53 protein-coding genes and 1 other RNA gene (2 of these 54 only partly in view) are annotated in these 57671 nt (G+C 46.7%); 45 read left to right on the top strand and 9 right to left on the bottom strand.

Annotation, left to right across the window (positions count from 1 at the left end):
* From ACKPBX_RS01240 to ACKPBX_RS01210, 7 genes are all read left to right on the top strand, one after another.
* On the top strand, nt 1-1057 hold the 3' portion of the coding sequence (locus tag ACKPBX_RS01240; protein ID WP_319995781.1) for an acetyl-CoA carboxylase biotin carboxylase subunit. The gene continues 320 nt to the left of window position 1, outside the view; only the last 1057 of its 1377 coding nucleotides appear in the window; its start codon lies beyond the left edge, outside the window; its stop codon occupies nt 1055-1057.
* A gap of 36 nt (nt 1058-1093) precedes the next feature.
* Nucleotides 1094-1969, top strand: coding sequence for an acetyl-CoA carboxylase, carboxyltransferase subunit beta (accD, locus tag ACKPBX_RS01235; RefSeq protein ID WP_319995780.1), 876 nt, complete (start codon nt 1094-1096; stop codon nt 1967-1969).
* Nucleotides 1966-2748: an acetyl-CoA carboxylase carboxyl transferase subunit alpha gene (gene accA, locus ACKPBX_RS01230; protein ID WP_107995161.1), complete on the top strand. Its 783-nt coding sequence runs from the start codon at nt 1966-1968 to the stop codon at nt 2746-2748. The genes accD and accA overlap by 4 nt, the downstream gene beginning before the upstream one ends.
* A 117-nt stretch (nt 2749-2865) precedes the next feature.
* Nucleotides 2866-3837 (top strand): tetratricopeptide repeat protein, encoded by a 972-nt coding sequence (locus ACKPBX_RS01225; protein ID WP_319995779.1) that lies wholly within the window; start codon nt 2866-2868, stop codon nt 3835-3837.
* A gap of 114 nt (nt 3838-3951) precedes the next feature.
* Nucleotides 3952-4164 carry a cold-shock protein gene (locus ACKPBX_RS01220; protein ID WP_106449429.1) on the top strand — a complete coding sequence of 71 codons (213 nt, stop codon included), beginning with the start codon at nt 3952-3954 and terminating at the stop codon, nt 4162-4164.
* A 79-nt stretch (nt 4165-4243) separates the two neighbouring features.
* On the top strand, nt 4244-4654 hold the full coding sequence (locus tag ACKPBX_RS01215) for a ribonuclease HI family protein (RefSeq protein ID WP_319995778.1): 411 nt from the start codon (nt 4244-4246) through the stop codon (nt 4652-4654).
* 228 nt (nt 4655-4882) lie between these two features.
* Nucleotides 4883-5863, top strand: coding sequence for an aldo/keto reductase (locus ACKPBX_RS01210; RefSeq protein WP_319995777.1), 981 nt, complete (start codon nt 4883-4885; stop codon nt 5861-5863).
* A 128-nt stretch (nt 5864-5991) separates the two neighbouring features.
* On the opposite strand, the gene ACKPBX_RS01205 is transcribed toward ACKPBX_RS01210, so the two are convergent.
* From ACKPBX_RS01205 to ACKPBX_RS01185, 5 genes are all read right to left on the bottom strand, one after another.
* The gene (locus ACKPBX_RS01205; protein WP_319995776.1) at nt 5992-6153 is read right to left on the bottom strand and encodes a hypothetical protein; all 162 of its coding nucleotides are present in this window, start codon (nt 6151-6153) and stop codon (nt 5992-5994) included.
* A gap of 186 nt (nt 6154-6339) precedes the next feature.
* Entirely contained in the window at nt 6340-7512 is a 1173-nt protein-coding gene (locus tag ACKPBX_RS01200; RefSeq protein ID WP_272160491.1) for a THUMP domain-containing class I SAM-dependent RNA methyltransferase, read from the bottom strand.
* A gap of 122 nt (nt 7513-7634) precedes the next feature.
* Nucleotides 7635-8000: RNase P RNA component class B (rnpB, locus tag ACKPBX_RS01195), an RNA gene on the bottom strand.
* Between the two features lie 18 nt (nt 8001-8018).
* Nucleotides 8019-8360 (bottom strand): cell division regulator GpsB, encoded by a 342-nt coding sequence (gene gpsB / locus ACKPBX_RS01190; protein ID WP_086627826.1) that lies wholly within the window; start codon nt 8358-8360, stop codon nt 8019-8021.
* 169 nt (nt 8361-8529) lie between these two features.
* A complete protein-coding gene (locus tag ACKPBX_RS01185; protein ID WP_119093676.1) occupies nt 8530-8904 on the bottom strand; it encodes a hypothetical protein in 375 nt (124 codons plus the stop codon).
* A gap of 226 nt (nt 8905-9130) precedes the next feature.
* On the opposite strand from ACKPBX_RS01185, the gene ACKPBX_RS01180 reads away from it, so the two are divergent.
* The 6 genes from ACKPBX_RS01180 to dtd all read left to right on the top strand — a co-directional run bounded on the left by ACKPBX_RS01180 (nt 9131) and on the right by dtd (nt 14989).
* Entirely contained in the window at nt 9131-9613 is a 483-nt protein-coding gene (locus ACKPBX_RS01180; protein WP_160117102.1) for a DUF3013 family protein, read from the top strand.
* Between the two features lie 21 nt (nt 9614-9634).
* Nucleotides 9635-10585 carry a 50S ribosomal protein L11 methyltransferase gene (gene prmA / locus ACKPBX_RS01175; protein ID WP_086627833.1) on the top strand — a complete coding sequence of 317 codons (951 nt, stop codon included), beginning with the start codon at nt 9635-9637 and terminating at the stop codon, nt 10583-10585.
* 3 nt (nt 10586-10588) lie between these two features.
* The gene (locus ACKPBX_RS01170; protein ID WP_319995775.1) at nt 10589-11365 is read left to right on the top strand and encodes a 16S rRNA (uracil(1498)-N(3))-methyltransferase; all 777 of its coding nucleotides are present in this window, start codon (nt 10589-10591) and stop codon (nt 11363-11365) included.
* A complete protein-coding gene (gene deoC / locus ACKPBX_RS01165) occupies nt 11358-12023 on the top strand; it encodes a deoxyribose-phosphate aldolase (RefSeq protein WP_319995774.1) in 666 nt (221 codons plus the stop codon). Before ACKPBX_RS01170 ends, deoC begins: the two co-directional genes overlap by 8 nt.
* 277 nt (nt 12024-12300) lie before the next feature.
* On the top strand, nt 12301-14520 hold the full coding sequence (locus tag ACKPBX_RS01160) for a RelA/SpoT family protein (RefSeq protein ID WP_319995773.1): 2220 nt from the start codon (nt 12301-12303) through the stop codon (nt 14518-14520).
* A gap of 22 nt (nt 14521-14542) precedes the next feature.
* A complete protein-coding gene (gene dtd / locus ACKPBX_RS01155) occupies nt 14543-14989 on the top strand; it encodes a D-aminoacyl-tRNA deacylase (protein WP_086627840.1) in 447 nt (148 codons plus the stop codon).
* A 308-nt stretch (nt 14990-15297) separates the two neighbouring features.
* On the opposite strand, the gene ACKPBX_RS01150 is transcribed toward dtd, so the two are convergent.
* Nucleotides 15298-16614 carry an N-acetylmuramoyl-L-alanine amidase family protein gene (locus ACKPBX_RS01150; protein WP_233436850.1) on the bottom strand — a complete coding sequence of 439 codons (1317 nt, stop codon included), beginning with the start codon at nt 16612-16614 and terminating at the stop codon, nt 15298-15300.
* A gap of 536 nt (nt 16615-17150) precedes the next feature.
* Here ACKPBX_RS01150 and hisS point away from each other — a divergent pair.
* The 5 genes from hisS (at nt 17151) to ACKPBX_RS01125 (ending at nt 22845) form a co-directional block, all read left to right on the top strand.
* Nucleotides 17151-18473, top strand: a complete 1323-nt coding sequence (hisS, locus tag ACKPBX_RS01145) for a histidine--tRNA ligase (RefSeq protein WP_119093723.1) — start codon at nt 17151-17153, stop codon at nt 18471-18473.
* Between the two features lie 24 nt (nt 18474-18497).
* Nucleotides 18498-20264, top strand: coding sequence for an aspartate--tRNA ligase (gene aspS / locus ACKPBX_RS01140; protein ID WP_319995772.1), 1767 nt, complete (start codon nt 18498-18500; stop codon nt 20262-20264).
* Between the two features lie 170 nt (nt 20265-20434).
* Complete coding sequence (locus tag ACKPBX_RS01135; RefSeq protein ID WP_233442754.1) at nt 20435-21301, top strand: deoxyribonuclease IV; 867 nt, start codon at nt 20435-20437, stop codon at nt 21299-21301.
* A gap of 88 nt (nt 21302-21389) precedes the next feature.
* Entirely contained in the window at nt 21390-21968 is a 579-nt protein-coding gene (locus ACKPBX_RS01130; RefSeq protein WP_086627846.1) for a LemA family protein, read from the top strand.
* A 28-nt stretch (nt 21969-21996) separates the two neighbouring features.
* Entirely contained in the window at nt 21997-22845 is an 849-nt protein-coding gene (locus tag ACKPBX_RS01125) for a TPM domain-containing protein (protein WP_086627847.1), read from the top strand.
* A gap of 75 nt (nt 22846-22920) precedes the next feature.
* On the opposite strand, the gene ACKPBX_RS01120 is transcribed toward ACKPBX_RS01125, so the two are convergent.
* Nucleotides 22921-23748 carry a pyruvate, water dikinase regulatory protein gene (locus ACKPBX_RS01120; protein ID WP_086627848.1) on the bottom strand — a complete coding sequence of 276 codons (828 nt, stop codon included), beginning with the start codon at nt 23746-23748 and terminating at the stop codon, nt 22921-22923.
* Nucleotides 23749-23837: 89 nt separating this feature from the next.
* Here ACKPBX_RS01120 and ACKPBX_RS01115 point away from each other — a divergent pair, with 89 nt between their 5' ends.
* The 15 genes from ACKPBX_RS01115 to ACKPBX_RS01045 all read left to right on the top strand — a co-directional run bounded on the left by ACKPBX_RS01115 (nt 23838) and on the right by ACKPBX_RS01045 (nt 39765).
* A complete protein-coding gene (locus tag ACKPBX_RS01115; protein ID WP_319995771.1) occupies nt 23838-24272 on the top strand; it encodes a Fur family transcriptional regulator in 435 nt (144 codons plus the stop codon).
* A 181-nt stretch (nt 24273-24453) separates the two neighbouring features.
* Nucleotides 24454-24627 carry a 30S ribosomal protein S21 gene (gene rpsU / locus ACKPBX_RS01110; RefSeq protein ID WP_086627850.1) on the top strand — a complete coding sequence of 58 codons (174 nt, stop codon included), beginning with the start codon at nt 24454-24456 and terminating at the stop codon, nt 24625-24627.
* Between the two features lie 240 nt (nt 24628-24867).
* On the top strand, nt 24868-25815 hold the full coding sequence (locus tag ACKPBX_RS01105) for a PhoH family protein (RefSeq protein WP_086628187.1): 948 nt from the start codon (nt 24868-24870) through the stop codon (nt 25813-25815).
* Nucleotides 25816-25823: 8 nt separating this feature from the next.
* The gene (gene ybeY / locus ACKPBX_RS01100) at nt 25824-26306 is read left to right on the top strand and encodes an rRNA maturation RNase YbeY (protein WP_086627851.1); all 483 of its coding nucleotides are present in this window, start codon (nt 25824-25826) and stop codon (nt 26304-26306) included.
* Nucleotides 26307-26313: 7 nt separating this feature from the next.
* Nucleotides 26314-26703: a diacylglycerol kinase family protein gene (locus tag ACKPBX_RS01095; protein ID WP_233436849.1), complete on the top strand. Its 390-nt coding sequence runs from the start codon at nt 26314-26316 to the stop codon at nt 26701-26703.
* A 10-nt stretch (nt 26704-26713) separates the two neighbouring features.
* Nucleotides 26714-27625: a GTPase Era gene (gene era, locus ACKPBX_RS01090; protein WP_086627853.1), complete on the top strand. Its 912-nt coding sequence runs from the start codon at nt 26714-26716 to the stop codon at nt 27623-27625.
* Between the two features lie 90 nt (nt 27626-27715).
* A complete protein-coding gene (gene recO / locus ACKPBX_RS01085) occupies nt 27716-28555 on the top strand; it encodes a DNA repair protein RecO (RefSeq protein WP_319995770.1) in 840 nt (279 codons plus the stop codon).
* 270 nt (nt 28556-28825) lie between these two features.
* Complete coding sequence (glyQ, locus tag ACKPBX_RS01080) at nt 28826-29737, top strand: glycine--tRNA ligase subunit alpha (RefSeq protein ID WP_086628188.1); 912 nt, start codon at nt 28826-28828, stop codon at nt 29735-29737.
* Between the two features lie 4 nt (nt 29738-29741).
* On the top strand, nt 29742-31805 hold the full coding sequence (glyS, locus tag ACKPBX_RS01075) for a glycine--tRNA ligase subunit beta (RefSeq protein ID WP_086627855.1): 2064 nt from the start codon (nt 29742-29744) through the stop codon (nt 31803-31805).
* Nucleotides 31806-32097: 292 nt separating this feature from the next.
* Nucleotides 32098-33405 (top strand): GTPase ObgE, encoded by a 1308-nt coding sequence (gene obgE, locus ACKPBX_RS01070; RefSeq protein WP_086627856.1) that lies wholly within the window; start codon nt 32098-32100, stop codon nt 33403-33405.
* 38 nt (nt 33406-33443) lie between these two features.
* Nucleotides 33444-35303, top strand: a complete 1860-nt coding sequence (locus ACKPBX_RS01065) for an acyltransferase family protein (RefSeq protein ID WP_319995769.1) — start codon at nt 33444-33446, stop codon at nt 35301-35303.
* Nucleotides 35304-35305: 2 nt separating this feature from the next.
* On the top strand, nt 35306-36235 hold the full coding sequence (gene rnz / locus ACKPBX_RS01060; protein ID WP_319995768.1) for a ribonuclease Z: 930 nt from the start codon (nt 35306-35308) through the stop codon (nt 36233-36235).
* A gap of 118 nt (nt 36236-36353) precedes the next feature.
* The gene (locus tag ACKPBX_RS01055) at nt 36354-36764 is read left to right on the top strand and encodes a lipopolysaccharide assembly protein LapA domain-containing protein (RefSeq protein ID WP_119093664.1); all 411 of its coding nucleotides are present in this window, start codon (nt 36354-36356) and stop codon (nt 36762-36764) included.
* A gap of 141 nt (nt 36765-36905) precedes the next feature.
* The gene (gene recJ, locus ACKPBX_RS01050) at nt 36906-39236 is read left to right on the top strand and encodes a single-stranded-DNA-specific exonuclease RecJ (RefSeq protein WP_319995767.1); all 2331 of its coding nucleotides are present in this window, start codon (nt 36906-36908) and stop codon (nt 39234-39236) included.
* 16 nt (nt 39237-39252) lie between these two features.
* Complete coding sequence (locus ACKPBX_RS01045) at nt 39253-39765, top strand: adenine phosphoribosyltransferase (protein ID WP_086627861.1); 513 nt, start codon at nt 39253-39255, stop codon at nt 39763-39765.
* 86 nt (nt 39766-39851) lie between these two features.
* On the opposite strand, the gene lexA is transcribed toward ACKPBX_RS01045, so the two are convergent.
* Entirely contained in the window at nt 39852-40475 is a 624-nt protein-coding gene (gene lexA, locus ACKPBX_RS01040) for a transcriptional repressor LexA (protein WP_086627862.1), read from the bottom strand.
* A gap of 242 nt (nt 40476-40717) precedes the next feature.
* Between lexA and ACKPBX_RS01035 the strand changes: the two genes are divergently transcribed.
* From ACKPBX_RS01035 to ACKPBX_RS01025, 3 genes are all read left to right on the top strand, one after another.
* Entirely contained in the window at nt 40718-40948 is a 231-nt protein-coding gene (locus tag ACKPBX_RS01035; protein WP_068559628.1) for a YneF family protein, read from the top strand.
* A gap of 86 nt (nt 40949-41034) precedes the next feature.
* Nucleotides 41035-42789 carry an ABC transporter ATP-binding protein gene (locus ACKPBX_RS01030; RefSeq protein ID WP_119093661.1) on the top strand — a complete coding sequence of 585 codons (1755 nt, stop codon included), beginning with the start codon at nt 41035-41037 and terminating at the stop codon, nt 42787-42789.
* Nucleotides 42786-44561 (top strand): ABC transporter ATP-binding protein, encoded by a 1776-nt coding sequence (locus ACKPBX_RS01025; protein ID WP_086627864.1) that lies wholly within the window; start codon nt 42786-42788, stop codon nt 44559-44561. Before ACKPBX_RS01030 ends, ACKPBX_RS01025 begins: the two co-directional genes overlap by 4 nt.
* Before the next feature lie 96 nt (nt 44562-44657).
* Here ACKPBX_RS01025 and ACKPBX_RS01020 read toward each other — a convergent pair whose 3' ends face one another.
* Nucleotides 44658-45275 carry a lysophospholipid acyltransferase family protein gene (locus ACKPBX_RS01020; RefSeq protein ID WP_086627865.1) on the bottom strand — a complete coding sequence of 206 codons (618 nt, stop codon included), beginning with the start codon at nt 45273-45275 and terminating at the stop codon, nt 44658-44660.
* A gap of 169 nt (nt 45276-45444) precedes the next feature.
* Between ACKPBX_RS01020 and ACKPBX_RS01015 the strand changes: the two genes are divergently transcribed.
* From ACKPBX_RS01015 to ACKPBX_RS00975, 9 genes are all read left to right on the top strand, one after another.
* Nucleotides 45445-48669, top strand: a complete 3225-nt coding sequence (locus ACKPBX_RS01015) for a DEAD/DEAH box helicase (RefSeq protein WP_180687931.1) — start codon at nt 45445-45447, stop codon at nt 48667-48669.
* 201 nt (nt 48670-48870) lie between these two features.
* A complete protein-coding gene (gene rpsB, locus ACKPBX_RS01010) occupies nt 48871-49656 on the top strand; it encodes a 30S ribosomal protein S2 (protein ID WP_086627867.1) in 786 nt (261 codons plus the stop codon).
* Between the two features lie 135 nt (nt 49657-49791).
* Complete coding sequence (tsf, locus tag ACKPBX_RS01005; RefSeq protein WP_086627868.1) at nt 49792-50673, top strand: translation elongation factor Ts; 882 nt, start codon at nt 49792-49794, stop codon at nt 50671-50673.
* Nucleotides 50674-50760: 87 nt separating this feature from the next.
* Nucleotides 50761-51483 carry a UMP kinase gene (gene pyrH / locus ACKPBX_RS01000; protein WP_086627869.1) on the top strand — a complete coding sequence of 241 codons (723 nt, stop codon included), beginning with the start codon at nt 50761-50763 and terminating at the stop codon, nt 51481-51483.
* Nucleotides 51484-51485: 2 nt separating this feature from the next.
* Nucleotides 51486-52043 (top strand): ribosome recycling factor, encoded by a 558-nt coding sequence (gene frr / locus ACKPBX_RS00995; RefSeq protein ID WP_086627870.1) that lies wholly within the window; start codon nt 51486-51488, stop codon nt 52041-52043.
* Nucleotides 52044-52198: 155 nt separating this feature from the next.
* Nucleotides 52199-52960 (top strand): undecaprenyl pyrophosphate synthase, encoded by a 762-nt coding sequence (locus tag ACKPBX_RS00990; RefSeq protein ID WP_119093659.1) that lies wholly within the window; start codon nt 52199-52201, stop codon nt 52958-52960.
* Nucleotides 52961-52970: 10 nt separating this feature from the next.
* Entirely contained in the window at nt 52971-53765 is a 795-nt protein-coding gene (locus ACKPBX_RS00985) for a phosphatidate cytidylyltransferase (protein ID WP_086627872.1), read from the top strand.
* Between the two features lie 36 nt (nt 53766-53801).
* Nucleotides 53802-55076, top strand: a complete 1275-nt coding sequence (gene rseP, locus ACKPBX_RS00980) for an RIP metalloprotease RseP (RefSeq protein ID WP_319995766.1) — start codon at nt 53802-53804, stop codon at nt 55074-55076.
* A gap of 82 nt (nt 55077-55158) precedes the next feature.
* A protein-coding gene (locus tag ACKPBX_RS00975) for a PolC-type DNA polymerase III (RefSeq protein ID WP_319995765.1) crosses the window boundary here: on the top strand, nt 55159-57671 show its 5' portion. 1822 nt of this gene lie beyond the right edge of the window; the window shows 2513 of its 4335 coding nt (coding positions 1-2513); it begins with the start codon at nt 55159-55161; its stop codon lies beyond the right edge, outside the window.

Raw genomic sequence — 57671 nt, 5'->3', positions numbered from 1 at the left:
CACCATCATCGACCTGATGGGCAACAAAGCAAACGCCCGCAAAACGATGATCGCAGCAGGCGTGCCCGTAACCCCGGGAAGCGAAGGCTACATCTCTTCTTATGAAGAGGCAGTGCTGCAAGCAGAGAAAATCGGTTATCCGGTCATCCTGAAAGCTGCCGCTGGCGGCGGCGGTAAAGGGATGCGGAAAGTCTACCAAGAAAACGGTTTGGAGGCAGCCTTCAGCCAAGCGAAGGCGGAAGCTAAGGCAGCCTTCGGGGATGACCGCATGTATCTTGAAAAGATCATTACCCCGGCTCGCCATATCGAAGTGCAGATTTTAGGGGATTCATTCGGCAATGTTGTCCATCTGGGCGAACGCGATTGCTCCCTTCAGCGTAATCATCAGAAAGTGCTGGAAGAGAGCCCGTCCACGTTCATCTCTGAAGAGACACGCAAAGCGATGGGGGACGTCGCCATCCGTGCGGCTAAACATGTCGGCTACACCAACGCTGGCACTATCGAGTTTCTCGTTGATGCGGACCAACGTTTCTATTTCATGGAAATGAACACGCGTATCCAAGTGGAGCATCCGGTAACCGAAATGGCGACTGGCATCGATATCGTCAAGGAACAATTGCGCATCGCGAGCGGTGAGCCTTTGTCCTTTACGCAAGATGAGGTTGTCATCACCGGTCACACGATCGAGTGCCGTATCAACGCTGAAAATCCGGCTTTGGGCTTCCGCCCTTCATCCGGGAAAATCGACTACCTATTCTTGCCTAGCGGCGGGAATGGACTGCGTGTCGAAAGCGCCATGTATGGAGGATATACGATTCCGCCATTCTATGACTCGATGATCGCCAAAATCATCACAAAAGGCGAGAACAGAAGTGAGGCAATCGCCAAAATGAGGCGTGCGCTTCAGGAACTTGTCATCGAGGGAGTCGACACGAACCAATACTTCCAGGAAGATATTCTGCAGGATCCTAATTTCATTTCCGGAGATTACGATACGGAATATCTTCAGAATGTGTTCCTGAAAACGTGGGCACCTGAAGAAGAGGAAAGTGAATAAATCAATTAGTCAAGAAGTCACACTAGAGGTGAGGAAATGAAATTATTTCGTAAGCGTCCTTACATTCCGATAGCCCAAGTTCCCGCTTCAAAAGCAGACGTTCAGAAACCGATCGTTCCTGAAGGCTTATGGGAAAAATGCCCGAATTGTCAAAAGACGATCTACAGCAAGGATTTGGGGAAAGATAAAGTATGCCCTCATTGTGCCTATAATTTCAGGATTTCGGCCTATGAACGTATTTCCAATATCGTTGATGAAGGTTCTTTTGATGAATGGAACGTGCTCATGCCCGAAGAAAATCCATTGGCTTTTCCGGGGTATGAGAACAAACTGAAGATTGCCAAAGAAAAAACGGGACTTGACGAGGCGGTTGTAACCGGCGCGGCATTCATCAATAAGCATAAAGTTGCTTTGTGTGTGATGGATTCGAACTTTATCATGGCAAGCATGGGGAAAGTTGTCGGCGAGAAGCTGACGCTCGCGTTTGAACGCGCAACGTCAGAAAAGCTCCCGATCATCGTCTTCACGGCTTCGGGCGGCGCCAGAATGCAAGAGGGCATCATGTCCTTGATGCAGATGGCGAAAGTCAGCGTTGCAGTCTCCAATCACAGTAAAGCAGGACTGTTGTACATCACAGTCCTGACCGATCCGACGACTGGGGGCGTAACGGCCAGCTTTGCGATGCAAGGGGATATCATCCTGGCGGAAACTGGCGCGACTGTCGGGTTCGCCGGCAAACGCGTCATCGAACAGACAATCAAAGCGAAATTGCCTGATGGCTTCCAGACAGCTGAAAAGGTGCTGGAAAACGGCTTTATCGACAAAATTGTAGCCAGAAAAGATTTAAAGAGAGCATTGCAGCATCTTTTGCTGTTGCATGCTCCTGCAGAAAAGGCGGGTGAAGTGCAGTGAAGGATGTCAAAGAAATTATCACATCTGCAAGAAGCATCTCCCGTCTGACGGCGACAGAAATGATCCATGCCATCTGTGAAGGTTTCGTTGAATTCCACGGCGACAGAAAGTTCGGTGACGACCCTGCTATCGTCGGTGGAATCGCATTGCTGGATGACATGCCGGTAACTGTCATTGGAACACAAAAAGGCCATGATGTGACTGAAAATGTCTACCGGAATTTCGGATCCCCACATCCGGAGGGCTATCGGAAGGCGATTCGTTTGATGAAACAGGCGGAGAAATTCAATCGTCCGATCGTAACTTTCATCAATACCTCAGGTGCTTTTTGCGACGTCGACTCTGAGGATCGAGGCATCGGTGAAGCAATCGCTGAATCGCTTTTGGTGATGAGTCAATTGACGGTTCCTTTCATCGCCATCTTCATCGGCGAGGGAGGCAGCGGCGGTGCCTTGGCGCTCGCAATGGGCAACGAGGTATGGATGTTGGAGAATACCATGTATTCTGTCCTTTCCCCGGAAGGCTTTGCATCCATTTTATGGAAAGATTCTTCACGATCCGATGAAGCAGCCAAAGTAATGAAGTTGACGCCTGATGATCTCTTTTCATTGGACGTCATTGACAAAATCATTATGGAAACCCGCAGGAAAGTGGCCCGTAAATCGGATGATGTCATGTTGGAACTGAAGCGGGAATTAAGTGCCAAGCTGAAAGAGCTGAAGCAACTGACTCCAGCTGAATTGGTCGAGCAACGACAGAAACGATTCCGCAACTATTGATTCAAGAACAGCTATCGACCGTCCGCGCAGCAGCAGCTGTGTGGGCGGTTTTTTTCGCGTTCGCTTTTGTGTTATAATGACCTAACAGGAAAATCAGCGTAGATTGGGGTGATGGAAATGGGAGAAAAAATTGTTTTTCCATTAAATTACGAAGGATACTTGAAAAAGGGATTGTTGGCATTTGAAGAGGGGAATCTGCAGCTTGCCGAAGAATGGATCGGCAAGGCTGTTGCCATCAAAAAAGCGGACGATATCCTCCCGCTGTATCTCATGTTGCTGCAGGAGACAGATCAAGCAGAGAAGAGTCTGGAAATGATAACTGAAATGCGTCCGGATATTGCTTCCTCCATTTCGGTGGACGACATCGATTTCCTTTACTTGAAAGGTTTGTCGCATTCCGGATCATTCGACATGGCCCGCGAGCAAATCGAAGCACGCAAAAATACTTTCGGTCTGTCGATGGAACATCAATTCGCTTTGGAGCAATTGGAGGCTGAAGTCGAGAAAGTTGAACTGAAGAATTTGGAGAAAAAACTGAAAAAAAGTTCAGAAATCCTCCAAGCCGAAAAAACCATCGATAGGCAACCGTTCCACAAGCAACAAACATACGCGCAACAATTGAAGGAATTGGAGGATGACCAATTCGGCAAGATAGCGCAACGCCTCCTCATGAATAACAATCTCCACCGGATGCTCAAGACAGAGATCATCCATCAATTTCTTGCGCGCGGGCTCCATCCGACGGTTACTGTCAGATTGGACGGGAACGAAGAAAAATTGGATCTGGCTGGAGTTGTCCCGTTGATCGACTCGAAAACGTACAAAGAAGGAATGGCGTATATCCGGGAAGAAATTGCCAATAAAAATCTGACTATGGCAGATGCCATGGAGAATGCCTTCTTCATGCAATTATCCCTCCTTTATCCGTTCGAAGATAGGACGATCCTATCCGTGACGGAATGGTTGGAGGTGCTCTACCGCATTTATAACGGGGCCGAATCGACGGGCGAGCCAAGCGAAAAGAGCATCCGTGATGAAATTGAACAATTGGAAAGTAAGCTGGCCGAATTTTTCGGGTTTTTTGAATAATTGCCAATGAAGCTATCAGAATAATTGACTCTATAGGGATTCCTCTCTATAATGGGGGTAACCCGTCTTTGTGAAAGCAGTTCCAAAGAAATGAGTTTTTAAGGAGGATGTACAATGGAATTTGGCAAAGTAAAGTGGTTCAATAATGATAAAGGGTATGGTTTTATTGAACTCGACCAACAGGATGACGACATTTTCGTACATTTTACCGGTATAGCTGGAGAAGGCTTCAAAAGACTTGAAGAGGGGCAACGCGTTCAGTTCGATATCGCTGAAGGCGTAAGAGGACCACAGGCCACAAATGTGATCGTCTTGGCAGAATCATAAAAAAGTACAGTAAACCGCAAAGGTGAGGGGAATCCGTTCAGGATTTTCTTTCACCTTTGTTTTTTAGGATGTGGAACATTTGATAAAATTATTTGTGGATGGGGCGGCTACCGGAAAAGAAGGCTATGCAGCCATCGGGATTTTGATCGTTGAGGACGGCGTACAAGAGCAGATAGGTTTGCCTTTAGAGGACAGAATGGATAATCATCGGGCCGAATTCGAAGCGCTCCTGTATGGTTTGCGTCATCTGAAAAAACAAAACAAACAGGACCAGCTCGTTTTTTGTTACACCGACAGTAAACTCGTTGCTGAGTCGATCCGGAAAAAGTATACAAAAAAAGCGGAACACAAATTGTATCTGGAGGAGGCATTGCAGGATTTGGCTGCATTCCCAAATTTTTATTTGGAATGGATTCCGGAAAAGGAAAACAAAGGGGCAGATAATCTCGCCAAAAAAGCGCTGTATCAGCTTATCAAAAAGAAAAAATGAGTCCGAAAGGGCTGTCTTCCGGAATCCAAAAAAAGCAATTTTCATATCTCAATAAAGGCTCTCTCCGTTCTTGTTTGAAACGGGGATGGTTTTTTTGTTAGCCTCCAGTCGCTTTTTAGTGTAAACGAGTCATAGATTATGCTTGACTTGGAGTTCACTTCAAGGAGTATATTATCACTAACATAGTAAATTTCTATGTCATCAAATTGAAGATGGAGGGAATTATTGATGGATTATGTGAAATTCGGCAATACAGGAATGGATGTTTCACGGATTTGTTTGGGAGCCATGGGATTCGGCAATCCGAATAGCGGCTTCCATAATTGGGTGCTGGAAGAAGAAGAGAGCAGAAAAGTCATAAAAAGTGCGTTGGATTTGGGGATCAATTTCTTTGACACGGCAAACATCTACTCATACGGAGCCAGTGAAAGCATACTCGGGAAAGCCTTGAACGATTACGCCAACCGGGATGAGATCGTGGTGGCGACAAAAGTACATCAGCAGATGCGCCAGGCACCGAACGGAGGGGGCCTTTCCCGCAAAGCAATCCTGACTGAAATCGATCACAGTCTGGAAAGGTTGGGCATGGACTATGTGGACCTTTACATCATCCACCGTTGGGACTACAACACACCAATCGAGGAAACGATGGAAGCCCTGCATGATGTAGTGAAATCCGGCAAAGCCCGCTATATCGGCGCATCCGCCATGTTCGCGTGGCAATTCGCCAAAGCGCAATCTGTTGCCGAAAAAAACGGCCTGACAAAGTTTGTTTCGATGCAGAATCACCTGAATCTCTTGTACCGGGAGGAAGAGCGGGAAATGCTGCCGTTGTGCACGGATCAAAAGATTGCTGTAACGCCATACAGCCCGTTGGCTTCAGGGAGACTCACCCGTGATTGGTCGGCCACTACGAAACGCTTCGAAACGGACCAAGTGGCGAAGCATAAGTATGATACGACCGAAGCGCAGGACCGCGTCATCGTGGAACGGGTTGCAGCGATTGCCGAAAAATATGGCGTCGAGAGGGTTCAGGTTGCTTTGGCTTGGCTGCTGCAGAAGGATCAAGTCGTTGCGCCGATCATCGGAGCCACCAAGGAAAGCCATCTGACCAGCGCTATTTCGGCTCTCGACTTCAAGCTTTCTGCGGAGGACATTCTGTCTCTGGAAGAACCATACATCCCTCATCACATAATGGGGCACAACTAAAAAGATTCGAGTTTGAAAATACAAATAAGCCCGAATGGATTCCTGCAGCCAGGAGATCTATTCATGCTTTCTTTTCTTGGATTGTTCTCTATGTTCAGCGGTTATTTCCTTTGTTAGGGTGACAGGGATTATTCCTTATAGTCCGTCGAGGCGGCCAATTCAGTTTGCGTCCGGAAATCGGCTAAGCGCTTCTCGAGCGTAGCAATGGTGCTGGCCAGCGCTTGCGAACCAAGCACCATGCGGAGTGGTGCCGGTGTGATATTAACGCTTTCGATGAATCGTTTTGCCATCTCTGTAGGATTTCCGGGTGCCAGTACGTTTGTGGAAGCAAGCATCGCAAGAAAGCTGTGCGGCAGTGTTGATCAGTCTTTCAACCAAAAGCTTTGCCCACGCAAATAGGGTTACTATCCAAAAAAAGCAGTCTGAACTCCCTCTCTGATGCGGGGCGTTCGGACTGCTTTTATTTATTTAAAAAATTATTTTTCTTTGGTTTCGCTGGCGTCAAGTTCTTTTTTGATTCTTGGCGGGCGCGTTCCCCAATATTGGAAGAAATCGGTACGCAATCTGCCGTTGTAGAGTTTGCGTTTTTTCGTGGCTCTTTCGCCGTAGAATTCTTCGAAAAGCAATTCGCTCGTCAGGATGTATTTGCTCCATGTCTTCAATGGACGGAAAACTTGGCCCATCTCTTTGTAGAGTATCTCGATCTCTTCCTGATCGGAAAGTCGCTCACCGTATGGCGGGTTGCAGACGATCGTGCCGTATTCCTTGGTAGTCGTGAAGTCGGCCAAAGCCAATTGTTTGAAAGTGACATAATCCGCAACACCTGCTTTTTCGGCATTGCTCTTCGCGATGGCGATGACGTGCGGATCGATGTCCGAACCTCCGATATCCAACTTCACATCGAAGTTGGCGGCAGCTTTTGCTTCATTGCGGATGCGATCCCATAAACCTTCTTCAAAAATGTTCCATTCTTCGGAAGGGAATGAGCGCTTCAATCCAGGCGCGATGTTCAGGCCGATCAGAGCGGCTTCGATCGGAATCGTGCCGGAACCGCAAGTTGGGTCATAGAAGGGGCGGTCAGGGAACCAATTGGTCAACATCACCAAAGCGGCTGCCATATTTTCCTTCAATGGTGCGCCGCCTTTTTCGGAACGGTAACCGCGTTTGAAAAGGCTGGAACCGCTCGTGTCGATCGTCAGGATCACTTCATCCTTGTTGATGGCCACTTCGATCGGATAGAGTGCGCCGGATTCAGGCAAACGGGTACGACGGTGGTAGTATTCGCTCAGGCGGTTGACGATGGCCTTTTTGACGATTGCTTGGCAATCGGGGACACTGTATAAGGTCGATTTTTGCGATTTGCCGGAAACAGGGAATTCCGCATCCATCGGTAGGATTTGTTCCCATGGCAAAGCTTTCGTTTGTTCGAAAAGATCATCGAAAGTTTTTGCTTCGAATTTGCCGAATACGATTTTGATGCGGTCAGCGGTGCGCAGCCACAGGTTGGTGGTGATGATGTCCGCTTCCGTACCGGAGAAGTAGGCTTTGCCGTTCTCGACCTGGACGTTGTAGCCCATTTTTTTCAGCTCATTGCCGGTGATGGCTTCGATGCCGCTTGCGGCCGTAGCCATTAATTGATATGTTTTCATTTATTGCTCCTTATTGTTTTGCCTTAGAAATTGCCGGATAATGCACGAAAAATGGGACAAAAATTAGCTTGTCCCATCCTCGATCGTATTCTTTTTGAAGAAAAAAAGCCTGATTTGTAAATTTCTGTAAGCCATGTTCTGTCGCGCCATCGGAGCCAGGCCTCTGATGGCGGAGGTAATTATCTATCTGCATTTCTGCCTCTTTCCCTCGTTCATTTCCTTGGAAAGAGTGCCCCTACCAAAGTTTGGGTTGCTCGCTCGAGGGGTTTACCGCGTTCCACCAGAAAGGTTTCCCCGTCTGCTTCGTCACTGTGGCACTTTCAAGAATACTCAGGCATAGGCAGAGCCCTTAGCCTTTTTTTCTGCCGTCAATCTATCGATTGCCTTAGCTTATTGTTTCGCTAAGCACGAACACTACAAGCATCTCAGCTTGTGCGAGCATGGACTTTCCTCAGCCTCCATGAAGGAGACCGCAATTACCCGAAATTTACAAATGGTTTTTGATGCTAGTTTGCTTCTTCGTTGGTTTCATCCAGTTTTGAACCGAATACATGTTTCTCCAAGTTGGAAAGGCGTTTCAGAATATCAAAATTCGTTACACCGCTGCCGACTGATGATGCGTTCGATTGGGTCGGCTTAGCTAAAACTGCTTGCTTCGTCAACTCATCCACACGGCTCATCAAACGTTCATTTTCGCTTTGAAGATAAGAAAGGTCTTTTTGATAAGATTCATAATCTCTTATGATCATATCCAGATATTCATCGACTTCTGCAACGTTATAGCCTCTCATAGCGCTTTTGAATTCTTTTTGCAGAATATCTTTAGTTGTTAGATTTTTATCTGCCATATTTGCACACCTCGTTAGTTGTCCTTGTTACCTAAACAGTATAGCATAAAATCGTAATATTAATAAGCAAATATTCTAATCAACATCATATCAGGCTTTTCGCATAAACTCAACCTAAATTTTTATTTTCCCCACCGGTTAGTGAGGCAGCCAGAAATGTTTGGAAAGCCTAATAGGGCATGGCTCCTTGGAAATTTATGATGATGTAGTGCTTGTTTCCGGATTTGGTTGTCGTGATGGATAAATTTTCATTAAGAACAGGTTGCTTGCCGAATATCTCCAACAGAAAGCTCTTGAAGACCTTATCCGTTTTGGATTGCAGTACCTCTTTGAAGAGTTCGCTTTTTGTGGCCGGATCGATGCCGTCTTCGAAAATGATTTTTTCATCCGCTGTGAGATAATCCTCAGCCAACAGTATTTCAGCCCTTCGACCGAACGGAATCTGGACTTTCAAGCTGTCTTTGTATTCTGTTTTCTGGTAATCACGGGCGATGCGCGTCACTAAGTAATCGATGGATTGTCTGATCTCTGATTGTTCTGTCATGAAATATCCCTCCAACTTTTTGCCTGACCTAAATATATCACAAACCGCCCCTTATATAAATCGTTCGCTGCATGTCGCGTGCCGTTTTTCGGAAAATGATTTGTTGATGCATAGCCCGGAATATATCTTTGTCCCGTTTTTTGCTACAATGGATGGAGAGCTTCATCCCGAAGCGGTACACATCCATTTAGGCACTGCCGAAACAAATAAAACGAGGAGGAAGACAATGGACAAAAGTATGATCGACAAAATCCACGAGGAATTGGAAGAACAGCAATTGCCTTGTGAATGGCGATTGGAGTGGCATAAACCCTTCCATACAGTCGAAATTGTGTTATTATTAGAAGTCAGTTATCCTCCAGACAACAGTATTTCTGATATATTTGGCCATTCGAATCATGAAGATCGGTTCGTTTTTGAAGATTCCGTTTTATTCTATGATCGTGCATCTTCAAAAATCAAAACAGAGGAGTATTTGACCGGCATCCCATTCGATCGGAAAAAAGGGATCCAGGGCGGATTGGCCGAGGCTGTGGTCAAGAACATACGCTTGACGGTAGGCGAAGCAAACAGCAAACTCAGGGATTTTCTGAGTAATGAAGGAGACTCCAGCTTCGAATTGCATTGGAATGAGCTGAATTTTATGCAGACAATCGAAACACTGAAGGAACTAGGAAGATTTGATGAAACGTATTATCGTTATCCTTAATGATAGGAAAGGTGATTGCAAATGGAATGGAATGAAGTGAAGGTTGTGACTGCTACCGAAGCGGTTGAGGCTGTATCGAATATATTGATGGAAGCCGGTGCGAAAGGCGTCGCCATAGATGACGAATTAGACTTCGTCAATCTGCAGGATGACGGTTTCGGCCAGATAAAAGAGGAACGTGCGTTGCCTGAAGAAGGGCATGCCGTTTATATCATGGCTTATTATCCGAACAATGCGGGTTTTCAGGACACTGTGTTGTTCATCAAAGAACAGCTGGCGGAGCTGGAAAAAATTGATCTGAAGATCGGGAAGAATGAGCTTCAGATCAACCAAGTGAAAGAAGAGGATTGGGAAAATTCCTGGAAGGAATATTTCCATCCGATCCGCTTGACGCGTTTTTTGACGATCGTACCTTATTGGGAAGACTACACGCCTGAAGATGAAAAAGAAATGCTGATTCAGTTGGACCCCGGGATGGCCTTCGGTACCGGCACGCATCCGACAACGCGTCTGTCCATCGAAGCACTCGAAGCAGTGATGCGGGGCGGCGAAAAAGTGATCGATGTCGGAACCGGGTCAGGCGTGCTGAGCATCGCAGCCAAGGCAATGGGCGCGGACACAGTCTACGCTTACGATATCGATGAAATCGCAACACGCGTCTCCAAAGAGAATATTGCTTATAATGCTTATGCTTCGGACGTCATCGTCAAAGAGAACAACCTTTTGGTAGGGATCGCTGATCAAGAAGCGGACATCATCGTTGCGAATATCCTAGCAGAAATCCTGCTGCTGTTGCTTCCCGATGCCTACAAGAACCTCAAGGATGATGGCTATTTCATCCTTTCGGGCATCATCGAATCGAAGAAAGCGGAACTGATCGATGCTTTGATCAGCAATGGCTTTGAGATCGAGCAAGAAAAGCAAATGAAAGATTGGGTCTGCCTGATCTGCACAAAAAATGTGGAGGATTGAAGCATGCAACGATACATCATTCCGCCTCTAACAAGAGATTATCAAACGCAGCCGATCATTTTGTCGGATGATTTCCATCACCATATGGTGCATGTGATGCGCATGAAGCAGGGGGAGCAAGTATATTTGGCCGACAATTCAGGCATTTCGTTCGTTGCGGAGCTCATTGACATATCCGCAAATACGGTCAGTTTGAAATGGGTGGTTGATGAAGACCGCTCAACGGAACTTCCGGTCAAGATTACGATTGCCTGCGGCTTGCCGAAAGGCGACAAGCTGGAATATATCGTACAGAAGGGCACAGAGTTGGGCGCGGTAGCCTTCATCCCGTTCGCAGCAAAAAATGCGGTTGTGAAGTGGACAGCCGACAAAAGCGCAAAAAAACAGCAGCGCCTGCAGAAAATTGCGAAAGAGGCAACGGAGCAATCGCACCGCCAAAAAGAGCCTTTTGTGCATCCTGTCCACAACCTCAAAGAGTTGTTGGCGGAAGCGGAAAAATATAGTAAAGTATTGATTGCCTATGAAGAGGATGCAAAGGCCGGTGAGGGCAGTACCCTGGTGAACACATTGGAAAATCTTGGACCAGGCGATTCGTTGTTGTTTGTGTTTGGGCCTGAAGGCGGATTAGCGCCGGAAGAACTGGTGGCATTCAGAAAAGCCGGCCATAAGAGCTGTGCGTTGGGGCCGAGGATTTTGCGGGCTGAAACAGCCCCTTTGTATGCATTGACGGCAGTATCCTATGAAATGGAATTAAGAAAGGGAGCGGATAAAAATGGTTGAAAAATTAAACAAATACATCGATCACACTTTACTAAGACAAGATGCGACAGAGGAGGAAATCAAGGCCCTTTGCGAAGAAGCGAGGGAATATGACTTCAAATCCGTTTGTGTACAACCCTTCTGGGTCAAGAAAGTAGAAGCCTTCCTGACCGGTTCGGATGTGCTTGTCTGTACTGTCGTGGGTTTTCCGCATGGCGCCAATACGGCAGAAGTGAAAACTTTCGAAGCAAAACAGGCGGTTCAGAACGGTGCCGATGAAGTGGATATGGTCATCAATATCGGAGCTTTAAAGGATGGCAATTATCAAACTGTTGAACATGAAATCGCAGCTTTGGTCGAAGCCGTCAAAGGCAAGGCGATCCTGAAGGTCATCATCGAGACGTGCCTGTTGACCGATGAAGAGAAGGTCATTGCTTGCCAGTTGGCTCAAAAGGCAGGAGCTGACTTTGTCAAGACATCCACCGGTTTTTCAACAGGTGGCGCAACATTGGAGGATATCGCACTGATGCGCAAGACAGTCGGTCCTGTGATGGACGTAAAAGCAAGCGGTGGTGTGCGCTCATATGAAGATGCATCGGCCTTCATCGCAGCCGGCGCAACGCGTTTGGGCACTTCCAGCGGCAAGAAAATCGTCGAAGGTTGGCTTGCGGCTAATTAAATGCATGGGGTGCTCCGTTTGCATCCGAATAATTAAATGATCAAGGAAACCTTGAGGGCCTTCTTTTTATGAAGCTGTCCTTCAAGGTTTTTTTTTGGTGCTTAAAGCTTGTGAACAGGGGATAAATGTTGATGGCGCATCGTTCCGATTTAAAGTATAATAAAGGGAAATATATTTTCTTTTTTGTTTGCAAAATATGATATATTCAGCAGCCTTTCCGTTTGCGGACGGAATCGCAGTAAGTAAATACATAATCTTAAGAGTCAGGAGTGACAACATGCCGAAAATCAAAACCTATTCGCCTGAAGAGGTTGTGCAGCTATGCGCGGAATATATGAATGAAACCCATGTGGCATTTGTCCAAAAAGCGTGTGATTTTGCCAGGGAAGCCCATAGCGGACAGATGCGCAAGTCCGGCGAGGAGTACTTCGTTCATCCGACCCAAGTCGCAGCGATATTGGCAGATTTGAAATTAGATCCAGAAACGATTGCAACGGGATTTTTGCATGATGTTGTGGAAGATACAGAATATACAGAATATACCTTAGAGGATATCGAGCGGGAATTCTCCAAAACCGTAGCTATCCTGGTCGATGGCGTCACGAAGTTGGGGAAGATCGAATACAAGTCGCATGAAGAGCAGCAAGCTGAAAACCATCGCAAGATGTTGATGGCCATGGCGAAGGATTTGCGGATCATCATGGTGAAGTTGGCGGATAGATTGCACAACATGCGCACGCTGAAATACCATAAACCGGAAAAACAACGGACCATATCCAATGAGACACTGGAAATTTACGCACCTTTAGCCCACCGCTTAGGGATGAACCGGATCAAATGGGAATTGGAGGATACGTCGCTCAGGTATCTGAACCCGCAGCAATATTATCGGATTGTTCATTTGATGAACAGCAAACGCGATGAACGGGAACTGTACATCAAAGATACAATCAATAAAATCAAAGAATCAATCGATGAATTGGAAATTGAAGCTGACATCTACGGCAGACCGAAGCACATCAACTCCATCTACCGAAAAATGAAGGACCAAAAGAAACAGTTCACGGAAATCTACGATCTGTTGGCTATCCGCGTCATCGTCCATTCAATCAAAGATTGTTATGCCGTTTTGGGGGCCATCCACACAAAATGGAAACCTATGCCGGGCCGCTTCAAAGACTATATCGCCATGCCCAAAGCGAATATGTATCAGTCACTGCACACGACCGTCATCGGGACGCAGGGAACACCCGTAGAAATCCAAATCCGGACAATCGAAATGCACCAAGTCGCGGAGTATGGGGTTGCGGCGCACTGGGCATACAAAGAAGGCATCACCAAAAAAATCGATCCGGATAAAATGCCCCATCAGATCGATTGGTTCCGCGATCTGATCGATCTGCAGGATGATTCCAAGAACGCCAGCGAATTCGTAGAAAGCGTGAAGGAGGATATTTTCAAGGACAAGGTCTATGTCTTCACTCCAAAAGGCGATGTCGTGGAATTGCCATCCGGTGCCGGTCCTTTGGATTTCGCTTATAACATCCATACCGAAATCGGACACAAAACCATCGGGGCGAAAGTCAACGGGAAGATTGTCCCTTTGAATTACAAGCTGCAGAATGGCGACATCATCGAAGTGATGACATCCCCGAACTCATTCGGTCCAAGCAGGGACTGGGTCAACTTGGTTTCCACAAGCAAAGCAAAAAATAAAATCAAACGCTACTTCAAACTGCAAGACCGCGATGGACATGTGATCAAAGGCCGGGATATGCTGGAAAAACAATTGGCGGAAATGGAGTTTTCGCCAAAAGAGTTCCTTACAAAACTAGCGATCAAAGATTTGTTGAATCGCTTCAATGTGAATTCGGAAGATGACCTCTATGCCGCCATCGGCTTCGGTGAACTGTCTGCGTTCATCGTTTCGAACCGTTTGACCGAGAAAGCTCGCCGCGAGCGGGATAAACACAAAGCGGAACAACAGTTGGACACGATCGAGCAAAAAACAAAAAAAGATAATCCTAAAATGAAGATCCGTCATGAAGGCGGCGTAGTCATTCAAGGTGTGGACAATCTGCTCATCCGCATCAGCCATTGCTGCAATCCGGTCCCGGGGGATGAAATTGTCGGTTACATCACGAAAGGCCGCGGCATCTCTGTCCATCGGAAAGATTGCCCGAATGTTCAGGTGTCCGGAGAGCACGGCGATCGCTTGATTGATGTCGAATGGGAAGATTCCGGCACCTCCAATATCGATTACGAAACCGAATTGACGGTTGAGGGGTACAATCGCTCAGGCCTGTTGAACGAAATCCTGCATGTGGTGAATACGATGACCAAAAATCTCAGCAGCGTGAACGGAAAAGTCGACAGCAATAAAATTGCGGTCATTACGCTGAAAATCGGAATCCAAAATTTGAGTCAACTGGATAAAATCGTCGATAAAATCAAGAACATCCCGGATGTTTACACAGTCAGAAGGGTCACATCCTAATCAAAATGAATAGAGGGCAAATATGCGTGTCGTGGTACAGAAAGTTACGGAAGCGTCCGTAACGGTTGAAGATGAAATCATCGGGGAAATAGGAGAGGGCTTTATGCTTTTGGTCGGCATCGGCAAGGATGACACACATGAAGACGTGCACTACCTCGTCCGCAAAGTTTCAAATCTCCGGGTTTTCGAGGATGAAGAAGGCAAAATGAACCGCTCCTTGAAGGATGTGGAAGGAGCCATCCTTTCGATATCCCAGTTCACTTTGTTCGCTGATACAAAAAAAGGGAACCGCCCAAGCTTCACCAATGCAGCCGCTCCAGAAATGGGGGAGGCGCTTTATCAAGCGTTCAACGAGCTGTTAAGAGCGGAAGGGTTCTCTGTGGCATCGGGTAAATTCGGTGCGCACATGTCTGTCCGTTTGAACAACGATGGACCCGTAACCATTCTCATCGATTCCAAAAACAAATAATAGAGCCGGCAGCTTGAACCATTCGAGGTTCAAGCTGCCGACTCTGTTTTTTGATGGCTAGCTTCACGGGTAAGCCCTTCGGAAAGAAATAAAGGAACCCCTTGTCTCTACGAGCCAAGGATACTGTTCGACTAACCTGCTGACGCAGGAAGTATCTCAGCATATTGCGCTCTACGATGCTCAGTTGCATGGGAGTCTTAGGGATTCATCCCTTAGACTCCCAGTACAAGGTGACCGTAGGGAACGTTGCGGAGCACGATTTCCTAAATTTCTTTCAGGGCTAAACGAACCCGTTCAGCTTTTCTTTGTTATTGGAAATATTCGGTCAATGCTTGGTAGATGCTTTCTGCCACCAGCGAGCGATAATAATCGGAATTGAAGGTTTTGACGTCGGAGTCATTATTCATATAGCCGAGCTCCAACAACAAGGCTGGTTGCTCATTTTCGCGCGTGACCAAGAAATCGCCGAATTTGGAACCATTGTCCTGCAACGGTAAAGTATCGGCCAGGTGGTCATCGACCAGATTTGCTAACGGAATATCCGCATCGGCATAATAATAGGTAGTAAAGCCGGTCGCGGAAGTACCACTTGCGGTGGAATCATAATGCAGACTGATGAACAGATCGGCGTCGTTGACATTACTCATTTCTGCCCGATCTTCCAGGGTTACGTAGACATCAGAGGTGCGCGTCAATATGACGTTTGCTCCGGCACTGCGTAATTTTTCAGCAACTGCTTCAGCAGTTTTGAGTGTTACTTCCTTCTCGTAAATATAAGTACCTTCCGCACCTGGATCTTCCCCACCGTGGCCCGGATCGATCACGATGGTCGCTTCGGCAAGCGTGGTTGTCGATGAAGCAGTGACGGGAGTATTGAGCGATTCGGATGTTTCCACCAACCAAGAGGCGACGTAACCTTCCTTGTTTCCCTCATAAAGGATCTTATAGAAATCACCTGATTCGCTGATCAGTTCGTATTCTTCGCCTTTTTCGGCAATGAACAGGATATCGCTGCCTGTCGAAGGGCCGCTGCGGACATTTACGCCATCCATGGTGATGATCACTTTCGGATTAGCGTCGTCAGCAACAACGGCTGTGGTATCAACTGTCTCCGGTGCCAATTGGATGCTGCCTGGTGAAATTTCGATCAGCTCCGATAAAATCCAAGCGACCTTATTGTTGTACTTGATTTGACTCCAGCCGTTCTCTTCATACAACAGGGCGAATTTTTCGCCTTCACTTGCCGTACCGACAACTTCGGATGCTTCATTGTTCTCTTGTCGAACGTTGGCGGAGGGCACCAGCACAGTTGCCAATAATTCGGATGTTGCCGCGATCTCGGTGTTGTTGATCAGCCAACTGGCTACCCATCCGATTCTTCCGTCCGAAAGCCGGACTTTATACCATTCGTTCTTATCGGCCAAAACATTGACTGAGGAGCCGCCTTGAATTTGCGTCATGATGTCGTAGGACAATCCTGGGCCGGACCTGACATTTACGATGCTGGCGGAGATGCCGACTGTAGTATAGTTGGCCAATGCTACCGTACCGAAGGAGCCCAATCCGACAAATAACAAAAAAAGCGTCAAGAAGAACAGATGTCTATTTTTTGCGATAGTCTTCACTAGTTGTCTCCTTTCTGGTTTGGAATGCATAAAATTTACAAAAATTGTTCAATTCTTCTATCATTATAGCAAAGATACGGCATCCAATGCAAAGCCTTTTCAGAAATTATGGATCTGTTCCTTATATAGACAAAGCTGAACCGCGACGCAGCAGTACGACACAAAATATGCGATTGACTATGCTGGCCCCGAAAGTGAAAATATGATGAAAACAGTATTGACAATTCGGTGCTTATCTTGTATCGTTAAGGAAATTATAAATGTCCAGTGAAGATCGAAGTAGAATAGATTGGTTTGATTCAGAGAGGATTGCCGCGGCTGAGAGCACTCCCAAACGTTTATTTGAAAGACAGGTTGGAGGATTAATAGTGAAAAGCTATTACGCCACGAACGTTACTCGTTAAAGGAAAGCTATGCTTTCGAATAAAGGTGGCACCACGTCTGACTAATCGTCCTTTTCCATGATGGAAAGAGGGCTATTTTTTTGCTTTTTTTCAGACAGAAGACAGTATGAAGCGAAAGGAATGGTTATAAAAATGATACAAAAACCAAAAGGGACTGCCGACATATTTTTGCAGGAAGCAGAAATTTGGCAATACGTGGAAGAAACAGCCCGCATCTTACTGCATGACTATCAGTTTTCAGAAATCCGCACCCCGATGTTCGAAAGTTATGAACTGTTTTCAAGAGGGGTCGGCGATACGAGTGATATCGTATCGAAGGAAATGTACGATTTCTATGATAAAGGCGAACGACACATCGCGTTGAAGCCTGAAGGAACGGCTCCAGTGGTCCGGGCTTACGTCGAAAACAAGCTGTTCGGCCCTGAACATCCGAAACCTCTGAAAGTCTATTACATCAGCCCGATGTTCCGCTACGAAAGACCACAAGGCGGAAGAATGCGTCAATTCCACCAACTGGGTGTCGAAGTTTTCGGAAGCATCAATCCAGCGACCGATGTCGAAACCATGGCACTGGCATGGGATATACTGAAGGAATTGGAATTGAGCGATCTGAAATTGGTCATCAATTCGTTGGGCAAGACTGAAGATCGGATCAGATACCGCGAAGCGCTGATTGCCTACTTGGAACCTTTCCATGATGAATTGAGCAAGGATTCCCAGACCCGTCTGCACAAAAATCCGTTGCGCGTGCTGGACAGCAAAGACAAGCGCGACAAAGAAATTGTCGCCCAGGCACCGAGCATTTTGGAGTTCCTGTCGGAAGATTCGAAGAAACATTTTGAATCGGTCCAGGAAATGCTTCAGGCGTTGGAAATCCCCTTCACGATCAACAGCAATATGGTCCGTGGTCTAGATTATTATCAAGATACGATTTTTGAAATCATGAGTGCATCCGCAGTTTTCGGGGCGGAAACGACCATCTGCGGCGGTGGCCGCTATGATGGCTTGGTTCAGGAAATCGGTGGACCGGAAGTGCCAGGCTTCGGCTTCGGGATGGGCTTGGAAAGACTGATCCTCTTGATGAAGGATCAGCAAGTCGATATACCGAAACTATCCGAGTTGGATGTCTATGTGGTCGGTCTGGGAGAAGCTACGAACATCGAATCCTTGAAATTGGTCCAAAACGCACGCCAAGCAGGGTATTCAGCGGACCGGGACTTCCATGATCGCAAAGCCAAAGCACAATTCAAAACCGCCACGAAAAATGGGGCCAAAGTAGTGCTGACCATCGGCGAAGATGAATTGAACAACAAACAAGTGCAATTCAAAGTGATGTCGACCGGTAAAGAGCAGAAAGTGGCGTTGACTGAGATTTACGCTGATTTTGACAAAGTGTACAAAACACAGACAGCCGATATGACAGCTTTCAATGAATTTTTCGGAAAAGAAGACTAGAACATACAGAAAAGGGTAGTGAAAATGGATAGAAGAACAGAATATTGCGGATTATTTACGGAAGCAAACGTTGGACAGACTGTCGTCGCCAATGGTTGGGTTAACAAAAGAAGAGACTTAGGCGGATTGATCTTTATCCACCTGCGTGACCGCGAAGGCATCGTCCAAGTCGTTTTCAACACAGAATTCAATGAAGAAGCGTTCCGCATTGCGGAAACGATCCGTGGGGAATATGTCCTGCAGGTCAAAGGTAAAGTAGTCCTTCGTGAAGCAAATCAGATCAATCCGAACATCGGCACAGGCACAATCGAAATCGAAGCGGAATCCGTGGAGATTTTGGCGAAAGCGAAAACACCACCGTTCTATATCGAAGGCGATCTGAACGTATCCGATGAATTGCGCATGAAATACCGTTACATCGATTTAAGAAGAGACAAAATGATGAACAACATGAAAATTCGCCACCAAACGACGCGCACTGTCCGCAACTATTTGGATGACTTGAATTTCATGGACATCGAAACGCCATATTTGACGAAATCGACTCCGGAAGGTGCGCGTGACTATATCGTTCCGTCCCGTGTCCATCAAGGCGAATTTTATGCGCTGCCGCAATCACCGCAACTGTTCAAACAGATGCTTATGGGCGCAGGCTTTGACCGCTATTACCAGATCGTTCGCTGCTTCCGTGATGAAGATCTGCGCGGTGACAGACAGCCGGAATTCACCCAAATCGATATCGAAACCAGTTTCCTGTCTGCTGCTGAAATCCAGGAAATCACCGAAACTATGCTTCAGAAAGTCATGAAGGACGTTTTGGGCAAAGATATTCCGGCTCCATTCCCGCGCATTTCCTACGATGAAGCGATGAACCGATTCGGCAGCGATAAGCCGGATACCCGTTTCGCATTGGAACTGATCGACATGAATGAATTTGCGAAAACTTCTTCGTTCAACGTATTCAAAGCGACCAGCGAAAGCGGCGGCCAAGTTCGTGGCTTGAACGTCAAAGGCAAAGCCGATGCCTATTCGCGCAAAGACATGGATAACCTGATCGAGTACGCCAAACAATACGGTGCAAAAGGCATGGCTTGGATGAAAGTCGAAGAGGACGGACTGAAAGGCGCCGTGGCTAAATTCTTCACCGAAGACAGCGAAGAATTGATCAGACTGATGGATGCGGAGCCTGGCGACTTGCTGGTGTTCGTTGCTGATAAAAAAGAGATCGTCTATCAAGCATTAGGAGAGCTGCGCCTGAAGTTCGGCCGCGATCTTGATCTGATCGACAAATCCCAATTTGCTTTCGTTTGGGTTGTAAATTGGCCATTGCTTGAGTACGATGTGGACGCAAAACGCTACACAGCGATGCACCATCCATTCACTCGTCCAAACGACGAAGATCTTGCCAAATTAGCCGACCACCCGGAAGAAGTCTATGCACAAGCCTACGATATCGTCCTGAACGGTTATGAAATCGGCGGCGGCTCTCTGCGTATCTACACAAGGGAAGTGCAAGAGCAGATGTTTGCGGCACTTGGCTTCAGCAAAGAAGATGCCGAAGAGGAGTTCGGATTCTTGTTGGATGCATTCGACTATGGCTTCCCACCACATGGCGGCATCGCTTTAGGGCTGGATCGTCTGGTCATGTTGTTGGCTGGCGAATCGAACATCCGAGAAGTGATCGCGTTCCCTAAAAACGGGAAAGCTTTCGACCCGATGACGAACGCTCCAAGCGAAGTAAGCGCAGCTCAGTTGAAAGAACTGAGCCTGAAAATCGCTTCATTGGACTAACAATTGCACTAAAAAGAGCATCTGATGGTAAGGAAAACAAGCCTTATGATACAATAATCGTATCATAAGGCTTGTTTTTCGTCTCCGGGTTTATTGAAGGCGAAAATGCTTTTTAGGATAATACATAATAAAAGGGTGAAGATATGTTAAAGATAGGTTCACATGTTTCTATGGGCGGTAAAAAAATGCTGTTGGGTTCAGCAGAGGAGGCAGCATCCTACGGTTCTTCGGTGTTTATGATCTACACAGGCGCTCCGCAGAATACCCGGAGAAAAAGCGTCGATGAGATGAATATTCCGGAAGGCATGGACTATATGGCGAAGCACGGTCTGGTCGAATTGGTCGTGCATGCACCCTACATCATCAACTTGGCAAATACAACGAAACCGGACCATTTTGAATTCGCAATCGGATTTTTGCGCGATGAAATCGTGCGGGCGCAAGCTCTTGGAGCAAGACAAATTACGCTGCATCCGGGTTCGCATGTCGGTGCCGGTTCTGATATAGGCATCAAACAGATCATCAAGGGCTTGAATGAAGTGCTGGAGCCTAGTCAGACTGCACAGATTGCATTGGAAACGATGGCCGGAAAAGGCACCGAAATCGGCCGGACGTTTGAGGAGTTGGCTGCCATCATGGATGGGGTAGTCTACAACGACAAGTTATCCGTAACATTGGATACGTGCCATATAAATGATGCGGGTTATAACGTCAAAGAGGACTTCGACGGTGTTTTGGAAGAGTTCGACCGCGTCATCGGTCTGGAACGTTTGAAAATGGTCCATATCAACGACTCGAAAAACGAAAGAGGGACCCATAAGGACAGGCATGCTAACATCGGGTTCGGCACCATCGGTTTTGAAACCTTGAACAAAATTGTTCATCACCCTCAATTGCAGGATTTGCCGAAAATATTGGAAACTCCGTTCGTCGGAGAGGACAAAAAGAACAAGAAGGCGCCTTACAGGTTCGAATTGGACATGCTGAAGTCGCAGACATTCAATCCGAGATTGTTGGAAGACATCCTGAATCAGTGAGAAATACATCTTTGGATGGATGCGGTTTTGCCGAAGTTCAGGGATAATTGTATGTAAGCACAAAATGAAAAATAAAGGAGATGGGAAGATGAAAGGTTGGTTGAAGGGCTTAATTGGTGTTTTTATTGCGGTGTTGCTGTTGGGAGTACCATTGATCAGCTCCTATAATGGTTTGGTGACTGAGGAAAGCAACGTCGATGTGCAATGGGCGAATGTGGAAACCAAACTACAAAGACGTTATGATCTGATCCCCAACTTGGTGGAATCGGTAAAAGGCGCTATGGAACAGGAACAGGAAGTATTCGGTGCAATCGCTGATGCCCGTGCCAGAATCGGCAGTGCCCAGACGACCGAAGAACAGGTTACAGCCAGCAACGAAATGGAATCCGCGCTTTCGCGCCTATTGGTGATTGTTGAGAACTATCCGGAACTGAAATCGAACGAACAAGTGACGGCTCTGATGGATGAGTTGGCAGGTACCGAAAACAGGATTTCGGTCGAGAGGGATCGTTACAATGAAGCTGTGCAACAATACAACAACAAAGTCAAACGGTTCCCGGGATCACTCATGGCAGGACTTTTCGGATTTGATGAAAAATCTTATTTTGAAGCGGTCAGCGGCGCTGAAACTGCTCCAAGTGTAGACTTGAATACAGACGATGAATAATTGAGGGGCTGATGATGCTTTGTTTCAAATGAGAAAAAAGGCGCGGTGGCAATTGCTTGTGGTTTTGGGGTTGTTCCTCTTTTCGATGGCTTTCGCGCCTTCCAAACATGCGCAAGCGTTGCCTGATCCGACAACTGAATTTTATGTCTATGATCCAAGCGGCACGCTCTCCGAAGAAACGAAATCATTCATCCTGAGCGTGAATGAACAATACGAATTGACTGAAGAAAAACCCCAAGTTGTCGTGGCGGTGGTCGATTCGCTGCAAGGTGAGACAATCGAGGAGTATTCTGTCGACCTGTTCGAAAAGTGGAAAATTGGCCAGGCGGATGCCGATAACGGCGTGCTGATTTTGTTGGCTTTGGAAGAAAGGGAAATCCGCTTCGAAATCGGATACGGTCTGGAAGGTGCCTTAACGGACAGCAGGACAGGCAGAATTTTAGACAATCATCTGGATTATCTTTCGGCCAATGACTTCGATGGCGGGCTGAAAGAAATTTTTACGGAAGCGGCGGTTGTCGTCAATCAGGAATACCAATATGATGACGAAGTAATTTTCTCGGGCTATCCTGTCGATACAACGCAATACTCTGAAGACGATTCATCGTTTTTCGCGTCAATCGTCCAATTCCTGTTCATCCTTTTGCTGCTGTCCTTCTTTTTTGGCGGTCGAGGCAGAGGCGGACGCGGTGGACGCGGTGGCGGAATGAATCCGTTGTGGTGGTTGCTTCTAAGCGGTGGCGGAGGTGGGTACCGCGGCAACAATCATCGAGGAGGGTATGGCGGTGGCGGTTTCGGTGGTGGTGGCTTTGGCGGAGGAGGCGGCTTCGGAGGAGGAGGTTCTTCCGGAGGAGGCGGATCCAGCAGAGGGTTCTAAAGCACCTGTTGAAACAATTGAATAGAACAACAAAAGAAGAGGGCCCGAAATGAATCGGGTCCTCTTCTTTCAATTTCAGGGAATGATGGTTGTATCGGAAATTTCGATGCTGCTCATAATGATGGCGGCTGTTTCTTCTATAGAGCGCTTGGATACATTGATGACGATGCAACCCAATTTATTGTACAATTCATAGGCGTATTCCAGTTCAGCCCGGATGCGGTCCATGTCCGAATAAATGGTTTCCGGCGATAATCCGTAAGCGATCATCCGCTCCTTGCGGAAATTATTCAATACCTCGGCATCATTTGTCAATCCGACGATTTTTTTCGGATCCACTTGCCAAATTTCGTCAGGCACTGAGGCTTCCGGCATGATCGGCAGGTTCGCCACTTTGATGGTCTTGTTCGCCAAAAACATGGATAGTGGCGTCTTTGAAGTGCGCGAAACGCCCAGCAGGACCAAATCGGCATCCAAGAAACCCTTTGGATCTTTCCCGTCATCGTACTTGACTGCGAACTCGATGGCGCTGATCCGGTTGAAGTACTCATCATCCAAACGATGCAGGGCGCCTGCTCTCCGGATAGGCTGCTGCCCGGTCTTTTCGGTGATGTCACTAACCAGTGCTTTCAATATGTTATAGCAAGGCAAGTCCTCTGCTGCGCAGAAACTGTCCGTGTATTCACTCAAATCCTCGACGACCAAAGTATGGATAACAAATGCTTTCAGTTCTTTGGCCTCTACCAATACAGGCTCCAAATCTTTCATTTTTCTGATGAATGGATAATGATACATATGAACAGTAATCGATGGGAATTGTGCCAATACGGCCTGAAGGACTTTCCTGGCGGTGTCTCCTACCGAATCTGATATGATGACAAAATGTAGGTCCTGTTGCTCCATATAATTTCATCCTTTCTGAATCTTAATGATTGCAATCTCACTAATAATATACTATAGTCAATTTGAAATTGATAGAGTCGGGAGGGAAAATGATGCCGGTAGATACCGTAACCATTGCACTGCAGCAATTAAAGAAACAAGGTTATAAATATACCCAGAAAAGAGAAGATATCATTACGGTTTTTGTGGAAGCTAACCGCTATCTGTCTGCAAAATCAGTTCTGCATGCGTTACAGGACGAATATCCGACACTCAGCTATGACACGATATACCGCAACCTGTATACTTTTGTGGAAGTTGGGATCTTGGAAGAAACAGAATTGAACAACGAAAAACTGTTCCGGATCACTTGTTTGCACGAGGGACACCACCATCATCACTTCATTTGTCAACAATGCGGGATGACGATTGCTTTGCAGATGTGTCCGATGGATTTCTTTGAGCAACAGTTGGAGGGATGCCAAATTTCGTCCCATCGCTTCGAAATATTTGGTGTTTGCAAGAATTGTTTGGCGAATGCGTAGTCCTTCCTGAAGGCAGCCAGACTGATGCTTTAACCGATTTTGATGATACACTCTTTTGTTTTGCAATAAAACGTTGCAATTGCTTTCTCCTATGATATAATATCAAAAGAACAATTTCATTTTGATTTCTTATTTTCAAAAGGAAACGTTACTTTTAATGCTCGGAGGGAGGGAATATTTAATGTCAAAAACAGTTGTTCGTAAAAACGAATCTCTTGATGATGCTCTTCGTCGCTTTAAACGTACTGTTTCAAAAACTGGAACTCTACAAGACGCTCGTAAACATGAATTTTATGAAAAGCCAAGTGTGAAACGTAAGAAGAAATCTGAAGCTGCCAGAAAACGTAAATTCTAACAGCAAGATGCTTGCTTTCTAAAATTCTTAGAGACTAATCGATAAAGAATGGGATGATCTCCGTATCATTCCATTTTTTTGTCGTCCAGAAAAGCGCCTTGAACACAAGGGGATAAATATTTTCATAAGCCATGCCGCTTTATGTTATACTATTAGCAATAAGCAGTGAAAAAAATCCCCAAAAAGAGGAGTGTAGCTTGTTTGACCGATAAAGTGAATAAAACAGAGAAAATTGAAGTGATGGACGCATCCGTTTTGCCTCAATTATTTGGATCGCAGGATAAGCATCTGAAGATGTTGGAAGATGCTTTGCATGTGACCATTACAAGCCGCGGCATGAAAATAGAAATCAGTGGCGAGGAGCCGGCTGTCGACAAGGCCCGCTCGCTGTTGAAGCAACTTTTGGAATTGTTAGCGCGCGGCATCCCTATTTCACAAACAGATATCGTCACAGCTATAAAAATGTCCGAACGCGGAAGCCTCGATTTCTTCATAAACCTTTATGAGGAGGAAATCGGCAGGTCATACGCAGGCAAGCCTATCCGGGCGAAAAATTTCGGCCAAAGGCAATATGTGCAGGCCGTGAAGAAAAAAGATGTCGTATTCGGAATAGGGCCCGCCGGAACCGGAAAAACCTTCTTAGCAGTAGTGATGGCTGTGGAGGCTCTGAAGAACGGTAAGGTAAAAAAAATCATCCTGACACGTCCGGCTGTTGAAGCTGGTGAAAATCTAGGCTTCCTGCCCGGAGATCTGAAGGAAAAAGTTGACCCGTATTTGCGCCCGGTCTATGATGCGCTTTATGCCATCTATGGCGTCGAGCACACGACCCGCTTGATGGATAGGGGAGTCATCGAAATTGCGCCGCTCGCATACATGCGCGGAAGGACGCTGGAAGATGCTTTCATCATCCTGGACGAAGCGCAGAATACGACTGTCGCGCAGATGAAGATGTTCCTGACCCGGCTCGGATTCGGGTCAAAAATGATCGTCAACGGCGACAAAACCCAGATCGATTTGCCGAAAGGCGCCCTTTCAGGATTGATTGATGCCGAGAAGAAACTTAAGGGCATTCCTGACATCACTTTTGTCACCTTTGATATTTATGATGTCGTGCGCCACCCGGTCGTTGCGAGCATCATCAAAGCATATGATGTCAAAGAGGAAACAAAACACAATATAGAAAAGTGAGCGATTATATGGAAATAGATATTTTTGATGAAACAGAATCTGTACAGAATGCGCATACGGAATTGGTCCATTCCTTGATTGCTTTTGCGGGGGAGTATTTGAAGTTGGCGTCCGACACCGAATTGTCGATCACCTTTGTGGACAATGAGCGCATCCGGGAAATCAATCGTGAATTCCGCAACAAAGATCAGGCCACAGACGTCATCAGCTTTGCGCTGAACGATGAAATGGATGACGATTTCCCGATCAACATGGAAAGCATAACCGGCGCCTTCCCGACAAATATCGGCGATATCATCATCTCGACCGACAAGACCGCTGAACAAGCGGAGTCCTATGGCCACAGTTTCGAGCGGGAACTAGGTTTCCTTGCGTTGCATGGTTTCCTGCATTTGAATGGTTATGATCACATGACGGAAGAAGACGAAAAGGAAATGTTCGGTCTTCAGAAAGAGATACTGGATGCTTATGGACTCAAAAGAGACGAGTAGGGAAAAGATGGGGAAAATCGGAAAGAATCCAAGTTTTTTTGCTTCAGTGAAGCATGCTTTGGATGGCATCGGCATTATCCTCAAAGAAGAAAAAAACATGCGCAGTCATGCTTTGTTTGGCTTGATACCGCTCCTGTCGGCCTGGTTCTTCGGAGCGAGCCCAATGGAGTGGATCGTGATCATCTTCTGCATATTTTTGGTGATCATCATGGAGTTTCTGAATACGATATTTGAAAATGTGGTCGATCTGGTGACCGATTACGAGTATCATCCTCTGGCAAAGAAAGCAAAAGACATCGCTGCCGGAGCGGTCTTGGTTACAGCATTCTTTGCCATCCTGATCGCGGCCATCATTTTTTTGCCCAAGTTTTTGGAATTATATTATAAGTTAATTTGAGGAGTTTTGTATGAATAAAAAAGAAGGTTTCAAATCAGGATTCGTCTCCATCATCGGGAGACCTAACGTAGGGAAATCGACACTTTTGAACCGCATCGTCGGTCAAAAGGTCGCCATCATGAGCGATGTCCCGCAGACTACCCGGAACAAGATCCAAGGCGTAGTGACTTCGGATGATTCCCAGATCGTCTTCATCGATACGCCCGGAATCCACAAACCGCAGACGCGCTTGAACGATTTCATGTTGAAGAGCGCTTACAGCACTTTCAATGAAGTTGATTTGGTTCTGTTCATGGTGAATGCGGCAGAAAAAAGAGGAGCGGGGGACAATTTCATTCTTGAAAAACTCAAGAACCTGCGCACTCCAAAATTCTTGATCATCAACAAAATCGATCAGGTCAAGCCGGAGGAATTACTGAAAATCATCATGGACTATACTTCAGACAATGAGTTCAATGAAGTGGTTCCGATTTCTGCCATTCAAGGGAACAATGTCGATGAAATGATGGCCACCATCAAAAAATACATGCCGGAGGGACCCCAATTCTATCCGGACGATCAAGTGACGGATCACCCGGAATACTTCGTCGTGTCCGAATTCATCCGCGAAAAGATCCTTCAGTTGACCAAGGAAGAAGTGCCGCATTCAGTGGCTGTCGTCGTGGAATCGATGCAGCGCAACGAGGATGATAAAGTCCACGTCCATGCAACCATCATCGTCGATCGGGCCAGCCAAAAAGGCATCATCATCGGCAAAGGCGGGAAAATGTTGAAAGAAATTGGTGTCCGGGCACGTCGGGATATCGAAGCGATGCTGGGTGATAAAATTTACCTCGAACTTTGGGTGAAGGTCCAAAAAGATTGGCGCGACAAGCAGAGTTATCTGCAGGACTACGGGTATCGCCAAAAGGATTACGATTGATCAGTTAGTGCTCAATTGATACATGAATAGCAATCAGTAAGAGTTTGGGAGGCTGCCTTCCGGACTCTTCTCTTTTCGAAAGGGTGCGACATGGAGACATATCAGGAATTTGATGGCATCGTCTTATCGATCCGAAAACACAGGGAAAAGGATGCTTTGGTAAAAATATTTACGCGTGATCATGGAAAACGGATGTTTTTCGTGAAGAACATCAAAAACCCGAACCATTCCTTGAAAGCGGCGCTGCTGCCCTTCACAAAAGCGACTTATCTGGGTCGCGTCAAGGATGACGGACTTAGCTTCCTGCAGGACAGCCGCGAAATCACCCACTTTTCCAAAATGCAAACGGATATCCACCTGAACGCCTACGCGACGTATTTGAACAATCTGGCCGATGCAGCCATCAACGATGCCATCAAGGCCGCTGACCTCTACGATCTGTTGGAGGAATCCCTGGTCGCTATGCAGAACGGGATGGATGCGGAAATCGTAGTGAACATTTTCGAAATGCGGGTGCTGAAATATTTTGGGGCAGCTCCGCAATTGCAGGAATGCGTCATCTGTCACAGCAAGCAAGAACCTTTCGATTTTTCGGTCAAATATTCCGGTGCCTTGTGCCAAAATCATTACGGGGAAGACCCCAGAAGATCGCATGCAAGCCCTGCAGCTGTCCATTTTGCGCGGATTTTCCAATTGGTCACTCCGAAGCAAGTCGGGAATATCCAGATCAAAGCCGAGACGAAACAGGCGCTCAGAGCCTTCATCGACGAATTATATGAGGAATACGTCGGGATCCGACTGAAAAGCAAGAGTTTCATCGACCAGATGTACGCTTGGGAAACAAAGGTAGAGATTCCGTTCCGTTCCGCAGCCGAATCGCAGCCAAACAAGCCGAGCGAAAGCGGAAAGCCCGATTCAACTAGTTCTTGACATTCTGAAGGAACAAGGCTACTATTGAGAAGAACTAAATACTGGACGTTGAAGATAAGAGTACCTCTGGTCAGTACCGAAAAGCGAGTTTGGGATAGTGTGAGCCAAATCGGGAGACTATTGCGGAAAGGCGTATCCGAGTCCTGTAACGAAGTGCCGGCAATTGCCGGAATTAGGGTGGAACCGCGAAAATATTCGTCCCTATGTTTCAAGGAGACTTGATGCATAGGGACTTTTTTTATGTATTATTTCAAGTGGAGGAGATTTATGATGGAAAACAAATTAACTGTGCAAAAAATGATTCAAGCGCTACAAAATTTTTGGGCAGATCAAGGCTGCCTTTTGATGCAGTCCTATGATACTGAAAAAGGTGCCGGAACAATGAGCCCGTACACTTTCTTGCGTGCAATCGGCCCAGAACCTTGGAACGCCGCATACGTGGAGCCTTCGCGTCGTCCTGCTGACGGCCGCTACGGTGAAAATCCCAACCGTCTCTACCAACATCACCAATTCCAGGTGGTCATGAAGCCATCGCCGGACAATATCCAGGAACTATATCTGGAAAGCCTGAAAGTATTGGGCATCAATCCGATCGAACATGATATCCGCTTTGTCGAAGACAACTGGGAAAACCCTTCATTGGGCTGCGCAGGCTTGGGCTGGGAAGTCTGGTTGGATGGAATGGAAGTCACCCAGTTCACTTATTTCCAGCAAGTGGGCGGTTTGGAATGCAGTCCTGTCACAAGTGAAATCACCTATGGTTTGGAGCGCTTGGCTTCTTATATCCAGGATGTGAACAGTGTCTACGATCTTGAGTGGACAGAGGGCGTGAAATACGGCGAAATCTTCGGCCAGCCGGAATATGAACATTCCAAATATTCGTTTGAGGAAAGCAACGTCGATCTGTTGTTCCAACTATTTGATTCATTTGAAGCGGAAGCGACAAAACAGATCGAGAACGGTCTCGTGCATCCGGCTTATGACTATGTCCTGAAGAGTTCGCATGCCTTTAACCTTTTGGATGCAAGAGGTGTCATTTCTGCGACTGACCGCGCGGGCTATCTCGCACGAATCCGCAATATGGCGCGCCAACTGGCGAAAGCTTTTGTCCAAAAGAGAAAAGAACTGGGTTTCCCGTTGCTTTCGGATGATCAAAAAGAACTTGCCCTGAAGGAGGACTAAATTGATGAGTCAAACTGTATTATTAGAAATCGGACTTGAAGAAATGCCTGCGAAATATGTGCGCAGCAGCAGTATCCAATTGAAAGAAAAAATGGCCGCTTTTTTGGAAGCAAACCGCATCGGCTTTGACGCGATCGAAATGTATGCGACGCCGAGACGTTTGGCGGTCATCGCCAGCGGAGTCAGTGATAAACAGGCGGATTTGGCGGAAGTCATCAAAGGACCCGCAAAAAAAATCGCTTTGCAGGCTGACGGCACTTGGTCAAAAGCTGCACTGGGCTTTGTCCGCGGACAAGGCTTGACTCCTGAAGACATCTTCTTTGATGAACTGAATGGTGTGGAGTATGTTTTCGTCAAGAAAGAAACGAACGGAAAAGCTTCATCCGAAGTGCTGAAGGAATTGAATACGGTCGTTGAGTCGTTGACTTTCCCTGTTTCGATGCATTGGGGCAACCATCACTTCAAGTACATCCGACCGATCCATTGGATTGTGGCATTGGCTGATGCTGAAATCATCCCATTCCAAGTCTTGGATGTCGTTTCAGGCCGGACCACACGCGGGCACCGTTTCTTGGGCGAAGACGTGACGCTGTCGCATGCAGGCGAGTATGTGGAGAAATTGGCTGAACAACATGTCATTGCCGATCAGGACAAAAGGAAAAACATGATCCGGGCCCAATTCCAACAGATTGAAGCTGAAAATGGCTGGATCATCCCTAACGACGAAAGCTTATTGGAAGAAGTCACTTCTTTGGTAGAATACCCGACAGCCTTCTTCGGTGAATACGACAGCAAATATTTGACTTTGCCGGCAGATGTATTGATCACATCGATGAAGGACCACCAACGCTATTTCGAAGTTAAGGACAAATCGGGCAAACTTTTGCCGTACTTCATATCCGTACGCAACGGGAATGGCATATTCATCGATAACGTGAAAAAAGGCAATGAGAAAGTCCTGACAGCAAGGCTTGAGGACGGCCTGTTCTTCTTCAACGAAGACCAACGCATCACAATTGCGCAGTCGGTCGAAAAATTGAAGAAAGTCACATTCCATTCGAAAATCGGCTCCATTCATGATAAGATGGACAACACAGCGAAAATCGCTGCCCATCTTGCTGATCTGCTTGATCTGGAAGAGGACGACAAAACGCAATTGTTGCGTGCGGCTTCCATCTACAAGTTTGACTTGGTGACCAACATGGTTTCCGAGTTTACGGAACTGCAAGGCATCATGGGTGAAGTCTATGCGTTGCAACAAGGCGAAACCGCTGCTGTAGCAACCGCGATCCGCGAACACTATCTGCCGGTATCCAGTGAAGGCGAATTGCCGGAAACCCAAATCGGAGCAGTTTTGGCGATGGCGGACAAATTGGACAGCATCATCAGTTTCTTCCTGCAGGGTATGGTTCCGACAGGGTCGAACGACCCGTATGCTTTGCGTCGTCAAATGATCGGCGTCATTCAAATCATCGAGAAATACCAATGGTCATTCTCGTTGGAAGATTTGTTGTCTGCCTTGTTGACGGAGGTTTTTGCGATTGAAGATGCAGAATCGTTCGATAAAACAATGAATGAACTTGCCGTTTTCGCAAACGGCCGTATCCAACAGAAACTTCAAACCTACGGCATCCGTTATGATATAGTTGAAGCTGTGCTGCAATCCGGCGAAAAAGACGTCAACACCCTATTCGCTAACGCCAAAGTATTGCAGGCGCACAGTGAAGAGGAATCATTCAAAACGATCATGGAAGCTCTTGCGCGCGTCGTAAACATTTCCGGAAATCCTGATGAATCGATTCCCGTCCAGAAAGATCTGCTTGAAACAGCCAGCGAGAAGAATCTGTATGTGCAGATTAATCATCTCGATTTGGCTCTGTCCCACGGCGATCCGGAAGCGGATTACACCGCCTTAGCTGCGATTGCGCCATATATTGAAGCTTATTTCGATGAAAATATGGTCATGGTCGAGGATGTTGCTATCCGCAGCAACCGTTTGAATACGCTCGGAAACCTGACCTTGAGCATTATGCAGTTTGCTGATGTCAGAAAATTGATCCTTAAATAGTGAAGTGATGGAGGCGGGGCTAACATTGTTTACTCCCGGCTCCATCATTTTGTCTTCCGCCAGGTGCGGGCTGGATCGATACCTTCAAGACTGTATTTTCTTTTCGTTTTTTGGTTAATATGGTAAATTAAGAGGGAAGAATGAGCGCTTCAATAGACGGAGCTCAAATTATTTGTTAAAGATACTTGTCCAATTTTTTGAAGTGCGGAAGCGCATCTGAAAAAAGTCGGACCAATCGAATTATTTTGTTCGGCATAAAGAGTGCCGAACAGTTTTCCAAGGGGGAAAAAAGATGTCAATGTTTTTGGATCATGCAAAAGTGCATGTAAAAGCCGGTAAAGGCGGCGATGGAATGGTAGCGTTCCGTCGCGAAAAGTATGTTCCCGATGGGGGGCCTGCAGGTGGCGATGGCGGCCGCGGAGGAAGCATCATATTTGAAGTGGATCCAGGTCTGCGCACGTTATTGGATTTCCGCTATAACCGTAATTTCAGAGGTAAGCCCGGCGAAAACGGCATGAGCAAAAGTATGTTCGGCCGCGGCGCAAAAGACACAATAGTAAGGGTTCCGCCTGGTACGATTGTACGCAATGCGGAAACAAAAGAACTCATTGCTGATTTGACCGAACCTGGACAACAGGCTGTAGTCGCAAGAGGCGGACGTGGCGGACGCGGGAATAACCGTTTTGCCACTGCGAGAAACCCTGCACCCGAAATCGCCGAAAACGGTGAACCTGGGCAAGAGCTTGAGTTGGAGCTTGAGCTGAAAGTCATCGCGGACGTCGGTTTGGTAGGCTTCCCGTCAGTAGGTAAATCGACATTGCTGTCGATCGTGTCAAAAGCGAAACCAAAAATCGCAGCCTATCACTTCACTACGCTTGTACCCAACTTAGGTATGGTACAGACACGCAGCGGAGAAGAGTTTGTCATGGCCGATTTACCGGGATTGATCGAGGGCGCGTCCCAAGGCGTCGGTCTAGGGATCCAATTTTTGCGCCACATCGAGCGCACGAGAGTCATTCTGCATGTCATCGATATGGGCGGCACAGAAGGCAGAGATCCTTTCGATGACTATGAAAAAATCAACAAAGAATTGGAAAGTTACCAATTGCGTTTACTGGAAAGACCGACCGTGATTGTAGCCAATAAAATGGATGTGGCGGAAGCGGAAGATAATCTTGAAATCTTCAAACAACAAATCGCCGAAAAATTCGGAGATGACGAAGCACCGAGAATCTTCCCGATTTCAGCCTGGTCGACTACCGGCGTAGCCGAATTGTTGGATTACACTGCTGAAGTTCTGAAGGACACGCCTGAGTTCCCATTGTTCGACGAAGAAGAAGTCGAATCATCCGTCCTTTACAAATTCGAAGAAAATCAAGAACAGTTCACTATCGGACGCGATCCAGATTCCACGTGGGTATTGGGCGGCGAAAGACTGGAAAAACTATTCAACATGACCAATTTTGCTCATGACGAAAGCATCATGCGTTTCGCGCGTCAATTGCGTTCCATGGGCGTGGATGAAAAACTGAGGGCTAAGGGAGCGAAAGATGGCGACATGGTCCGCATCATGACCTACCATTTTGAGTTCGTCGATTAAAAAGCAACACCAGTATCAATAAATGGGGGATAATTATCGTGACATCACAGACACGCTCCGTTCCATTGGATGGGATGCGGGCGCTTGCGATTATTGCCATCATTTTCTATCATTTGATGCCTCATGTTTTGCCGGGCGGTTACTTGGCTGTAAACATCTTTTTCGTCCTGACTGGTTTTTTCATCACAGCGTCTGTGATCGAAGAATACGGCCAAAAAGGAAAATTGGCTTACAAGCGCTATTTGGCCAGAAGGTTTCAGAGGTTGTTCCTTCCATTGCTAGGGATGTTGCTGTCGGTGACTGCCTATATCACTTTGTTTCAAAGAGACCTGTTGCTGAATTTGCGGCCATGGCTCCTATCGTCATTGGGAATGGTCAATAACTGGTGGCAAATTTCCGTTGGCGGTTCTTATTTTGAACAATTCTATGTGCAATCACCGTTCATGCATCTCTGGTTCCTGTCTGTCATTAGCCAATTCTATGTCATCTGGCCACTGATTGTGTTGTTGCTGTTGGCATTGTACAAAGATAAACGGATAATCCTCTACACAGCGGTCGGACTTTCTTTGTTTTCTGCCCTTGCGATGGCTATGCTGTATGTACCGGGAGAAGACGCTTCACGCGTCTATTACGGTACGGATACGCGCTTGTTTTCGTTTATGATCGGCAGTGCGCTGTCGGTTGTTTGGCCGTTAGAGAGGCTGAACGAGCCGGTGTCGAAACGAACGAAGCGAAGATTGACGCTTGCAGGCTTTTTCAGCTACGCAGTTCTCGGCGTGATGTTCAGCAGGATGCTGGATAGTCAGACGCTCACCTACAGAGGCGGAATGTACCTTAACAGCGTCATTATCGGAGTCGGGGTAGTCTTAACAGCGCATCCGGCAACGAGCCTTTCAAAAATGATGCGGTTCAAACCGATTCAGTGGCTCGGCAGGCGGAGCTTCCTGCTTTATCTTTGGTACTATCCTGTGATTTCCCTTTATCAGGCAAAAGTAGTCGATACGAGCGTTGATCCCGGACAACATATATTGATCCAGCTGGCAATCATGCTCAGCCTCTCCGAAATAGGTTACCAAATATTCGAAAAGAAGCGTTGGAAGATGACGCCCGTGCAGTTTTGGCGACCAGCCGATACGATTGCCCGAATAAAGGCTTCAGGGTCCGAAGGTTCAACCAGGCATTTTTCAGGAAATCTTGCACCATTCGTCGGGTTCTGCCTGTTGTTGACCGCGCTGACGGGATTTGTCCAAGCACGCTCCGGCGAAAATGCCTCTGTGCAGGAACTGCGCGAGCAAATCGCTGCCAGCCAAAGCAAGATGGAAGCGATGAATCGCGACGATTCCACCCGCAGCAGGGCCATCAATAATATCGAAGGGCTCGAACGAGAGACCGTTTTGTTTGCTCACGGCGCAGATATTACCTTCATAGGCGATTCCGTATTGCTCTCCGTCGCGGATCAGCTGGTTACGATTTTCGGACGGGCAGTTGTCGAAGGTGCAGTCAGCAGACAGCTTTACCAAACCACTGAGGTGATTGCTGACTTGGAAAAACGTGAGCAGTTGCATGACACAGTCGTGGTCTTTCTGGGTTCCAACGGGACTTTCACTCAGACGCAAATGGAAACTTTCATAACGGAAATCGGGACATCCCGAAATCTGTTTTTCCTCACGACGAATGTACCGCGAATCTGGAAGGACAGCGTGAACGAGCAGTTGGCGCTTGCCGAAAGCAACCATTCCAATGTCCATATTTTGGATTGGAATGCCTTCAGCAGCGGACACGACGAGTGGCTTCTGGAGGATCAGGTCCATCCGAATCCGATCGGTGCGCAACAATTAGCCCTTTTTGTGGCAGAGGAAATCTATCAAGAATTAAATGATGAAAATGGGAGCAACTGATTATGAAAATTCAATTTTTAGGCACCGGAGCGGGTGTTCCTTCCACCAGCAGAAATCTTTCCAGCATTGCATTGAAATTGCTGGATGAACGCAATGCCATCTGGCTTTTTGACTGCGGGGAGGGGACACAGCAACGTGTGCTAAAAACAACGATCCGGCCCAGAAAAGTCGAAAAAATCTTCATCACCCATCTGCATGGGGATCATATATTCGGCTTGCCCGGGTTCTTGAGCAGCAGGGCTTTCCAAGGCGGAAATACGCCTTTGAACATCTATGGCCCTGTGGGAATCAAGGAATTTGTGCTGACCAGTCTGCGCATATCCCAGTCCCACCTGCGCTATCCGATCTTCTTTCATGAAATAACTGAAGATGGCGTAGTGTTTGAAGACGAGCAATTCCGCGTGAGTTGCGCAAAACTGAATCACGGCATCGTTTCCTACGGGTACCGTGTCGAAGAGGCCGACTATCCAGGCGAATTGCAGGCCGATAAGCTAAAAGAAATGAATGTTCCCGCGGGACCTCTCTACGGAAAGCTTAAAAATGGGGAGACCGTTGTTTTGCCTGACGGGAGAACCATCAATGGGCTGGATTTTATCGGAAAAACAACTAAAGGACGTGTCGTAACGATTTTGGGCGACACAAGAAGAACCAAAAATACTGTCGTTTTGGCAAAAAATGCCGATGTGCTGGTCCACGAGAGCACCTTCGGGAAGGAAGACCAAGCGATTGCGTCGGATTATTTCCATTCGACCTGCATCGATGCAGCCAACGTGGCCAAAGAAGCAAACGTGAACCAACTTTATTTGACCCACATCAGCGCGCGTTACCTCAACGGCAATGCGCATCAGTTGCAGCGGGATGCCCGCAAAGTCTTTTCTGACACGAAACTCGTCAACGATTATGATGAATTCGAAATAGCGCTGACGAAATGATCGCCGGCAGCTTGCTCACTAGAGAATCCTTTCGGGGATAAGTGCTTCAAGTTGACTACGCAGCAGCAAAAAGATGATAATAAGAGTGGGAAATATCAAAATGAGTGGGGCGATTATAATGAAAAATCAGTGGAGATTAGTAGCGGGCATTATTTTGATCATCATCATTGTGTTGTTTGCCGTTTTCAATGTCGATTCTGTGCCAGTCAATTTTGGTTTCGCTGTTGTGGATGGACCTCTTATCATCGTCATTCTGGTTTCTCTCCTGATGGGATCGCTCATCACCTTGTTGGTTGCGACAGGCAGTGCAACTAAGAAGAACAAAGAATTTAAACAAATGCGCGCTGAAATCGACACAAAAGGGAAAGAAATCCAAAAAGCAGTCGATGCGACGAAAGTCGGGTATGAACAACAACTCGCCGAACTGCGGACGGAATTGACTCAGAAAGACAGCAAAATCAATTCGCTTGAAGAAGAATTGATCAAGAAGTTTACAGGGGCAAACCCGAATCAGCCAAGCAGTATTTGAAGAAAAAAAGTGGCAGATCTAACCTGATCGGCCACTTCCAGTTCAAAAGAAAAGACTAGAACGAGTTCAGCTTCTAGTCTTTTTTGGATTAGTGGGAGCCTCGGTGCGCCTGTATAGTTTATATAGTTAGGAGTCGATAAGTTGTTATCTTCAAAGATGAATTGGAAATTACACAAATCAGAAATTGATGACTCTGTAAGCAAGGAAATCAGTCAAGCTACTGGGTTATCAGAAAAATTCGTCATGCTTTGCATGCAGCGAGGTTTAGAAACAAAAGAACAGATCAAAGCTTTCATTGATGGGGCCGAAATGGAATTCCATGATCCGTATCTGCTGCACGATATGGATAAAGCGGTACATCGCTTGACTGAAGCTATTGAAGCTGGAGAAGAAATCGTCGTCTATGGGGATTATGATGCGGATGGCATCACAAGCACCAGCATTCTTGTGGAGACGATCGAAGTCTTGGGCGGCAATGTCGGCTATTATTTGCCGAACCGCTTCACGGACGGTTATGGCCCAAATGCGACGGCATTCAAGAAATTGATCGAGAACGGAGCGCAGTTGATCCTGACTTGCGATAACGGGGTTTCCGGCCACGAGCCGATAGCGATGGCAAAAAAAATGGGCGTGGATGTCATTATTTCCGACCATCACGAATTGCCCGATGACTTGCCTGATGCATATGCCATCATCCACCCGAAACATCCTGCCGGATCCTATCCTTTCCCGGATCTTTCTGGAGCTGGCGTAGCCTTGAAAATTGCGGCGGCTCTTCTGGGCGAAATGCCTTACGAATCGCTTGATCTAGCCGCTATCGGTACCGTTGCGGATCTGGTCAGTTTGACAGGCGAAAACCGTTGGATCGTAAAACATGGACTGCAAGTCATGAAACAAACGCAGCGGCTCGGGTTGGCTGCATTGATGGAAGCCGCGGGAATAGACGCGGCTAATTTGGACGAGGAAAGCATCGGTTTCATCATCGGTCCGCGATTGAATGCTGTCGGTCGGTTGGAAGATGCGGGCCCGGGAGCTGAACTGATGCTGTCTTTCGACGAAGTAAAAATAGCTGAACTGGTTGCTTACATACAGGAAAAGAATGTCGAGAGACAGGGGATTGTCCAATCCATCCATGAAGAAGCCAGCGCCGAACTGGCAAAGAATGAAAGCATGCCGGATGTTGTCGTGTTGGGGAGCAAGAATTGGCACGAGGGCGTTCTTGGGATCGTGGCAAGCAAGTTGGTCGAAGAATTCGGACGCCCGGCAATCTTATTCCGCATCAACGAAAAAACCGGCATCGCGAAAGGGTCGGCACGCAGCACGGAAGCGTTGGATATCTACAGTGCGTTGACCGATTCAAAGGACCTTCTCGCGAAGTTCGGAGGGCATAAAATGGCAGCAGGCATGAGCCTTCCCGCTGCCGATTTGTCCGCCTTCACTGAAAAGATAAACAGCTACGCGGCTGATTATCACGATGCGATCGTGTTGGGCGAATCCATTTACATAGATGCCATACTGCCGCTTGCCGATGTCACGCTGCCGTTTTTGAAGGAATTGGAATTGCTTAAACCTTATGGGACCGATAATCCAAAGCCTATATTCGGCTTCCAAAATGTACCTTTGACGGACATCAGACAGATTGGTGCCGACAACAAGCATCTGAAGTTCAAACTCAAGGACAAAAACCTCTTTCTGGACGTGATCGGCTTCAACAAGGGGAGCATCAGCAACCACTTGAACGAAGCGGATGTCGTTTCCCTCATCGGGGAGCTTTCGATCAACGTTTGGCGGGATAGCGCGAAACCGCAACTGCAGCTGAAGGACATCAAAAACAAACATGTCCAGTTTTTCGACAAAAGGAGTTCCGTCATCCACGATTCGGTATTGGCTGTGGAAGATGCCTTGTATCTGTTTTCGACTTCCGGCATCATGAAACAATTTTATGAGCGCATCCCGAACAGTTCGAACGCCGCGTTGCTCACTGACAATACAGCGGACGCCTTGCAGGATGTCAGCGCCAGCAACCTGGTGCTTTTCGAGTGTCCTTTGAAGATGAATTTGCTGGCTGATCTTTTGAAGAGCAATAAGTTCGAAAATGTGTATGTCGTCTCTCATGAATCGAACAGCGTTTATGCTGATGGAATCCCTCCGAAAGACCAGTTTGCAAAGTTTTACCAATATATCCGTTCACATAAGGATATCGATGTGAGAAATCGGTTAGATGCCTTGGCAGAATACTTAAAAATCAAAAAAAATCTTGCCATTTTTATGATTCAAGTGTTTTTGGAGGCGGGATTTGTTACAATAGACAATGGTTTCATCAATGAGGTCAAAAACCCTGTCAAAAGGGCTTTGAACGACACTCAAGTATACAAAGATCGCCTGCAGAAAATGGAAGCTGAGAAGGTATTCATCTACAGCCCGTTTTCGCAGTTGACGAAATGGTTGAATGAACAGATGATGGTACAATAATTAGGAGGAACACAAAATGGATTTGAAACAATATATTGCTGATGTCAAAGATTTCCCGGAACAAGGCATCATTTTCCGCGATATTTCACCCTTGATGGCGAACGGAGAAGCTTACCGCTATTCAATCAAAGAGATCGTGAAATATGCCCAAGATTTGAATGTCGATAAAGTAGTCGGACCTGAAGCGCGTGGTTTCATGGTCGGTTGCCCAGTCGCTGTGGAATTAGGCTGCGGATTCGCAATGGCCCGCAAAAAAGGCAAATTGCCGCGCGAAACGGTGGAAGTTTCCTACGGACTAGAATACGGAAAAGCAACGCTGCAATTGCATCAAGATGCCATCCTTCCTGGAGATAAAGTGCTGGTTTGCGATGACTTGTTGGCAACTGGCGGCACTACAGCCGCAACCATCGAATTGGTGGAAAAATTAGGCGGAGAAGTCGTCGGTTTGGCATTCCTGATCGAGTTGTTGGATTTAAAGGGCCGTGACCTGATCCAAGGGTATGACATCTTCACGCTGATGGAATACTAAGAACAACAAACAATCCGAAAATGAATAGACGCGCAAAAAGGCTGCCAGTAGTTGGCAGCCTTTTTGCAACAATCGGGGACTATCCGTTAAATAATGTGGTTCCGGTACAGACCGACTACTTTCCCCAGAATGATGACGGAATCCAGGATGATCGGATCCATGCTCGCATTTTCTGGTTGCAGACGATAGTAGTTGTTTTCTTTGTAGAATCGTTTGCAGGTCGCTTCATCATCGTCCGTCATGGCTATGACGATATCGCCGTTTTCAGCCGTGGCTTGTTTTCTGATGATGACTGAGTCGCCATCGAATATGCCTGCGTCGATCATGCTTTCTCCGCGGATCTTCAGCATAAACAAACTTCCGGAAGCGGATTTCAGATCCGGCGGAACCGGGAAATAATCGGTTGCTTCTTCGACAGCCAAGATGGGAGCTCCAGCTGTGACGGTACCCAACAACGGCATTTTATCCGACATGATCCCGAGTTTGTCCAGACCTGCTTGGGTCAGTTCGATCGCACGTGGTTTTGTAGGGTCGCGTTGGATGAAGCCATTTTTTTCAAGCCGCGACAGGTGGCCATGCACTGTGGATGTTGAGGACAGTTTTACTGCATTCCCAATTTCCCTAACGGTCGGCGGATAGCCTTTTTCTTGGACTTCTTCATAAATGTATTGAAGCACTTCAATTTGGCGTGAATCTTTATTTTTAACCATGAGATCATCATCTCCGTAATCCTAATTTTATAAGTTTAGGATACCATTAATCATCCAAAAAATCAAACAGATGTTCGCATATTCTTGGGGATTACGCAAGAATATGCTCAAAATTCTCCCGAAACCGGCAACAGCTGAAGCGTTTTCGAAAAATCGCTAAATTTATGCGTGATTGCTATTTCTTTTTCTCATAATCTTTAGTACAATTAACGAATGAATGCTTTGGAAAGGGGGATGAATACGTGTCAACAACAGCATGGGTAATGATGGTCATTTTAGGAATAGTAATAGGCGCGGTTGGCGGATTTTTCCTTGCAAGACGTTATATGGTAAAATATTTTGAAGAAAATCCACCGATCAATGAAGAAATGTTGCGCTCTATGATGATGCAGATGGGTCAAAAACCATCCGAAAGAAAAGTAAAACAGATCATGGCTTCTATGAAAGCACAATCAACAAAGAAAAAGAAATAGACTAATGAAATAATATACAAAATGTGGATCTCTACGGTTCCACATTTTTATTTTGTCCGGATACAGGTAAGAAGGGAGTAATATACGTGAGTATTTTCAAAAAATTGAGTTGGTTTTTCCGTCAAGAATGGAAATCTTATTTTGTGGGCGTCTTTTTCCTGATCATTGTGGCTATTCTTCAGGTCGTTTCGCCGCGCGTTGTCGGAATAATCATCGATGAAATTGCCTCAGGGACCTTAACGATGGCTTCTTTGTGGAAGTGGTCGGCAATCATATTGATTGCGGGCATCCTGCAGTACCTTTTCCGTTATATTTGGCGGATGAAGATATGGGGCACTTCGGCAGAGTTGGAAAAGATACTTCGTTCACGATTGTTCAAGCATTTCACCGAAATGGACGCTGTCTTTTTCCAGAAATACAGGACCGGCGATCTGATGGCGCATGCGACGAATGACTTGAATGCGATCAGGATGGTCGCAGGCGCAGGCATCCTGACATTGGCGGATTCGATTTCTTCAGGCGGGATCACGCTTTTCACAATGTTCTTCTTGATCGATTGGCGTTTGACGCTCATCGCCATGATTCCGCTGCCGGCTTTGACGCTGGTGTCGAGGATTCTCGGACAGAAGATGCACAAGCGTTTCCGCAAGGCCCAAGCTGCTTTCTCTAATCTGAATGACAAAACGCAGGAGAGTGTATCCGGCGTGAAGGTCATCAAGACATTCGGCGAAGAAGAAGAGGATATCCATGATTTCGAGGCTATGACGAAGGATGTCGTCGCGAAAAATAAAGCTGTCTACTTGGTCGATGCCTTGTTTGATCCGGCGATCCAACTTATTTTGGGGCTTTCTTTTGCATTGACGATCATCTTTGGTGGCCGTTTTGTCGTGGAGGGCAGCATCAGTATCGGTCAGCTGGTTTCGTTCATCAGTTATATCGGAATGATGGCATGGCCGATGTTGGCAGTGGGCAGATTATTCAATGTGCTGGAACGAGGCAGTGCCAGTTACAGCAGGATCGATGATCTTCTGAAGGAAAAATCAACGATCCAGGAGCAGAAGGATGCTATCCGGACGCCGGTTACAGGCGATTTGGATTTCCAGGTAGCCTCGTTCGGTTACCCGAACAGCGGAGAAATCAGCCTCAAGGATGTCAACTTTCATTTGGAGCGGGGACAAACGTTAGGGATCGTCGGCAGAACCGGATCGGGCAAAAGTACGATTTTCCGTCTGCTGTTGCGTGAGTATGACCAATATGCCGGCAGCATCAACTACAACGGGATCGATATCCGTGATTATTCATTGGATGCATTGCTGAGCGGAATCGGTTACGTTCCCCAAGACAACTTCCTGTTCTCTTCTGACGTCAGGGAAAACATCCGTTTCGCTGATCCATCCATCAGCCAGCAAAAGGTAGAGGAGGCAGCGCTCTTGACTGCCATCCATCAAGATATCCTCGGTTTTCCAGATGGCTATGATACGTTGGTCGGTGAAAGGGGCGTTTCCTTATCCGGTGGACAAAAACAGCGGATAGCGATCGCGCGGGCTTTGGTGACTGAACCGGAACTGCTCATCCTGGATGATTCCTTATCCGCGGTGGACGCGAAGACAGAGGAAGCGATCCTGACGGGGCTTAAGGAAAAGCGAGCCGAGCAGACAACAATCATTGCCGCCCATCGAATCAGCAGCGTGATGCATGCGAATGAGATCATCGTCCTTGATGAAGGGCGCATTGTCGAACGCGGGACGCATTATGAGTTGATGGAACAGGACGGTTGGTACCGCAGGATGTACGAAAAACAACAACTCGAAACCAAATTGGAAGGGGCGGATGAAGCATGAGTGGATCAGTATGGTCTAAGACAATTCCAGTGAAGGAACAACTCCGGGTAATCAAACGCATCTTCCGATTTGCCCATCCTTTCCGCTATAAATTTTTGTTCGCTTTACTTTTCAGTATCGCGTTGTCGTTGGTCAATGTTGTTGCACCGCGCATCATCCAAATTTATATGGATGATTATCTGGCTGTCGGCAATGTCACGACCAACATCAGTGTGCTATTTGCGTTGGTTTATGTAGGAGTCGTCCTGCTGAAGATGTTGGTCACGTATCTGCAGCGTTATATTTTCAGCATGGCGTCTGAACAAACCGTTGAGAATATCCGCAATGCCGTTTTCCGTAAGATCAATCAATTGGGGATGCGCTACTATGACACGACGCCGGCCGGATCGATCGTTTCGCGCGTCACAAATGACACAGAAACCATCAAGGAATTCTGGAATGTATTTTTGGCCTTGGCAGAGGGGATCTTCAGCATCATCACAGTGTTCATCGCTATGTGGACATTGAATAAGCAGATTTCCCTTTTGTTCATCGTTTTTGTCCCGATCATGGCCGGTCTGATTTGGTATTATCAAAAGTACAGCACGCGCGTTTACCGCACGATGCGCGAAAGGCTGAGCCAACTGAACACGAAATTGAATGAATCGATTTCCGGTATGGCAATCATCCAGCAGTTCCGCCAAGAAAAACGTCTGCGCGCGGAATTTGATGCGATCAATGACGACTACAGCAAAGGCCGCGTAGCGATGGTCCAGATGAACGCCTTGATGTTGATGCCGATCGTCAATTTGTTGCAGGCAATTGCGTTGGCGATCGTCCTTTGGCTGTTTGGCTATCAGACGTTAAATGGCGTCGTGGAGCTGGGAGTCATCTATGCGTTCACTACCTACATCCAAAATTTCTTCCGTCCGATGGGGATGATGATGGATAACCTCAGCGCCCTGCAGGACGGCATCGTCTCCAGTTCGCGGGTACTGAGCGTATTGGATAATACCGAATTGGCGCCAAGCCAACCCGAAGATTCGGAATTGGAAATCATCCAAGGCAGGATCGAATTCAAAAACGTTTCCTTCTCTTATGACGGCAAACAGGATGTGCTTAAGGACATCAGCTTTACAGCGAATCCGGGCGAAACGGTCGCGCTGGTAGGACATACAGGCAGCGGTAAAAGTTCGATCATCAATGTCTTGCTGCGTTTTTACGATTTTGAGAAAGGCGATATTCTGATTGATGGGAAATCAATCAAGACGTATCCAATCGATGAGATCCGCTCAAAAATAGGCTTGGTCCTGCAGGACTCCTTCCTATTCTACGGCGACATCTCGCACAATATCCGTTTGATGAGCAAGGATTATACCGACCGCGATGTCGAAGGAGCCGCTGCATTTGTGCATGCCGATTCATTCATCGAGTCGCTGCCGGGAGGCTATCATGCAAAAGTGATCGAACGCGGAGCCAGTTATTCAAGCGGTGAGAGACAATTGATTTCGTTTGCCCGAACCATTTTGCGGGATCCGAAAGTTCTCATCCTCGACGAGGCGACAGCCAATATCGACACTGAAACGGAACTCCTGATCCAAGAAAGCATGCGGAAGATGCGTGAAGGCCGAACGACGATTGCGATCGCGCACAGGCTGTCCACTATTCGCGATGCCCATCTGATCCTGGTGCTGGACAAAGGCCGTGTCATCGAAAGAGGCACACATGAAGAGCTGATAGCCAAACGGGGAACCTATTATGACATGTACATGCTTCAGTCGATGAACGATTGAGCGCGTGTTAAACAACAACAAAAAAACAGCGCCGGGGAAATATTCCGGCGCTGTTTTTTTGATTGTCTTTTGACCCGAAAACGTATGTCAGGCGTTTTATTTTGCTACGTAGACGAAATTCGGATCGATCTCTTGATCCAATTGGCGGAAAGTGGTTCCTAGCAGTTCGTCATAGGCAGCCAGTTCATCTCTGGAAATCCGCTTTTCCTTTGGTAGATATATGGGCTGGCCGAAGCGGACTGTCGCTTTTTTGCGCTTCAGGAGGTCCTTGAATGTGAGTGGACCCTGATAGACAACCGGGAGGATCGGTACGTTGGCCAACTTGGCGATTGATGAAGTACCGCCTTTGATTTCTGCGGAATGTCTCGATCCGGTCGGGAAGATCAGCAGACTGGTTTTGCCTTCCTTCAGGATCGAAACAGGTTGCTTCAGGGCGCTCGGACCCGGATTTTCGCGATTGACAGGGAATGCGTTCAGGTGTGTGAGCAGCCAATTCGTGAATTTCCCCTTGAAGAGCTCTTTCTTTGCCATTGATGAAAATACGTGCGGATACACGCCGAACGAAATGAAAATAGGATCCAGCAGACTTCTGTGTGGTGCTGCAATGATGAAAACTGTGTCTTTCGGAATATACTCTTTATTTTGGATTTCAGTCTTCCCGTTCAGGATACGGAACAGAAATCTCACAATGATGACGACTGTTTTAAAAAACATGACAGGGCTCCTTTTCTTTGGCATTATGCTAATCAGTATGAGATAGTTTGTGGAATATTTCAAGTTAAAAATTCCGTTCCTGCCGCCATCAATGGGGAAGAAGGTATATTTTTCGACGAAATTGCAGTACAATAAAGGATGGAAAGCAAGAAGCAGAGGAAGTGATAGCGTGAAATGGAGTATGCCGGACAAGTTGATACAAGAGGGACGCGAATATGTGAATGAGGATCGCGTGCTATCCGTGCAACCGGATTTCCACAGCCAGGTGTGGCATTGTGAGGTGCTCGGCAGTAAAATGTATCATGTCACCTTAGACGGGACAGCCAGAGAACAGGATGTATGTCAGTGCAAGTATTGGAAAAACCATCAGTACTGCAAACATACGATCGCTGTTGAATTGTATCTGAAGGAGAAATGCGGTACCCGTATTCTGACGGAAAGCAGCGCAGAACAGTTTCAGGTCGATGCGGAAACTGCCGGTCAAGAATTTGTGAATGACTTGACGCAGATTTTCTTCCAAGAAAACAAAGGCGCCCAGAGCCTGAATATCCAAGCAGATTTTCAAGTGCAGTATACACTGCAGGTTCTGCGCATGAAACCAAACAACTTAATGCAAAATACAGGAGAGCATGTATTGGCTCTGTCCTTGCGGGCAGGGGTCGATAAACCTTACATGGTCACCAATATCGAACAATTTACGGAACAATTCATCAAACAAGAAAAATGGGAATACCGTCTCGGTGATGGAATCGATTTCCGGACAGTGAAGATACAGGAAATGGACCAGCCCATCATCTACCGGCTGCATAAACTGCTGGAGGAGCAACCCGCTGCATTGAATAAGCAATTGCTGAATGTCACGGCCAGAAAATTGGATTCCTATCTGATCCTTCCGCCGAGTTCAGCGCACTCCATTTTGGAAGATTTGATCCAAACCGGCCGGGTCGAATGGATCGCCGGCGAGCAAACGTATCCGGATGTGCAGATCAGTCCCGAAAAACCGGGCTATCAATTCCTGCTGGGAAAGAAAGGCAAGGGAATAGAACTTCGCATCCAGGCTGAGAATATCATCCAGCTCTTGGATTACGACTGGTTGATCGAGGGGAATAAAGTTCATCCGCTCAGTGTGCAGCAACATAAACTATTGGGGTACCTCTCGTTCTTTGAAAAACGTTTTGACGACTCAAATGTGATCGGAATCGAAGAGCCCGATGTATCGGATTTACTGACCTATGTCATCCCGTTGCTGAAACAGATCGGGACGGTGCACTTCAGCGAAGAACTGGAACGCAACATCATCGATGAGCCGTTGACTGTCTCCATCCAATTCCGTGGCCCGGCGAAGCGCATAAAAGGGGAAATTTTCTTCAAATACGGGGAAACGGTCTTCCGACAGAACCGCGCATCGAAAACAGAGTCCCAATTCCTGATCAGGGACACAATAGGGGAAGAGCGGATCCTGCAGGTATTGGAAAATCTGGAATTCAACATAATCGAAAACCAAGTGTCTTTTTTGGCTTCTAAGGATGTTGACCTATTCAGCTTTCTTTACAGGAAAATACCTGTTTTGCGCCGTTATGCAGAAGTCGAATTAAGTCCTGACCTGCAGAACCTGATAGTGGAAAACACGGAAGTGTCAACGTCGGTCCAACGCAGAACAAGGGATTCCTTTTTGGATATCCGGTTTGATGTCGGCGGCATTTCGGAAAATGAAATAGACAGATTGTTGAACAGCCTCAAAAAAAACGATGCCTACTACAAGACGGAAGACGGTCGCATCTTATCTTTGGAGACGGAAACAATGAAAGAGATGAATCGTTTCCTCTCATTAATCAAAGATGAGTCCCAGCTTCATGATGGGACACTCTCCATGCCGATGATCAAGAGCATGACGCTCGAAAAAGAAATCAATGATCTGAATCCTGAGGTCGGCAGCCAAGATTTCCTGAACGAACTGTATCATTTCATCAAGCACCCGAACGAGTTTCCTGCTGAACTGCCGAAAACATTGCAGGCGGATTTGCGTCCGTATCAAGTGACCGGATTCAGATGGCTGAAATTTCTTTCCAACTACGGCTTAGGCGGTATTTTGGCTGATGAAATGGGACTCGGAAAAACGCTCCAGCTGATCACCTTTCTGCTCAGCGAAGTAGAGGAAGGGAAAAATGATGCAAAGCCCGCTTTGGTCATCGCACCGGCTTCACTGATCTACAACTGGAAGTACGAATTCCAAAAATTTGCACCCTTGCTTCAGATAAGCGTCATCAGCGGCGTGAAAAAGGAACGGGAAGAACAGTTGTCCCAGCTGCCCGAGAACGGAATTGCGATCACCTCTTATCAAAGTTTCCGGCAGGATGTCGAATCTTATCAAAAATGCGATTTCTATGCGATGATTCTGGACGAATCCCAGTACGTCAATAACTACAATACGAAGACCTTCCGTGCCATCGCGAAGATGAACGCCCGGGTCAATATCGCTTTGAGCGGTACGCCGATCGAGAACAGCGTGACGGAATTCTGGGCGATCTTCCAATTGATTTTGCCTGGATTGTTCCCGAAACTGCAGGAATTCAAAAAAATGTCGCTTGAGGACATTTCGAAAACAGCCAAGCCCTTCATGTTGCGCAGGCTGAAGGCGGATGTTCTGGGCGATCTTCCGGAAAAATCAGAGGCCGATCTATACAGCAGCCTCAACCGTGACCAGAAAATCATGTATCTGGCCTACCTGCAGCAACTGCAGGAAAAGGTATCTGATTATGACAGTGAAGATTTCCAACGGAACCGCATGGAGATTTTGGCCGGATTGACCCGTCTGCGTCAAATCTGCTGCGATCCCCGTTTGGTGGATGCGGCCTACGAAGGCGGCTCGGGGAAATTGGAACAACTTGTCGAAATATTGAAAAATGCCCAAGAGAACAACCAGCATGTTTTGGTATTTTCACAGTTCACGTCCATGCTGAAGTTGATCGAAGCAGAGTTGGTCAAGGAGAATTTGAGCCATCTCTATCTCAGCGGAAAAACGCCTCCCGCCGAAAGGATTACATTGGTCAATCAGTTCAACGAAGGCCACACGGATGTCTTTTTGATTTCCCTGAAAGCTGGAGGCACCGGGTTGAACCTTACCGGCGCTGACACCGTCATCCTCTTCGATCTATGGTGGAACCCGGCGGTCGAAGAACAAGCTGCCGGGCGAGCACACCGCATCGGCCAAAAGAAAAACGTGCAGGTGTACCGTTTCATCGCAGAAGGAACCATCGAAGAGAAAATCAATCAGCTGCAGCAGGACAAAAAGATGCTCTTTGATCAGTTGATCGTATCCGAAGGGGAAGAAGCGCTCAGCCGACAACGGTTGACGAACGATGACATCAAGCAAATTTTGGGGATCCAATCCTGAATAAACAGTAATGAGGGTGCCTGATAGCCATTTTCAGAAAAAACACTTGCTTCTTTCAGTATAATTCGATATAATTATCAACGGTGCAAAACCACATTTCACACCTTGATCGATACGGCGGACGTTGCTTATCGTAAGATGAGTTTCTGCTGTAGAAGAAATCGGGGGAGGAAAATAAAAACAAACTTGGAGGAAACAAACATGGCAGTAATTTCAATGAAACAATTATTGGAAGCAGGCGTACACTTCGGTCACCAGACTCGTCGTTGGAACCCAAAAATGAAGAGATACATCTTTACAGAAAGAAACGGTATCTACATCATCGACTTGCAAAAAACTGTAAAATTAGTCGACGAAGCATACAAATACATGCTTAACGTTGCTGAAGAAGGCGGCGTAGCTTTATTCGTAGGGACTAAAAAACAAGCGCAAGATTCAATCAAAGACGAAGCTATCCGTTCAGGTCAGTTCTTCGTAAATCACCGTTGGTTAGGTGGTACTTTGACTAACTGGGATACTATCCAAAAACGTATCAAACGTTTGAAATCAATCGAAGCTATGTCTGAAGACGGCACTTTCGAACTACTTCCTAAAAAAGAAGTTTCTATCTTGAAAAAAGAACAAGAACGTTTGGAAAAATTCTTGGGCGGTATCAAAGATATGCCTAGAATCCCTGATGTAATGTTCATCGTTGACCCAAGAAAAGAAAGAATCGCTGTTCAAGAAGCTCACAAATTGAACATTCCTATCGTCGCTATGGTTGACACAAACTGTGATCCAGATGAAATCGACGTAGTAATCCCTTCAAATGATGATGCTATCCGCGCAGTTAAATTGATCACTGCTAAAATGGCTGATGCTTTCATCGAAGGCAACCAAGGAAAAGATCAAGTTGAAATTTCTGTTGAAGAAACTTTTGCAGCTGAAGCTGACGAAGCAACTTCATTAGAAGAAATCGTTGAAGTTGTAGAAGGCAACAACGAATAATATTTCCTATTTAGTTTGAAGCAACGAGCTGTCTCAGAAAAGAAGAAAGATATAGCCAATTTGGTAGCCGACATCTTTTCTATTCTCTTTGGGACAGCTTTTTTTTGAAAAAGAATATTCAGGAGGAATCATAGAATGGCACAAGTAACAGCAAAAATGGTTAAAGAATTACGCGACATGACAGGCGTAGGCATGATGGATGCTAAAAGAGCTCTAGTAGAAGTCGATGGCGACATGGACAAAGCGGTTGACTACCTAAGAGAAAACGGTATGGCTAAAGCAGCTAAAAAAGCTGACCGTATCGCTGCTGAAGGACTTGCAAACGTATATGTTGACGGAAATACAGCCGTAATCGCTGAAATCAATGCAGAAACAGACTTTGTTGCGAAAAACGACAAATTCCAAAACTTAGTAGCTGATATCACAGCAATCATCGCTAAAAACAAACCAGAAACAGTGGAAGCTGCTTTAGCGATCGAAACTGCTGACGGTACATTAAACGATGTTATCTTGAGCGCTACTACAGTAATCGGCGAAAAAATTACTTTGCGTCGCTTTACTATCGTTGAAAAAACGGATGCAGATGCTTTTGGTGCTTACTTACATCAAGGCGGACGTATCGCTGTGTTGACAGTATTGGAAGGATCTACTGATGCAGATGCTGCTAAAGATATCTCTATGCACATCGCTGCCATCAATCCTAAATATGTTTCACGCGACGAAGTTTCTGCAGAAGAACTTGAACATGAAAAGAAAGTTCTGACTGAACAAGCATTGAACGAAGGCAAACCAGCCAACATCGTTGAAAAAATGATCGTAGGCCGTTTGAACAAATTCTTGAGCGAAATTTCATTGAACGATCAACCTTTTGTTAAAGATCCAGATCAAACAGTTTCACAATATGCTGCTTCTAAAGGCGGCGCTGTTAAATCATTCGTACGCTACGCTGTAGGCGAAGGTATCGAAAAACGCTCTGTTGACTTTGCAGAAGAAGTTATGAGCCAAGTCAAAAAATAATGAAAATTGCCCCTTAATTGGGGCTTTTTTATCATAGTCATAAGCCTGATTGATCAGGGGTCAGCCAATTACGGAGGGAAATATAGAATGAGTGAACCAAAATACAAACGCGTTGTTTTAAAACTAAGCGGTGAAGCTTTAGCGGGCAACACTGGTTTCGGAATCAATCCGCCGACGATCGAAGAAATCGTTAAAGAAATCAAAGAAGTACATGACTTGGGCGTAGAAATGGCTATCGTTGTGGGCGGCGGCAATATTTGGCGCGGTACGACAGGCGCTGAAATGGGCATGGAGAGAGCGCAGGCCGACTATATGGGTATGCTTGCGACTGTCATGAATTCTTTGGCTCTGCAGGATGCACTGGAGAACGCAGGCGTTCCGACCCGTGTTCAGACTTCCATCGAAATGAGACAGATTGCCGAACCTTACATCCGCAGACGTGCTGTCCGTCATCTTGAAAAAGGACGCGTTGTGATCTTTGCTGCCGGTACCGGCAATCCTTACTTCTCTACTGATACGACAGCAGCCCTTCGTGCCGCTGAAATCAATGCTGACGTTATTTTGATGGCTAAGAACAATGTTGATGGGGTCTATTCATCCGATCCGATGAAAGACTTGAACGCAACAAAATTCTCTGAATTGACTCATTTGGATGTTATTTCCAAAGGACTGCAAGTAATGGATACTACAGCAAGCTCATTAAGCATGGATAACGATATCCCGCTGGTTGTGTTTAACTTAAACAGACAAGGGAACATTCGCCGTGTTATACTTGGAGAAGATATCGGAACGACTGTTAGGGGGAAATAATCATGGTTAAAGAAATCCTGGATAATGCGATCGACAGAATGAAAAAAACGGAAGCGGCATTGATCCGCGAGCTTGGCTCGATTCGGGCAGGCCGCGCGAATGCAAGTTTGTTGGACCGCATCGAAGTGGAATACTACGGAACAAACACGCCAGTGAATCAATTGGCTTCCATCACGATTCCTGAAGGACGCATGTTGTTGGTGACGCCTTACGACAAATCCAGTATCGGTGATATCGAACGTGCGATTTACCAAAGCGATCTGGGCATCAACCCAGCCAATGACGGTAACGTCATCCGTTTGGTTATCCCGGCACTGACTTCAGAGCGACGCAAAGAGTTGGCGAAGACCGTAGGCAAAGAAAACGAAGCAGCTAAGGTCTCTATCCGTAATATTCGCCGCGATGCCATCGAAGCTTTGAAAAAAGCAGAAAAGAACAAAGAAATCACAGAAGATGAGTTGCGCACTTATGAAAAGAAAGTGCAAGAGTTCACCGACAAATCTTCCAAAGAAATCGACAAAATAACAGCGGACAAAGAGAAAGAAATTTTGGACGTTTAAAATTTCATCCGCAGAAAAGGAGCCAGGGCACAAATCATTCGAAATGATTTGTGCCCTGGCTCTTTTTAAAAATTATATAATTTCCTGTTAATCATAGGAATTCAGGCGGGTTTTTGTTAAAATATAGAGAGTTATGAAAAAGTGAGGGATAAAGCATGGCTCTATTCAAGAGTGAGAATCCAAAAACAGAATTGCTGTTCGATGAAAACGGCATCGTTCCAGCCCATGTCGCCATCATTATGGACGGAAATGGCCGTTGGGCAAAGAAAAAATTGATGCCGCGGGTCTACGGACATAAAGAGGGCATGAATACCGTGAAAAAGATTGCCATAGAGGCAAGCCGCCTTAATGTAAAGGTGTTGACGCTATACGCCTTTTCGACAGAAAACTGGAAACGCCCGTCTGACGAAGTCAATTTTTTGATGGGGTTGCCCATCGATTTTTTTGATGTGTTCATGCCGGAATTGATGCAGAACAACATCAAAGTGACGACCATCGGCTGGATCGATCAATTGCCCGAAAAGACGCTGAAGGTCGTGCAGAATGCGATCGAAAAAACGAAGGACAATACCGGTCTGGTTTTGAATTTCGCTCTGAATTATGGTTCCAGGGCTGAAATCATCCAAGCGACAAAAATGATTGCGGGCGATGTCGCATCGGGAAAACTCTCGGCAGACGAAATCACCGATGAAGTATTCGCTGGTTATCTATTCACGAACGGGCTTGGTGAATGGCAGGATCCCGACTTGTTGATCCGCACCAGCGGAGAAATCCGTTTGAGCAACTTTTTGCTCTGGCAGGCTGCTTACAGCGAAATGTACTTCACGGAAGAATTTTGGCCTGATTTTTCAACAGCCAGCTTGCGAGCTGCGCTAGCAGAATATCAGCATCGCAATCGCCGCTTCGGCGGCATATAGGGAGGATAACATGAAGGAAAGAGTAATCACAGGCTTAGTGGCTGGCGCCGTTTTTATCCCATTCTTATGGATTGGGGGATTAGCCTTACAACTGCTTATGACAGCAATCGGATTGATCGCTGTCCAAGAACTATTGAAGATGAAAAAACTGACCATCTTCAGTGTGGAGGGAATCATCACAGCTTTGGCGACCGTCCTTTTGATGCTTCCGGAAGCCTACCTGCATTTCATCCCTGACGGCATCGATGCGATGCTTTTGATTTATTTGGAAGCACTGATTCTGTTCGTCTTCACCGTGTTTTCAAGGAATGATTTCACATTCGATGATGCGGCCGCTTCCGTGCTGACTTCCCTTTATGTCGGGAGAGGATTCTATTACTTCATGCAGACAAGGGAAATCGGGTTTTGGATGGTACTTTTAGTGTTGTTCATCATCTGGGGTACGGACATCGGCGCTTACATGATCGGAAGAAAAATAGGCAAGAATAAACTCGCTCCGGCAATCAGCCCCAACAAAACGGTCGAAGGATCCGTCGGCGGATCGATCGCTGCTGTGCTGATCGCCATCGTGTTTTTCCATTACTATAATCCACTGGGGTTATCGATGGGCCTTCAGATCATGCTGACTATCCTGCTTTCGGTCTGCGGGCAGATGGGTGATCTGGTTGAATCGGCATTCAAACGCTATTTTGGCGTCAAGGATGCCGGGAAGATATTGCCCGGACATGGCGGCATGCTCGATCGTTTCGATAGCACACTTTTTGTGATGCCAGTGTTCCATATTTTTCTGCATTTCATATTTTAAGAACGGCAAGGCAAGATACAGAAAGTGAGGAATCACATGTTTCAGACAATCATAACATTCATCATCGTGTTCAGCATACTAGTGATCATCCATGAATTCGGCCATTTCTATTTTGCGAAAAAAGCCGGCATTTTGGTTCGTGAATTCGCAATCGGTATGGGACCTAAAATCTTCTCTCATCGCAAAAACGGAACAACCTACACAATCCGGATGCTGCCTATCGGCGGTTATGTGCGGATGGCCGGAATCGGGGATGAAGACACTGAGTTGAAACCCGGTATGCCGCTCAATATAACACTTGATGAAGTGCAACAGGTCAATCAAATAGATATAAGCAATAAACAACATTTGCATGCTGTTCCGATAGAATTACTGGAAGCTGATCTGGAACAGGCTCTCTTCATAAAGGGCATCATTCCGGGAAGTTCGGAACCCGTTACCTATGCAGTCAAACGCGATGCGACAATCATCGAAGCGGACGGAACAGAGGTTCAGATCGCTCCCATCGATGTGCAATACCAATCAGCGCCCTTGCTGAAACGAATGATGACAAACTTTGCCGGACCGATGAATAATTTCATTTTGGGTATTGCGGTGTTCATCACGATTGCGTTCGTGCAAGGCGGCGTTACGGTCAACGATAATCGCCTGGGAGAAATCCAGCCTGACAGCCCTGCGGAAACTGCCGGATTGAGGGTGGATGATAAAATCTTGGCTGTGAATGGCGAGGAGATCGCTGAATGGACGGAACTGGTTGCATCCATCCAAGCCAACCCGGGCAACGTAATCACACTCTCTGTCAGCACTGACGGTCAGGAAGCACGTGATGTGCTCATAACGCCCGATACAAAAACCGATGAACAAGGCAATGACTATGGGCTGATCGGTGTTGCTCCTCCTATGGATCGCAGCTTGATGGCTAAAATCAGTTACGGGTTCAAAGAATTCTGGGTGATTGCCACTTCAATCTTCGGATTGGTCTTCTCCATGTTCAGGACCGGCTTCCAAGCCGATTCATTCGGCGGGCCTGTCGCCATCTATGCGGCAACGGAACAAGTTGTCGATTACGGCTTTCTGAGTGTGCTCAGTTTCTTGGCCTACTTGAGCATCAACCTTGGTGTCGTGAATCTTTTGCCGATTCCGGCATTGGATGGCGGGAAACTGCTGCTGAACGTAGTGGAAGGAATCCGAGGCAAGCCTTTGGATCCTGAGAAGGAAGGCATCATCACAGCTATCGGAATGGGGCTTTTGCTCCTGCTGATGGTCATCGTCACTTGGAACGATATCCAAAGATTTTTCTTTGGACAATGATAGGAAGATAATAAGAAGATTCAAAGAAAGGAAAGCTCATTCTTTGGATCTTTTTGTTTGTTAGTTGAGAAGGAGCGATCAAATGGCATTATCGAAACATGAATTGTTCCAGCAGATGCTGGAACAGATAAATCTGCATCACAAGCCGGAGTACCTGCCGTATTTTGAAAACGGGGAAATCGAACAGGTCATCGTGCATAAAAAATCCAAATTATGGTCATTCCAGTTCGTTTTTGATAACGTCCTGCCTTTCGAAGTGTTCAATGATTTGATGAACCACATGAAAATAAAATTCCAATCCATCGCCACGATCGATCTTCGGATCAAAACAAGGAAACCGATCTTGACGAATGAGAGCATCCTGGATTATTGGGAAACGGTCGTCCAGCGCAGCAACATTTCCTCGCCGTTGGTCCAGACGCTTTTTGCCAAACATACGCCTGTCGTCCTGAACAACAAAGTCGTGATCAATGTCGAAAATGAGATCACCAAAAATCATTTGACGGATAACTATTTATCCGTGATCCAGCAGAACTATCTGGTCTTGGGGTTCCCGAGTTTCCAGATCACGATTGAAGTGGACGAAGAGGCATCCGAAGCCAGAATGGCTCAATATCTGGCCAGGAAGCAGGAGCAGGACGAAATGTTGGTCAAACAAGCGGAAGAAGCGATCAAACAAAACCAACAGGACAGACAACGCAGTGACGGCTCACAATCTAAAGCAGGCAACGGCCCCTTGATGATCGGCAGACAAATTTCAGGCAAGGAAGAAATCAAGCAGATGGCTTCGATCACCGAAGAAGAGCGTTCCGTGGTCATCGAAGGCTACATTTTTGACAGTGAAATCCGTGAACTGCGATCCGGGCGGAAACTGCTCGTATTCAAAATGACGGATTACACCTCCTCGTTTTCGGTGAAGCTGTTCTCTTCGAATGAAACAGATGAACAGAACTTCGAACTGGTCAAAAAAGGCATCTGGGTGCGCGTACGCGGGAGTGTCCAAGAAGACACGTTCATGCGTGACTTGGTTGTGAATGGCCGCGACGTCAATGAAGTGGCTCATGCGGAACGGAAAGATCGGGCGCCCGAAGACGAAAAAAGAGTGGAATTGCATCTGCACTCAAACATGAGCCAGATGGATGCCACCAATGGCATCGGCGATTTCGTCAAACAGGCTGCCAAATGGGGACACAAAGCCATCGCGCTGACTGATCATGCAGCCGCGCAAGGCTATCCAGATGCCCATGCAGCCGGAAAAGCGAATAACGTGAAAATATTGTATGGGATTGAAGCGTACGTCGTCGATGACGGCGTACCGATTGCCTATAATCCGGTTCATGAAGATCTCAGCGAAGCAATCTATGTTGTATTCGACGTGGAAACGACGGGCTTGTCGGCAGTTTACGACAAAATCATCGAGCTGGCTGCCGTAAAAATGTACAAAGGAAATGTCATCGAGACATTCGAAGAGTTCATCAATCCGGGTCATCCGCTGTCGCAGACGACCATCCAATTGACCGGCATAACCGATGACATGGTGCGCGACTCCAAACCGGAAAAAACGGTGTTGGAGCAATTCGCTGCATTCGCTGAGGGTTCCATTCTCGTAGCCCACAACGCCAGTTTCGACATGGGCTTCCTGAACAACAGCTACGAGCGCTACGGCATGCCAGAGGCGCCCCAGCCGGTGATCGACACATTGGAGATGTCCCGTTTCTTGCATCCGCAATTGAAATCCCATCGTTTGAATACGTTGGCGAAACGTTATGGCGTAGGCTTGGAACAGCATCACCGTGCGGTTTATGATTCCGAAACAACCGGGGCACTCTGCTGGATATTCCTGAAGGAAGCCCGCGAAGAGCACAACATCTTGTTTCATGATGAACTCAACAAATACATAGGCGGCGGTGATTCATACAAAAGGGCACGGCCGTTCCATGCAACGATTTTGGCGAAAAATCAAGATGGGCTTAAGGACCTGTTCAAAATCATATCTGCTTCGAATATCGAGTATTATTACCGGACACCGCGCCTTCCGCGCAGCGTTCTGCAAGCGATCCGGGGAAACTTATTGATCGGTTCTGCCTGCAGCGAAGGCGAAATATTTGAGGCGATGATGCAAAAAGGGGCAGAGGTAGCAAAGGAGAAAGCCAAGTTCTACGATTACATCGAAGTCATGCCGAAAGAGGTTTATGCCCCGCTCATCACAAAGGAATTAGTCAAGAATGAAAGCGATCTGGAGGAAATCATCACCCAAATCGTTGCCATCGGGGATGAACTGGGCAAAACAGTGGTCGCAACCGGGAATGTCCATTACCTGAACAAGGAGGACGCCATCTACAGGGAAATATTGATCGGATCCTTGAAAGTGAACCAAGGGAAAGTTCTGCATATGCCGGAAGCCCATTTCCGGACGACAGATGAGATGCTGGATTGCTTCTCCTTCCTGGGCAAAGAAAAAGCCAAGGAAATCGTTGTTTATAATACCCAGAAAATTGCTGACAGCACGGAAGTGATCGTGCCGATCAAGGACCAATTGTATACACCCAACATGGAAGGTGCTAACGAGGAGGTCACGCGACTTTCCTATGATGA

The sequence above is a fragment of the Trichococcus shcherbakoviae genome (assembly GCF_963666195.1).
Lineage (GTDB): Bacteria > Bacillota > Bacilli > Lactobacillales > Aerococcaceae > Trichococcus > Trichococcus shcherbakoviae.
The sequence above is the reverse complement of the archived record's forward strand: the minus strand, read 5'-3'. Positions and strand labels throughout refer to the sequence as shown.

What these genes read in the sequence shown, in the direction of transcription:
- ACKPBX_RS01095 (WP_233436849.1), top strand. Translation starts at nt 26,314, where the DNA reads ATGGGGAAAATCGGAAAGAATCCAAGTTTTTTTGCTTCAGTGAAGCAT.
- pyrH (WP_086627869.1), top strand. Translation starts at nt 50,761, where the DNA reads ATGAGTGAACCAAAATACAAACGCGTTGTTTTAAAACTAAGCGGTGAA.
- obgE (WP_086627856.1), top strand. Translation starts at nt 32,098, where the DNA reads ATGTCAATGTTTTTGGATCATGCAAAAGTGCATGTAAAAGCCGGTAAA.
- ACKPBX_RS01045 (WP_086627861.1), top strand. Translation starts at nt 39,253, where the DNA reads ATGGATTTGAAACAATATATTGCTGATGTCAAAGATTTCCCGGAACAA.
- rpsB (WP_086627867.1), top strand. Translation starts at nt 48,871, where the DNA reads ATGGCAGTAATTTCAATGAAACAATTATTGGAAGCAGGCGTACACTTC.
- dtd (WP_086627840.1), top strand. Translation starts at nt 14,543, where the DNA reads ATGCGTGTCGTGGTACAGAAAGTTACGGAAGCGTCCGTAACGGTTGAA.
- ACKPBX_RS01200 (WP_272160491.1), bottom strand. Translation starts at nt 7,512, where the DNA reads ATGAAAACATATCAATTAATGGCTACGGCCGCAAGCGGCATCGAAGCC.
- ACKPBX_RS01185 (WP_119093676.1), bottom strand. Translation starts at nt 8,904, where the DNA reads ATGACAGAACAATCAGAGATCAGACAATCCATCGATTACTTAGTGACG.
- ACKPBX_RS01125 (WP_086627847.1), top strand. Translation starts at nt 21,997, where the DNA reads ATGAGAAAAAAGGCGCGGTGGCAATTGCTTGTGGTTTTGGGGTTGTTC.
- ACKPBX_RS01220 (WP_106449429.1), top strand. Translation starts at nt 3,952, where the DNA reads ATGGAATTTGGCAAAGTAAAGTGGTTCAATAATGATAAAGGGTATGGT.
- aspS (WP_319995772.1), top strand. Translation starts at nt 18,498, where the DNA reads ATGGATAGAAGAACAGAATATTGCGGATTATTTACGGAAGCAAACGTT.
- ACKPBX_RS01120 (WP_086627848.1), bottom strand. Translation starts at nt 23,748, where the DNA reads ATGGAGCAACAGGACCTACATTTTGTCATCATATCAGATTCGGTAGGA.
- rnz (WP_319995768.1), top strand. Translation starts at nt 35,306, where the DNA reads ATGAAAATTCAATTTTTAGGCACCGGAGCGGGTGTTCCTTCCACCAGC.
- ACKPBX_RS01020 (WP_086627865.1), bottom strand. Translation starts at nt 45,275, where the DNA reads ATGTTTTTTAAAACAGTCGTCATCATTGTGAGATTTCTGTTCCGTATC.
- era (WP_086627853.1), top strand. Translation starts at nt 26,714, where the DNA reads ATGAATAAAAAAGAAGGTTTCAAATCAGGATTCGTCTCCATCATCGGG.
- glyS (WP_086627855.1), top strand. Translation starts at nt 29,742, where the DNA reads ATGAGTCAAACTGTATTATTAGAAATCGGACTTGAAGAAATGCCTGCG.
- frr (WP_086627870.1), top strand. Translation starts at nt 51,486, where the DNA reads ATGGTTAAAGAAATCCTGGATAATGCGATCGACAGAATGAAAAAAACG.
- ACKPBX_RS01180 (WP_160117102.1), top strand. Translation starts at nt 9,131, where the DNA reads ATGGACAAAAGTATGATCGACAAAATCCACGAGGAATTGGAAGAACAG.
- ACKPBX_RS01130 (WP_086627846.1), top strand. Translation starts at nt 21,390, where the DNA reads ATGAAAGGTTGGTTGAAGGGCTTAATTGGTGTTTTTATTGCGGTGTTG.
- ACKPBX_RS00990 (WP_119093659.1), top strand. Translation starts at nt 52,199, where the DNA reads ATGGCTCTATTCAAGAGTGAGAATCCAAAAACAGAATTGCTGTTCGAT.
- rpsU (WP_086627850.1), top strand. Translation starts at nt 24,454, where the DNA reads ATGTCAAAAACAGTTGTTCGTAAAAACGAATCTCTTGATGATGCTCTT.
- ACKPBX_RS01105 (WP_086628187.1), top strand. Translation starts at nt 24,868, where the DNA reads ATGGACGCATCCGTTTTGCCTCAATTATTTGGATCGCAGGATAAGCAT.
- rseP (WP_319995766.1), top strand. Translation starts at nt 53,802, where the DNA reads ATGTTTCAGACAATCATAACATTCATCATCGTGTTCAGCATACTAGTG.
- tsf (WP_086627868.1), top strand. Translation starts at nt 49,792, where the DNA reads ATGGCACAAGTAACAGCAAAAATGGTTAAAGAATTACGCGACATGACA.
- recO (WP_319995770.1), top strand. Translation starts at nt 27,716, where the DNA reads ATGGAGACATATCAGGAATTTGATGGCATCGTCTTATCGATCCGAAAA.
- lexA (WP_086627862.1), bottom strand. Translation starts at nt 40,475, where the DNA reads ATGGTTAAAAATAAAGATTCACGCCAAATTGAAGTGCTTCAATACATT.
- deoC (WP_319995774.1), top strand. Translation starts at nt 11,358, where the DNA reads ATGGTTGAAAAATTAAACAAATACATCGATCACACTTTACTAAGACAA.
- ACKPBX_RS01210 (WP_319995777.1), top strand. Translation starts at nt 4,883, where the DNA reads ATGGATTATGTGAAATTCGGCAATACAGGAATGGATGTTTCACGGATT.
- ACKPBX_RS01160 (WP_319995773.1), top strand. Translation starts at nt 12,301, where the DNA reads ATGCCGAAAATCAAAACCTATTCGCCTGAAGAGGTTGTGCAGCTATGC.
- ACKPBX_RS00985 (WP_086627872.1), top strand. Translation starts at nt 52,971, where the DNA reads ATGAAGGAAAGAGTAATCACAGGCTTAGTGGCTGGCGCCGTTTTTATC.
- glyQ (WP_086628188.1), top strand. Translation starts at nt 28,826, where the DNA reads ATGGAAAACAAATTAACTGTGCAAAAAATGATTCAAGCGCTACAAAAT.
- ACKPBX_RS01115 (WP_319995771.1), top strand. Translation starts at nt 23,838, where the DNA reads ATGATGCCGGTAGATACCGTAACCATTGCACTGCAGCAATTAAAGAAA.
- hisS (WP_119093723.1), top strand. Translation starts at nt 17,151, where the DNA reads ATGATACAAAAACCAAAAGGGACTGCCGACATATTTTTGCAGGAAGCA.
- ACKPBX_RS01225 (WP_319995779.1), top strand. Translation starts at nt 2,866, where the DNA reads ATGGGAGAAAAAATTGTTTTTCCATTAAATTACGAAGGATACTTGAAA.
- prmA (WP_086627833.1), top strand. Translation starts at nt 9,635, where the DNA reads ATGGAATGGAATGAAGTGAAGGTTGTGACTGCTACCGAAGCGGTTGAG.
- ACKPBX_RS01170 (WP_319995775.1), top strand. Translation starts at nt 10,589, where the DNA reads ATGCAACGATACATCATTCCGCCTCTAACAAGAGATTATCAAACGCAG.
- ACKPBX_RS01205 (WP_319995776.1), bottom strand. Translation starts at nt 6,153, where the DNA reads ATGGCAAAACGATTCATCGAAAGCGTTAATATCACACCGGCACCACTC.
- accD (WP_319995780.1), top strand. Translation starts at nt 1,094, where the DNA reads ATGAAATTATTTCGTAAGCGTCCTTACATTCCGATAGCCCAAGTTCCC.
- gpsB (WP_086627826.1), bottom strand. Translation starts at nt 8,360, where the DNA reads ATGGCAGATAAAAATCTAACAACTAAAGATATTCTGCAAAAAGAATTC.
- ybeY (WP_086627851.1), top strand. Translation starts at nt 25,824, where the DNA reads ATGGAAATAGATATTTTTGATGAAACAGAATCTGTACAGAATGCGCAT.
- ACKPBX_RS01025 (WP_086627864.1), top strand. Translation starts at nt 42,786, where the DNA reads ATGAGTGGATCAGTATGGTCTAAGACAATTCCAGTGAAGGAACAACTC.
- ACKPBX_RS01135 (WP_233442754.1), top strand. Translation starts at nt 20,435, where the DNA reads ATGGGCGGTAAAAAAATGCTGTTGGGTTCAGCAGAGGAGGCAGCATCC.
- ACKPBX_RS01055 (WP_119093664.1), top strand. Translation starts at nt 36,354, where the DNA reads ATGAAAAATCAGTGGAGATTAGTAGCGGGCATTATTTTGATCATCATC.